The sequence below is a fragment of the Limosilactobacillus avistercoris genome, from assembly GCF_014836425.1.
Classification (GTDB): domain Bacteria; phylum Bacillota; class Bacilli; order Lactobacillales; family Lactobacillaceae; genus Limosilactobacillus; species Limosilactobacillus agrestimuris.
Genome location: NZ_JACSQW010000003.1, coordinates 57,115 through 114,785 on the forward strand (window position 1 = coordinate 57,115; position 57,671 = coordinate 114,785).

A 57,671-nucleotide genomic window follows, 5' to 3' on the forward strand; every position below is an offset into this window, starting at 1 on the left:
CGTTGGCGTTTGGTCGGGATTATCCATAACCACCTGGCCAACAAACGCCCGTAGTCCATAATTGACTGCTTGCCGTGCTAATTCAAGATTTGCATCGTTATGGATAGTGCCAAACATCAATGCTGTTGTAGTTCCTTGGCTAAGCAATTCATGGATAAAATCATGGTAAACGCGACGCGCATAACCTTTATCAGTAAACCGAGCCTCCAACGGGAACGTATAGTGATTTAACCAGTCAGATAACGGAAGGTCAAGTGCTAACCCAGCTTGAGGCCATTGGGGAGCATGAACATGAAGGTCAATAAATCCAGGTAATAAATATTGATTCGCCTGTAATTTAATCAGCCGGTCTTTTTCCCTTGCTTCATTCAATAAAGCTAAATATTTCTTATCATCTGGGGATAATGTTCGGCTTATGGTCCCACTATGATCAATACAGATTAAATTATCTTTATGAACTTCTACCTCATTAACATCTTTAGAAGTATAGTAAGTCCCACAAATAACTAGGTTCTCCATTAAATAGTTCCCTTTCACTAAATTTGTATTCCTAGATTAACACGAACTATTTTATTTGTAAAGAACTAATTATTCGCTTTTAACTAATAAAAAAGAAAAGAGCTTAAAGACTAATTCGTCTTTAAGCTCAATTTAAGGCTTAATTAGCAACTACTCTTAGTTGTTGCCGCTTTCCTTAATAATCTTTTCTTGAACAGACTTAGGAACAGCTGAGTAGTGATCGAAAGTCATAGTGAAGGTACCACGACCCTGAGTAGCAGAACGAAGGGCAGTAGCGTAACCGAACATTTCTGAAAGTGGAACAAATGAGTGGATTTGTTGAGCATTACCACGTTCTTCCATACCATCAATGGTACCACGACGAGCAGTAACTTGACCCATAACATCACCCATGTTGTCTTCAGGAACAACGATATCAACCTTCATGATTGGTTCAAGGATAACTGGATCTGCCTTCTTAGCAGCATTCTTCAAGGCAAGTGATGCAGCAACCTTGAAGGCGGCCTCACTAGAGTCGACTTCGTGGTAACTACCATCGTAAAGCTTAGCGTGCATATCAACAAGTGGGTAACCTGCTAATACACCGTTTTGCATAGCTTCCTTCAAACCTTGTTCAACGGCAGGGATAAATTCACGAGGAACAACACCACCAACGATAGCGTCTTCGAATTCAAATCCTTTACCTTCTTCAAGTGGTGTAAATTCGATCCATACATCACCGTATTGACCCTTACCACCAGATTGACGAACGAACTTACCTTGTGCAGATACCTTCTTAGTAAATGCTTCACGGTAGGAAACTTGTGGCTTACCAACAGTAACTTCAGCGTGGAATTCACGACGAAGACGTTCAACAATGATGTCCAAGTGAAGTTCACCCATACCGGCAATCAAAGTTTCACCAGTTTCAGGGTTAGTTTCAGCCTTGAAGGTTGGATCTTCTTCAGCCAACTTTTGGAGACCCTTGTCCATCTTATCTTGGTCAGCCTTTGACTTAGGTTCAACGGAAACTTGGATAACTGGGTCAGGGAAGTCCATTGATTCAAGTTGAAGTGGGTGATCTGGATCAGTCAAGGAATCACCAGTACCAGTGTTCTTCAAACCAATAGCAGCGGCAATATCACCAGAGAATACTTCTGGAATTTCGTGTTGTTGGTTAGAGTGCATTTGAAGCAAACGACCAATACGTTCACGCTTATCCTTAGTAGCGTTAAGAACGTATGAACCTGATTGAAGTGAACCAGTGTAAACACGTAAGAATGTCAAACGACCAACGAATGGGTCAGTAGCAATCTTAAATGCCAAAGCAGCGAATGGCTTGTCATCACCGGCAGTCAATTCAACTTCATTACCATCAGCATCGTGAGCAACGAATGGCTTAACATCAAGTGGTGATGGTAAGTAGTCGATAACAGCATCAAGCATCATTTGGATACCCTTATCCTTGTAAGCTGAACCAGCCAATACAGGGAAGAGCTTTTGTTCCAAAGTACCCTTACGAATAGCAGCCTTAATTTCATCAACAGAAATTTCGTCACCTTCAAGGTACTTTTCCATGATGTTGTCATCAATGTCAGCTAAGGTTTCGATCAAAGCATCGTGACGCTTTTGAGCTTCTTCCTTCATATCATCAGGAATGTCAACAGTGTCCCAGCTAGTACCAAGCTTATCTTCATCGTAAACATAAGCAACCATCTTAACTAAGTCAACAACACCAGAGAAAGTATCTTCGGCACCAATTGGCATTTGGATTGGCAATGGAGTAACGTTCAAACGATCCTTGATAGTTTGAACTGAGTAATCAAAGTTGGCACCAACCTTGTCCATCTTGTTAGCGAACACGATCCGTGGAACATTGAAGTCATCAGCTTGACGCCAAACAGTTTCAGTTTGTGGTTCAACCCCAGCTTGGGCATCAAGAACAGTTACGGCACCATCAAGAACCCGAAGTGCACGTTCAACTTCGACAGTGAAGTCCACGTGTCCTGGGGTATCGATAATGTTAATCCGGTAATCCTTCCAAACGGCAGTAGTAGCTGCGGAAGTGATAGTGATACCACGTTCCTTTTCTTCATCCATCCAGTCCATTTGTGAAGCACCATCGTGGGTTTCACCAATCTTGTGAATCTTACCAGTGTAGTAAAGAATCCGTTCAGTGGCAGTCGTCTTACCGGCATCGATATGGGCCATGATACCGATGTTACGAGTCTTGTCAAGAGGGTATTCACGTTTGTTAGCCATCTTAAAAGTGTATCTCCTTCCAGAATATGGTTATTTTAAATCGAACTTTATTTAGAAAAAGGGATGACGGTTATTCAATAATCTACGTCACCCCTATATTGTAACTGGTTAGACAACCGGTTTCAATTCGCAGTGATTACCAACGGTAGTGTGCGAAAGCACGGTTGGCTTCAGCCATACGGTGAGTATCTTCACGCTTCTTAACTGAAGCACCAGTGTTGTTTGAAGCATCAATAATTTCGCGTGCAAGACGTTCAACCATTGTGTGTTCACCACGCAACCGTGCGTATTGAACAATCCAACGAAGACCTAAAGTGGTCCGACGTTCTGGACGAACTTCGATTGGAACTTGGTAGTTTGAACCACCAACACGGCGAGCCTTAACTTCAAGAACAGGCATAACATTTTCCATAGCTTGTTCGAAAACTTCTACAGGGTTGTTACCTGTTTCATTCTTAATTTCATCAAAAGCTGCATACAAAATCTTAGTAGCAGTTCCGCGCTTACCATCGATCATCAAGTGGTCAATCAAGCTGGTAACCAACTTTGAGTTGTACATTGGATCTGGTAAAATTTCACGCTTTTGTACATGTCCTTTACGTGGCATTACTTAATCCCTCCTAATATTTTACTTCTTGTCCTTAGGCTTCTTGGTACCGTACTTAGAACGTGATTGCATCCGTCCTTCAACACCGGCAGTATCAAGAGTACCACGAACGATGTGGTAACGAACCCCAGGCAAATCCTTAACACGACCACCACGAATTAAAACAACTGAGTGTTCTTGGAGGTTGTGACCAATACCAGGGATGTAAGCAGTAACTTCAATCAAGTTTGAAAGACGTACACGGGCGTACTTCCGCAAAGCTGAGTTAGGCTTCTTAGGTGTCATAGTACCGACACGGGTAGCAACTCCACGCTTTTGTGGTGATGGTGTCTTAACTTCTTCCTTCTTAAAAGTGTTGTAAACGTAACCAAGAGCTGGTGACTTTGACTTGCCCTTGTGGCTCTTACGGCCCTTACGTACCAATTGGTTAATGGTTGGCATAATTTTTCCCCTTCCTAATTTTTAAGTCCACACATCCAGGTGGTTCTTTTTTGCGAATAAAAAAAGTTCTTGGATGATATTAAATTATGTGCCTTCGTTGACGCAAAGTCTGCCCAACGACAGACACCGACGTTGCTATAAAAAGCACCTTTAATAGACTATCACGGACTACCAGTAATGTCAACGAAGTCTCAATAAATTTTCTAAGTAACATTTCGTGATTTTTACGTTATGTATCTATAGCATAACTTTGGGAGATGATCACGTTGCTTTTTATACTTATTAATTGTTGTATTCTTGTTACTCTCGCGTCCTTTACCACCCTTTGCGCTCAACGGCAGCTCAATAATCAGTTGCCGTGGTCACCTAAACGTTCTTTTTGTGATCATTGCCATCACACATTACGTTGGTGGCAACTGATCCCCATCTTCGGTTTCGTCCTTCAACTAGGACACTGCCACTGGTGTAATAAGCGAATTTCGCTATTTTTTCCGCTATCAGAACTAATAATCGTCTTAGTCACCCTCAAAGCCTTCACTTACTCCTGGTACCACAATCTTGTTCTCACCTGTGTTTTACTTACACTCTTATACCTTTCAACCACCGACTTTATTGCCCAAGTAATCTATCCGGTCGCCATAATTGGTTTGTTTCCACTCATCCTTATTCTCCCTCAACAACATTTTTCGATTATAAATATCACAATTGAACTCTTAATTATTTCTGGCTTCCTATTTACACTTCAAACGATTACTAAAGGCCTTGGCACTGGTGATATTGAATTTATCCTTGCAACCAACATTATTTGTCACTGGGAAGCAACCGCCCAGATTGTTTTAATTGGCTGCTTACTTACTCTTATCCCTGCGATAATTAAAAAGGACAGAAAGCTGCCCCTCGTCCCTGGATTAGCTTTGGGCTTTATCCTGAGGTTGCTTTTCTGTCCCTACTAAGGTTTCATCTGTCGAATCGTTTTTTATTTTAACAAGGAATAATTGTTCGCCATACTGAGCAAGGTTTTCAATATTTTGAAGTAACAATAGTAACCATGAAAATGAAAGGGCAAATTCAATTAGTTCAAACGCTGTTAATGATAGGTAATTTGCTAGCTCAAAGATAATATATTCTGCCCCCATCACCACACCAATTACATAGGAAATCGTCAAAAATTGCTTAGTCACTTCTGGCAAGATCCACCTAATTGCAACGATTAAAATTAACATAATATAAACTAACCACATTGAAATCCGGTCATGAAGGATATGAAACTTAGGATCATTGGGGAATAACCCAATTGCTGCAATACAAGCAGCCTCACCATACAATAACCAGCGCAATAATTGCGTCTTAACTCCCGGATACTTCCGTTGCAAATTAACAAAAAGGTAATCAACCAGTGCAATCATTAATAATCCCGAAAAAATCAAGGTTACATTAAATTGCAAATTTGCTGGATTCTGTGATGTCCCTAAAAAGCTAAAATTGTGTTTCCACCAGTCTCGGGTAGAATTTGTAAGCATGGAAAACAGCATCCCACCGATAATCATGATCGTTAGTAAATTAGTGATGATTCCTGAAGTAAGGGTTAAGGCAAGGTTAATCATCAAATAATTAATTAGCGCAATAATTACAAAAACAAAAGTAGTTGAAGTATAGATATCAAAGCGCGCATCCATAAAAAGTTTCCCTAACAACCAAAAGAAAGCTGAAAATGAGAACGCAATAATCAACCCACAAGCAATTGTAATTGTCGGTAAGCTTCGCCAATAAACATTCCTCGTTGGTCCATTATTTCGTAGCTTAGTAACAATAAAACTAACCACAAAGACAAACAACCCACTTACCAAACTTAGTAACATCGAACCATTAGCAATCGAATAATCCCCAGTAATTGGCACTGTCCTCATATGGTGATTACGACAAAAAATAAAAAATGCAACTGTTAATAAGATAGCTGGTAAGATATACCAATATAATTTAATTCGTGGTAATTGATCAGTTACCTTCGAAGGCCTAATAGTAATTTCATTATGGTTAACATTTAATTCTAGTTGTTCATTTGATTTAAAACCCGTCTTTTTCATTGCTGACGCTGGAATTTCAATAGTATATCTTGACATTATTTCTCCCAAAAGTAATGGAGAACCATAGTAACTTAAACTACAGTTCCCCTGACGTTAATTATCCAATATTTAAAATAGCAAAAAGGACCATGACAATCAAGTCACGGTCCTTTTCAAATACTAGTTAATTAGTTTTGCTTGTCTTCTTCCTTCATCTTGGCTTCTAAGTCCTTAATGGAGTAAGCAGCAACATTAACTTCCTTCGGCTTAATGTTCCGGTATGTACTCATACCAGTACCGGCAGGAATAATCTTACCGATAATAACATTTTCCTTCAAACCAACTAATGGATCGTTCTTACCACGAATAGCAGCATCAGTCAGAACACGAGTAGTTTCCTGGAATGAAGCAGCTGATAAGAAACTGTTAGTTTCAAGGGCAGCCTTGGTAATACCTAAGATAACTGGACGAGCTGTAGCAGGAATGTTACCAGCTATCAATGTCTTGTAGTTAGCGTCACGGAATTGACCAATATCCATCAATTGTCCTGGTAACATATCAGTGTCACCTGGATCCATGACACGTACTTTCCGCATCATTTGACGAATCATAATTTCAACGTGCTTATCTAACAGATCAATACCCTGCATACGGTAAACTTTTTGAACTTCAGCAAGGAGGTATGTTTCTGTAGAAAGAACATCACGAACACGAATCAATTCCTTAGGATCAATTGAACCTTCGTTAAGGGCAGTACCACGGTGAATGAAGTCCCCTTCAGCTACCCGCATCCGAGCAGTAATTGGTAAGGTGTATGTCCGGGTATCAGTTTCACCCTTAACAGTAACATCCTTAGTCCGTTCTGCAGGATTTTCTTCGATTGATTCAACTTCACCAGTAACTTCAGTAATTGTTGCACGACCCTTAGGATTACGTGCTTCAACAATTTCTTGGATACGTGGAAGACCTTGGGTAATATCGTCGTTACCGGCAACACCACCAGTGTGGAAGTTCCGTAAGGTCAATTGAGTACCTGGTTCACCAATTGATTGAGCTGCAACAGTACCAACTGCTTCACCGGCTTCAACACGGTCACCAGTAGCGGCGTTCCGGCCGTAGCACCGTTCACAAACACCGTGTTCAGTGTTACAAGTAAATGCGGAACGAATAGTAACCTTCTTCACACCAGCATCAACAATCTTTTGTGCCATTTCTTCATCAATCAGAACGTTCTTACCAACGATCTTTTCACCAGTCTTTGGATCAAAGACTGACTTCATCGTGTAACGACCCATAATCCGATCGTAAAGTGGTTCAATCATTTCGTTACCGTTTGTAATTGCAGTAACTTCAAGACCACGATCAGTTCCACAGTCCTTTTCACGAACAACGACGTCTTGAGCAACATCAACCAACCGCCGAGTTAAGTAACCTGAGTTAGCAGTCTTCAAGGCAGTATCAGTCATACCCTTACGAGCACCGTGAGAGGAAATGAACATTTCCAGAACTGACAAACCTTCATAGAAGTTAGAAAGAACTGGCAATTCCATAATCTTACCGTTTGGTGAAGCCATCAATCCACGCATTCCGGCAAGCTGAGTAAAGTTAGAAATGTTACCACGAGCACCTGAGTCAGACATCATGTTGATTGGGTTATGGATGTCCATGTGTTCAATCAGCTTGTTTTGAACTTCATCCTTAGCATCGTTCCAAATACCAATAACCCGATCATAACGTTCATCATCAGTAATCAAACCACGACGGAATTGCTTAGTAACCAAATCAACTTGCTTACGAGCCTTCTTAATGATTTCCGGCTTTTCAGGTAAATCATGGATATCTGACATTGCAGTTGTCAAACCAGAAATAGTTGATTCATAGTAACCAAGATCCTTAATCCGGTCAAGGAAAAGAGAAGTCTTGGTAACCTTGTACTTCTTGTAAACTTCAGCAATCAAGTCAGACAAGAAGCCCTTCTTGAATGGTGGAACAAGTGGTGCATTTTCAAGGTAATCATTGATATTTTCACCAGGATCGAGGAAGAAGCGATCATCAACACCCTTAGTGATATTATCTGCGGTTGGTTCGTTAATGTAGTTAAAGTCCTTAGGGAGGATCCGGTTGAACAATAACTTACCAACACTAGTTACCATGATCTTGCCACGTTGTTCTTCAGTGAATGGCTTATCAGGGAATGCAGAAACTTGCACACCAACACGTGTTTGCAATGAAACATAGTTATTCCGGTATGCCATTTCAGCTTCATCAGTATCCTTGAAGATCATTCCTTCACCTTCACGACCCTTATCTTCAGTGGTCATGTAGTAGTTACCGATAACCATATCCTGAGATGGAGAAACAATTGGTTCACCATCACGAGGACTCAAAATGTGGGAAGCGGCAAGCATAAGTAAACGTGCTTCGGCTTGTGCTTCATCTGAGAGTGGCACGTGGATAGCCATCTGGTCCCCATCAAAATCGGCATTGTAAGCAGTACATACCAATGGGTGAAGACGCATTGACTTCCCAGAAACCAGAATTGGTTCGAAAGCCTGGATACCTAACCGGTGCAAAGTAGGTGCCCGGTTAAGGAGAACTGGGTGTTCCTTAATAACATCTTCAAGAACATCAAAGACATCATCATCCCGACGATCGATCTTCCGCTTAGCTGCTTTAACGTTAGCAGATAAACCGCGCTTAACTAATTCATGCATAATGAATGGCTTGAATAATTCAAGAGCCATTGGAACTGGAAGTCCCATTTGGTTCATCCGTAATGATGGACCAACATCAATAACTGAACGACCAGAGTAGTCAACCCGCTTACCAAGTAAGTTTTGACGGAAACGTCCTTGCTTACCCTTAAGAAGGTGAGAAAGTGACTTCAATGGACGGTTACCAGGACCAGAAACTGGACGACCCCGACGACCGTTATCAATCAAAGCATCAACGGCTTCTTGAAGCATCCGCTTTTCATTTTGAACAATGATTCCAGGAGCTTGCAACTTCAAAAGCCGCTTTAAACGGTTGTTCCGGTTAATAACACGCCGGTATAAATCGTTTAAGTCAGAAGTAGCGAACCGGCCACCTTCAAGTTGAACCATTGGACGTAAGTCAGGTGGCATAACTGGAATAACATCAAGAACCATCCATTCAGGCTTGTTACCAGACTTAATGAAGGCTTCCAAAATATCCAATCGACGAATAGCACGGGTCCGCTTTTGACCAGTAGCTTCCTTCAATTCTTCCTTCAGTTCTGCTGCTTCCTTTTCAAGGTCAACGTCAGCTAATAACTTCTTAATAGCAGCGGCACCCATTTCAGCAGTAAAGCGATCACCAAATTCAGCTTTCTTATCACGGTATTCAGCTTCAGAGAGAAGTTGTTTCTTTTCAAGTGGAGTATCACCTGGATCCAAAACAACATATGAAGCAAAGTAAATAACTTCTTCAAGTGAACGTGGACTCATGTCTAAGACAAGACCCATCCGACTTGGAATCCCCTTGAAGTACCAAATATGTGAAACTGGAGCAGCCAATTCGATGTGACCCATCCGTTCACGACGAACCTTTGAACTAGTAACTTCAACACCACAACGGTCACAGACACGACCCTTGTAGCGAATCCGCTTGTACTTACCACAAGCACATTCATAGTCCTTAGTTGGGCCAAAGATTCGTTCGTCAAACAGACCTTGCTTTTCTGGCTTTAAAGTCCGGTAGTTGATTGTTTCGGGCTTCTTAACTTCCCCATAAGACCAACTACGGATCTTATCTGGTGATGCCAGGCCGATCTGCATACTTTCAAATTTATTGACATCAATCAAAGGATTTTTCCTCCTTATTTTAGTAGTTTACGTTCAGTGCTAAGTAAAACTAACTAGTCTTGCTTAGTCTTGTCTTGTTCATCAGTTGTTGCTGCTGACTTTTCAGAAGAAGCTTCTTCCTTCTTTTCCTTTTCTTCAGCATTATGCTTTGCGGCATACTTAGCTAAAGCATCAACATTAACAACTTGATCATCGTCTTCGTCCATGTTCTTTAATTGAACTTCATTGTGGTTACCATCAAGAACCTTCATATCAAGGCCTAATGCTTGTAATTCCTTAACAAGAACCCGGAATGATTCAGGAACACCTGGCTTTGGAATTGGTTCACCATTAATGATGGCATCGTAAGTCCGAACACGACCAACAGTATCATCTGACTTGTAAGTAAGGATTTCTTGAAGGGTGTATGCAGCACCGTAAGCTTCAAGAGCCCAAACTTCCATTTCACCGAACCGCTGACCACCGAATTGAGCTTTACCACCCAATGGTTGTTGGGTAACAAGTGAGTATGGACCAGTAGAACGGGCGTGAATCTTATCATCAACCATGTGGGCTAACTTAAGATAGTGCATTGAACCAACGGCAATCCGGTTTTCAAATGGTTCACCTGTCCGACCATCATAAAGGATTGTCTTCCCATCTTCTGGGAATCCAGATTCCTTAACAGCATCCCAAACATCCTTATCAGTAGCACCATCAAATACTGGTGTTGCCATGTGAATACCAAGACGCTTTGCGGCCATTCCTAAGTGCAATTCAAGCAACTGACCAATGTTCATACGACTTGGCACACCCATTGGACTCAACATAATGTCGATTGGAGTCCCATCTGGCATGTATGGCATATCTTCTTCAGGGACAACGATTGAAACAGTACCCTTGTTACCGTGACGACCTGACATCTTATCACCAACTTGGATCTTCCGCTTTTGAGCGATGTAAACCCGAACCATGGTGTTAACACCTGGTGAAAGTTCATCACCATTTTCACGAGTAAAGACCTTAACGTCTTGGATAATACCACCACCACCGTGAGGAACACGGAGAGAAGTATCACGAACTTCACGTGACTTTTCACCAAAGATAGCGTGAAGCAAACGTTCTTCAGCGGATAATTCAGTCATTCCCTTAGGAGTAACCTTACCAACTAAGATATCGCCGTCGTGGACTTCAGCACCAATCCGAACGATCCCATTTTCATCCAGATCCTTAAGGGCGTCATCACCGACGTTAGGAATTTCACGAGTCATTTCTTCAGGTCCAAGCTTGGTTTCCCGAGCTTCTGATTCGTAAGATTCAATATGGATAGATGTGTAAACATCATCCTTAACCAACCGTTCATTAATTGCGATGGCATCTTCGAAGTTGTAACCTTCCCAGGTCATAAAGGCAATCAATGGGTTTTGACCCAAGGCTAATTCACCTTGTTCCATTGATGGTCCATCAGCAAGGACATCATCATCATCAACATGTTCGCCAACTTTAACAATTGGCCGTTGGTTATAGTTCTTACCACCGTTAGAACGACGGAATTTCATTAACTTGTAAGTATCAAGAGTACCGTCTTCTTCACGAACCCGAACTTCACGAGCATCAACATATTCAACTGTCCCTGGCTTCTTAGCAATCATGGCCACCCCAGAGTCATGAGCTGCTTTGTAGTCAATTCCAGTACTTACTAATGGTGCATGAGGGTTCAACAATGGAACAGCTTGACGCTGCATGTTAGCACCCATCAAGGCACGGTTAGAGTCATCGTTTTCAAGGAATGGAATACATGCGGAAGCAACGGAGACAACTTGTTTTGGAGAAACGTCCATGTAGTCGACGTTCTCAACACTCGTTTCAATGTAATCATCCTTATCACGACACATAACTTGGTCTTCAGCAAATGAACCATCATCATTCAATGGTGTGTTAGCCTGAGCGATAACATAATTATCTTCTTCGTCAGCAGTTAAGTAGTCAATCTTATCGGTTACCTTATGGGTCTTCCATGAAACACGCCGGTATGGAGTTTCAATAAATCCGTACTTATTAACACGGGCATAGGATGAAAGACTGTTAATCAAACCAATGTTAGGACCTTCGGGAGTTTCAATTGGGCACATCCGGCCATAGTGAGTATAGTGAACATCCCGAACTTCATATCCGGCACGATCACGAGTTAAACCACCAGGACCAAGGGCAGAAAGACGCCGCTTATGGGTCAATTCACCAAGTGGGTTAGTTTGATCCATGAATTGTGACAATTGTGAAGAACCGAAGAATTCACGAATTGAAGCAACAACTGGACGAATATTGATTAATTGTTGTGGTGTAACGGTATTAGGATCTTGAATTGACATCCGTTCACGGACAACACGTTCCATCCGTGCTAAACCAATCCGGAATTGGTTTTGTAATAATTCACCAACAGAACGGATCCGCCGATTACCCAAGTGGTCAATATCATCAGTTAAACCAATGCCTTCTTGTAAGTTAAAGAAGTAGTTCAATGAAGCAAGAATATCAGCTGGTTCAATGTGCTTGTATTCTAATGGAATATGACCGTTACCAATAATTGGTACAACACGATCTGGATCTTCATGGGAGTAAACTAAGATCTTTTGAAGCTTTACTGGTTCAGTAACTACAGCTTCATCAGAAGGAGTATAAGTAATCATCTTGAAGTCATCACGATCCAAGTATGGTTCTAACTTCTTCAATACTTCCTTAGTTACCTTGTCACCCTTTTGTGCAAGTACTTCACCAGTATCTGGATCAGCAAGGGTTTCAGCCAAAGTTTCACCAAGAAGACGGTACTTCAACATTAACTTCTTGTTAGTCTTGTAACGACCAACTGGAGCCATATCATAACGCTTTGGATCAAAGAACCGTGCAGTTAACAAGTTCCGAGCTGAGTCAGCGGTCTTTGGTTCACCTGGACGAAGACGTTCGTAAATGTCCTTAAGTGCTTCTTCAACCCGAGAATCTTCAGCATTCTTGTGAACATCCTTATCCAAAGTCAATGATAAGGTTTCACTGTTACCACCAAACATATCAATGATTTCATCATCTGAGCCAAATCCAAGAGCTCGGATTAATTCTGTCATTGGTAGCTTACGAGTCCGGTCAATCCGAACGTAAGAAATGTTTTTGGCATCAGTTTCGTATTCAAGCCAGGCACCACGGTTTGGAATAAATGTAGCACCATAACTTGGCCGACCATTCTTGCCGACTTCTTCACTATAGTAAACACCTGGTGACCGAACTAATTGAGAAACAATAACCCGTTCAGCACCATTAATAATGAAGGTCCCTTGATCTGTCATTAATGGGAATTCACCAAAGAAAACATCTTGAGACTTAATTTCCCCAGTCTCATGGTTAGTAAGACGCAAAGTAACGTGAAGTGGTGCAGAGTAGTTTGCATCATGTTCACGCGCTTCATCAACAGTATACTTAGGTTCCAAAAGTTGATAGTCAACGAATTCCAATGACAACTTCCCTTGGAAATCATCGATTGGCATAATATCATTAAACATTTCCCGTAAACCTTTATCCATGAACCATTTATATGAGTTGGTTTGGATTTCAATTAGGTTTGGCAACTCGAGAACTTCTTTAATTCGGGAGTAGCTACGACGGGTACGGTGCTTACCGTATTTAACTAAATGTCCGGCCAAACTGTTCACCTCTCTAATTTATTCAGTGAGTTTTAAATATTACAATTTGATTACAAATAGGTCAAAATCGTAATTTTGAGCAAAAAAAATCCAAAAACAGTTAAAAACTGCCTTTGGTTTTATTTACTGAACCTAGTGGACAATAGATCACTAAGTTCATATGAGAACTCACAATTACATACTATTATATGATATAAGATTATTAATTAAATGTCAATAGAGTTACTCAAATAATTATTTTGATTTTGAAAGGCCGCTAATAATGCAGTCCAAAATCAACTGATCACGCTGGTCATCGCTAATATTATGACCACCAATTGGTTGGTAGGTACCAAAAATTGGTGAAATTTCGGCTAAGAATAATTCGGCCGCTTCTTGTGGCAAAATATCAGGACGCAATTCTACTTCTGGTTGTTTAAAGTACTCAGCAATTGGTTGAAGATAGTTCATCGCTAAAATCATATTTAGTTTTTGCTGAGAACTCTTTGAAAGTAAATTAATTGCTTGGTGATACTGATCATAAATACTTGCTGGATGATGTTTTTTCAACACAACAGTAATTTGCCACAGTTGTTCATTAGGGGTCAGTTTATGCTTTCGCATCACCTTATTAATGTCTTTACGAACCTTACTACTCAGGTTAGTCATCACATCAAGATAAAGAACTTCCTTATCGCTAAAGTGATGGTAAAGAGCTGGTTGGGTGATCCCGACTTGTTTGGCAATATCACGAGTAGAGGTCTCGCCAAAGCCTTTTTGTAAGAAAAGCTTAGTTGCTGTTCTCATAATTGACTGTCGTGTCTTCTCAAGCTGTTCAGCTCTCTTCATTGTTTATTATCTCCTAACATATTAATCGCATTATAAGTATATAATGCCACCAAAAGTCTGATTTGACAAGCTTCTCAACAAAATTATCTGTTATTCATTTTAATATAGATAAAATAATATTTTATTTATATCATCTTTTATTAAACAGATGATAACATTAATGTTTAATAAAGTTCGAGAAATAAAGAAGTTCCGCCATCCAACAAATTGAATAACGGAACCTCTTTTGTCAAATTAATATTAATTTTTTATCGTTCGTCCTCGACGACTATTTTCACTACTATTTTTTACTTTTAAAGTAATCTTTCCTTGGTGAGCACCGACAACCACATTATCACCGGTTTTAATCTCATCACTTAATAATGCAGTACTTAATGGATCCTCAACCAAATCCTGTAAAGCACGCCGAAGTGGACGAGCACCATATGCCGGATCGTAACCCTTAGTTGCTACAACATCAACCGCTGCAGGAGTGACTTTCAGGTTTATTCCTTGTTCCGCGACCCGTGCTCTTAATCGAGCAACCATTAGTTTAACGATTTGATGAAGTTCATCCTTTTGTAAGGAGTGGAAAATTACCGTTTCATCAATCCGGTTCAAAAACTCGGGACGGAAATGTAACTTCAATTGTTGACGGATTGCAGATGCCATTGCTTGATAGTCTTGACTAACATCTCGTGCACCAAAACCAACTTCCTTCTCATCCTGAAGCTGGGTAGCCCCAAGATTAGAAGTCATAATGATAATGGTATTACGAAAATCTACTTTTCTCCCCTTAGCGTCAGTCAAGTAACCATCATCAAGAACTTGAAGTAACAAGTTAAAGACATCTGGATGAGCCTTTTCAGCTTCATCTAACAGCACAACTGAGTAAGGATGTTGACGAACCTTTTCGGTTAACTGTCCACCCTCATCATAGCCAACATAACCAGGAGCTGCACCAATTAACCGACTCGTACTGTACTTTTCCATATACTCGGACATGTCGATCCGGATCATATTGTCCTCTGAACCAAACATTGCCGCTGCAAGTGCCTTTGCTAACTCGGTCTTCCCGACACCAGTTGGCCCAAGAAACATAAATGAACCAATTGGTCGTTGCGGATCCTTCAACCCACTTCGAGCACGACGAATTGCCTTTGCAACCACAGAAACAGCTTCGTCCTGGCCGATAACCCGGTTATGAAGAACTTTTTCAAGATTAACCAGTCGTTCACTCTCGCTCTTCTTCAACTGGGTTAGTGGAACACCAGTCCATTCAGCCACAATCTTAGCAACGTCTTCTCCAGTAGTATGTAGCTGGTGCTTTGTAGATTGCTTCTCTGCCTTCTTTTCTTGCTCATCAACCTTGGCCTTTAATGTCAATTCTTCTTGACGAAGGTTCGCAGCTTGATCAAAGTCCTGATTCTCAATCGCATTTTCCTTCTTCTGACGAAGTTCAGCTAATTTAGAAGTCAGTGATGGCTGATGCTTTTTCTTTTCTTCAGCATCAATCCGTACCATTGATGAAGCTTCATCAACTAAATCAATTGCCTTATCTGGTAGGTAACGATCAGTAATATACCGACTAGAAAGTTTAACAGCTTGTTTTAAGGCATCATCATCAATCTTGACATGGTGATGTTCTTCATATTTTGGCCGTAAACCGTTCAAAATTTGCAAGGCAGCATTTTCAGATGGTTCTTCAACTTGAACTGTGGCGAACCGACGCTCTAATGCAGCATCCGATTCAATATACTTTTGATATTCATCAAGAGTAGTTGCTCCAATAGTCTGTAAGTCACCACGAGCAAGGGCTGGTTTCAAAATATTAGAAGCATCAATTGCTCCTTCAGCTCCTCCGGCACCAATCAAGGTATGTAATTCGTCAATAAAGAGAATTACGTGACCATCTTTTTGAATCTCATCAATAACCTTTTTTAGACGATCTTCAAATTCTCCTCGATACTTAGTCCCGGCAACTAACGAGCCCATATCAAGCATCATTAAACGTTTTTGCGCTAAATCTTCAGGAACTTCATTATTTGCCATCTGGCGAGCTAACTCTTCCGCCACTGCGGTTTTCCCAACCCCCGGTTCACCGATCAGGACTGGGTTATTCTTTGTCCGCCGACTAAGAATTTGTTCCACCCGTCGCAACTCTTTATCACGACCGATTACGGGATCAAGCTTACCATCTCTTGCCATTTGAGTCATATCTCGAGCAAGCTTATCAAGGGTTGGAGTTCCTGACTTTCTTGCCTGCCGCCTTTGTTGTTTCCCTAACCGTTGTCGTGCTTGAATATCAGAAATACCAAGGCGACGTAAGGTTACCTTACGAATCTGACGTGGTAAAACATCCAGGCTCATTAGAATCCTTGAAGAAAGGATCCCTTCATCGGAAATCAACGCAAGCAAAATATGCTCAGTACCGATCTTTAACGCATTTAACTGTTGTGCTTCCTGACCAGATAACGCTAAAACTTGTCGTGCCTTTGGTGAATACGGGAGATAATCGGCCGGTCCCATGTCATCCATCGTTCCGTAACCAATCATTCTTTCAATTTCCTCTTGAATATCATCGCTGGTAATGGAGAATTGCTCAAAAATCTTGCTAGCAATCCCCTCTTTCTCAATTGCCAATGCAAGTAATAAATGTTCAGTACCCACGGCTTGGTGTTTAAAGTATTTTGCTTGTTCATGGGCAAGTGCTAAGACGTGCTTAGCACTTGGTGTAAACATATTATCCATTAATTACTTTCCCCCTAGCTCTCATACCGTAAACGATTCAGCATTGAAATTAAAATTCTCGCTCTCAAACGAGATTCAACATTACAATCATTCACATTTAGTGTTTGCTTTGATAAGGCAACTAACATTAAGTCCCCCTCTCGCCTCGTCAATACTTTTTCATCATAAAGCGTTCGAATAATATCATAAGCATCACGCTCACTAATCGAATCACCAATTGCTTGGATCAGTGAGTTTAACACATCAACATTATCAAGTAAATTAACCCGCTCGATCCGAATATAACCACCGCCACCACGCTTACTTTGAACTAGGTAACCGTGTTGAATGGTAAATCGTGTCTTGATCACGTAGTTAATCTGTGATGGAACAACGTCAAAATGATTAGCAATTTCTGATCGGCGAATTTCAATCTGAGATGACTCTCCAAGAATTTGCTTCAAATACTCCTCAATAATATCTGAAATACTCTTTTCTTCCATTACATCACCTCCAAATCTTATTTGACTAATCTTGACCAAATTTTACCACAATATTAAATCGGGAACCAGAAAACAGTCTCAATTTAATATGGAATGTAATTTAAACCAGAAAAAGAGACTGGTGGCTCTCCAGTCTCTTTTATTTCAAAAAGGGGATAATTTAGATTAATCTTCTAGGCTGAAATCAACAACGTTCCGACCAACAACCTTGTTATCCTTTAATTCTTGGATCATGTCATTGATTTCACTAAGCTTCCGTGTCTTAACAATTGGGTGAACCTTACCTTCAGCACCAAATTGGAAACATTCAGCCAAGTCTTGACGAGTACCTACTAATGAACCAGCAACGATAATTCCATCAAGAACTGTCTTAGCAATGTTAAGTTTCATGTCACCTTGTGGAAGGGCAACGGCAACTAACTTACCATCTGGACGAAGTGAATCAACCGCTTGGTCAAATGCTGAAGCAGAAACAGCAGTTACAACAGCGGCATGAACGCCACCAACTTTTTCTTGGATTTGCTTATCAACGTCACCATCATGACGGTTAATAAGAATTTCTGCACCATTTTCCTTAGCAGCTTCAAGCTTGTCAGGATTACCATCAACAGCAATAACGTGAGCACCGAAGACGTTGTGAGCAAATTGAATTCCCAAGTTACCAAGACCACCAGCACCAACAATTGATACCCATTGACCTGGCTTAATGTCAGCAACCTTCAATGCCTTGTACATAGTAACACCGGCACAGGTTAATGAGGTAGCTTCAACAGGATCAAGGCCTTCTGGAACCTTAACAGCGTAGTCAGCAGGAACAATGCATTGTTCTGCCATTGCACCATCAGCAGTGTAACCGGCATTCAAAACGTTCCGGCAAAGTGTTTCACGACCAGTAAGGCAGTATTCACAGTGCCCACAGCCCTTAAAGAACCAAGCAATAGATACCCGGTCCCCAACTTTTAAGGAAGTAACGCCAGGAGCAACTTTAGATACACGACCAACACCTTCATGACCAATAATCCGACCTGGCTTCTTGCCAAAGTCACCAGCGGCAACGTGTAAGTCGGTGTGACAAAGACCACAGTATTCCATGTCAACTAAAGCTTCACCCGGCTTAAGATCACGAAGTTTAACATCCTTAACAGTAACGTAACCATCTACTGGATCATTAATAACAGCAGCTTTCATAATCTAAAATCTCCTTTGGACTTGTTATTTATTACACAAGCTATAATACCAAATTAGTTTTGCTTTTTAAAGCGCTTTTGTGAATAAATAAACAGAATTTTTTCAGACCAATATTTCTTTATTTGCCTACTATTTTACTTAATGTAATTGTAATCAGATAATACCAATGTGATTAAATTAGCAAATAAATTCTAATATATAGTCTTATTTTGTTAATCTCTATGTTCGCTTAGGAAGTCACCTTAAAATTTCAACTAATGACCGCTTTCAATTAAAATGCAAAAAGTGCCCCTAATTATGAAGATGGGACACTTTTAAGAATTAAATTAGCTATTGATATTGGGAAGTTATTACTAATAAGTAGAGGATAAATAAAAAGCCTGATGTATTAGCTTATTAAATACACCAGACTTTTTTATTATCGGAATTACAAGATTTGAACTTGCGACCTCTGCGTCCCGAACGCAGCGCTCTACCAAACTGAGCTAAATTCCGAAAAGAAAAAGCGTAGCAACACTGTTCAGTGTGCCACGCTTTTTTAGTAGTGCACCCAGAAGGAGTCGAACCTTCAACCTTCTGATTCGTAGTCAGACACTCTATCCAATTGCGCTATGGGTGCATAAGAGCGGAAGACGGGATTCGAACCCGCGACCCCCACCATGGCAAGGTGATGTTCTACCACTGAACTACTTCCGCATAACTGCTCTGCAACGATAATTAATATATCACGTGTCACAGACCGATGTCAATACTTTTTTGAAATAAATTTTTATTCCAAATGCGGATGAAGGGACTTGAACCCTTACATCTAAAAGATACAAGATCCTAAATCTTGCGCGTCTGCCAATTCCGCCACATCCGCATATGGAGGATACAGGGCTCGAACCTGTGACCTCCTGCTTGTAAGGCAGATGCTCTCCCAACTGAGCTAATCCTCCGAAAAATGATATATTCATAATGGAACTTTATTAATATATCATCATCTAAAATTAATGTCAACAATTATTTTAAACCAAGTTCAATTAATTTCTGATCAATCATTTTTAACACTTGTTTTGCTGCTTCTGGATCTTCGACAAAGTCATACTTATCCCCATCAATTAACATTTTAGGACTGGCATCATACTGCTTATACCAGTCACGGTAACGCTCATTAAGGTTCTTGTAGTAATTATAAAGAGATGGATCATTTGAAATTTGTTCATATGACCGACCACGTTTTTTAATCCGTTCAAGCATCGTATCAAACGAAACTTGAATTGTGATTAAAAGGTTAGGTGCTTTTTGATGTGGTTGTTCAGGCAATTCTTCCATCATGTTATGTAGTAATGATGAGTAAATATCAGATTCAGTTTCGGTTGCCCGTCCCATATCAGCGTTCAGTTTAAACAATAACGCATCTTCAAAGATTGAACGATCAAGGACATTTAAATCGTTTCCAAATGATTCTTTAATCTCATCTAACCGCCGATTCAAGAAGTAAATTTGTAATAAAAAGCCATACTTTTTTGGATCCTTATAGAAAAGTGGCAAAATCTTATTGTCATCAACTGATTCATAAAATGCTTGGCTATTTAAATGATCTGCAAGTAATCCGGTTAAACTTGTCTTTCCGGCACCTATCGTCCCTGCAAGTGCAATCATTGAATTTTTATCCCCCTTTGTTTGTTAAAAGCAACTTAACCATTCTACCATTGAACAAGGGAAAAAAGAAGAGACTGAATTGGTGTTTAGTTCTCTTTTTATTGTTCTTTTCAAATTACAAAAAAGATCCTGAAGTACCAAGTTTGATAGTACCAAGGATCTCTTATATAGAATAAAATTTTACTAATTATCTTCTGGCTCGTACTTTTCACCCTTAGTTCGCCGAGATAGGTCAACTTTTTTAAGTGGAATAATATGAGTCTTATACCGAATCTTGTAGTAGAAGAACAAAATAAGGAATAGCGGAACACTCATATATGTAATTAGTATATTAGACCAATCGAGTTTGGCAAATGCTTCAACATTTTGACCGCAAATAACGATCGTACAAAGAATGAACGCAAAAATTGGTCCAAATGGGTAAAGGGTGGCATGGTACTTAAGTTCACTTACAGAATGTCCCTGAGCGACATATGCTCTTCTGAAACGATAGTGAGAAATAGCAATTCCTAGCCATGCAATGAAACCACAAAGTCCAGAAGCATCAGTCAAGTAAAGGTAAGCTTGAGGAACAATAAATTGGGTTGCAAAGGCTAAAGTTGAAACTACCATTGTCCCGATCAGTGCATAGATCGGAATCCCCTGCCGGTTAACGTAGCCAAAGAACCGCCATGCATAACCTTCACGGGCCTGTGAATAAAGCATCCGGGTAGAGGCATATAAGCCAGAATTGGCAGCAGAAACAACGGCAGTTAAAATAACTGCATTCATAATACTAGCTGCAACTGCTAACCCAGCCCGCTTAAAAATAATGGTGAACGGACTCATCGTAATATTAGTAACATCAGAATTCAATAAGTTCTTGTCCGTGTAAGGTAGAACACAGGCAATAACAAAAATTGCAAAGATGTAGAATAAGAGGATCCGCCAGAAAGTTGAATGAATTGCCTTTGAGATAGATTTTTCCGGAGTAGCAGCTTCACCAGCAGTAATTCCGACTAATTCCGTTCCCTGGAAGGAGAATCCGGCAACTAAGAACACGCTAATGATTGCTGGGATCCCACCGACAAACGGTGCTTTTTTGTAATGAAAATTGCTAAAGCCAACTGGTTGACCACCCATAATTCCAAAGATAATTGCAACACCAACAATTAGGAAAACGACAACGGTTATTACTTTAATCAAAGCTAACCAGTATTCTGTTTCCCCATATGAACGAACTGATAAATAGTTAATTAAGAAAACAAGGACTAAAACAATCGTACTGAATATCCAACTCGGAACACGCGGCAGCCAGAAATTCATCACAATTCCTGCACTGGTCACATCAACCGGGATTGTAATGGCCCAATTAAACCAATAGTTCCACCCCATTGCGAACCCTAAAGCGGTATCAACAAACTTTGAAGAAAAGGCGGAGAATGAACCAGTGAGTGGCATATAAGTGGACATTTCACCTAAACTGGTCATTAAGAAATAAACCATAATTCCCATGATACCGTACGCAACTAGCGCGCCACCTGGTCCTGCGGTTGAAATAGCTGAACCACTCGTAATAAATAGCCCAGTACCAATCGTTCCACCTAAAGCAATCATCGCTAAGTGACGGGTCTTAAGGGTTCTTTTTATCTGCCCCTGACCACTACTCGTATCTTCTGACATTTTAATTCCTCCCCATATATCTGAGCGATTAAGCAATTAAAAAAGGTCTTCTAATAAGGCAACCCCATTAGAAGACCCAAAATTATCATTGAATCGTTCAGCGAAGCGCCCCGCGATTTATCGCGACAGTCCATGACTTTTTCAACCATGTCCCAACCCTTCTTAGAATAAGCTAAGAAAGATTTCGGCACTCCTTCCTTTCAAGACTACTCCGGAACTTATTTTCCTAATAGTCCATACTGATAAAGAATGCAACCTCTTCATTTTGACAATATTATACTCTCATCATTTAATAACGCAAGTTTTGCTTCCTACCCTAACGTTCCCAACACTCAATCATACCGGCTTTTATTGCTATTTGGATAAAACCACATCGCTTGAGTACCCACTTTGAAGATTCATTATTCTTCTTGGTCTCAGCGACTAATTTAACGTTATACTTATCTAACTCCTGACAAACAGCGCTTAAGGCTTCTATCATGTAACCACAGTGTTGAGCCGGAGGAGTAAGGAGGTAGCCAATCTCGTACTTTTTTGGAAACACCTCCCCATTTTCTCCATAAACATGAAGAAGAATGATTATTCCAAGTAATTGTTGTTTATCTCTCGTTTTAATTTGTAATACACACTCTGAATGACAAAGTAGTTGCAAAGAATTTAACTCAACCTTCCCAAACGAAACTAGGCCAGCTCGCCTAAATAATGACTGGTACCTCAGTAGAGGAGTTAATGAAGCCGCTTCTTGGGATCGAACACGTTTAATAATTAGCCGACTAGTCTTTATTATCATTTATCATCCTCCTATTTCCCGGGAAATAAAAAAGCGCAATCAAGATCGAACAGGATCCTTCGCGCTTTAACCTAATAAATTGAATTACTAAATACCTTCATCTCGCGAAAATTTGGTGCCCAAGCAACATATAACCATTCAGCCACTTGAAGCCAAGCGTATGCCAATAGCATTGCTGCAAGTGTATCTACTGGCCAGTGAGCATAAAGGTATACTCGAGAAACCGCTAAGAAGAAGATCGCGAAAATCAGTAATAACTGACAAATTGTTCGAACAGCTGCCCGTTGGATAATTGGAATTACCACCAAGAAGAGGATTCCGGCAACTAAAAACAAGCCAAGGGTGTGACCACTTGGAAAACTATAGCCATCATCAGTAACGAGGTGTTGTGCTGGACGAGCCCGTTTTACAAAGTGTTTAACGATGGTTCCTAAGACATCCCCACCAAGGATTGTGCAAATTGCCCATACCGCAGGGATCCGGTAATTTTTCAACCATAAAACAATTGCGATTATCAGAACCCATAGTAGGTCAAGCTTTGGACTAGCCAAAAAAGAGATTAAGGTCATTAAGGCATGGAACCAACCAATGTTCTCCAAACGTTGACTTGTGAACAAGGATTGAAAAATAGCATCCATCGTGGTTCCGATCGTCGAGTTGAACTTAATCATTAACATCAAAACAATAAAAACAACCCCGCTAATGGTGAATCGTTTCCATCGCTGATTATCTGGAACAATTAACATTATCTTTCTCCTATCATCTATATAAGCATTAGTTTAGAGTATACCATACCATTAAGCTTTTGATTTTGAAGTTTTCGATAAAGTACGAATATATTTAACGGCCCGAATCAATAATTCACCAAGTCCAAAGCCAAGGGTGATCGCACCGGCAATTACAATTACCTGGTAAAGGTAAAACATCGCTAAAGGATAATTACCTAGCGCAAAATTACGAACCATTTTATAAGCTTGTCCCCCAGGAACAAACGTTACTAACGCGGGAACATTAAAAACAATCATCGGCATTTTTAAATGACGAGCTGCGACCATGCTAAATAGTGAAATCAAGATAGCAGCAAACAGGTTACTAATTGCTAGTCCTACGTGATGATGATAATAGATGAGCCAATATATAACCCAAACCCCACCACCAATTATTCCAGCCATATTGTAGGCCCGTACTGGAATATGAAGTAAAATTCCGAAGCATACGGTTGAGACATACGAAAGAATAAATTGCAAAAATAAATTTTCCCAGTTCATTGGCTCCTCCTAACTAAAACGCATAACAATTACGATCGCACTTCCAATTGCAACTGCAGTTAAAATTGCCTCAATTCCTCGAGTTGGGGCACTGATTAGGTTTCCGGAAACCAAATCTCGCACCGCATTTGTTATCGGAATTCCAGGAACCAGTGGCATAACGCCACCAATAATGATTGAATTTGCGTTATGGGTCCACCCAAATTTTACGGTTAGAATTGCTAAAATACCAATTACTAACGAAGCACAAAATTCACCAAGATATTGAATTTTAAACTTACGAACTACGAAGGAAAAAACAGCATAACTTAAGCCACCAATGATAAAAACTGCCCACCAGTCTACCACGTCACCTGTAAAAACAACCATTAAAGCAGCACTTAAAACAGCTGCTGCAAGAGTTTCTAATGGATTTTGCCACCATCCACTTACCTGTCGCTCAACCGACTTCAACTGAGCATAAGCTTCAGGTAGTTCAATCACGCCACTGGCTAGTTCCCGCGAAACTTCATTTACTGCCGCTACTTTACTAAGATCGTTCTTTCGCCGCCGAATATCTGCAACTTGTGAATTAGGAAGATCATCACTACTAGCAACAATCCCAGTTAAGGTCGTAAAGGCTTGAAATTTTCTTAAACCAACATTTTTAGCCATTCGATCCAGGGTATCGTTCACCCTTTCCATATTTGAGCCATTTTCAATCAGGAGTCTCCCCGCAAGGACACAGGTTCGTAAGGCAAGAATTCGTCGTTGTTCCGTTATCATTAGTTTTCCCTCCTTAATAACAAGGTATATTAAAAGAGGCTGGGAATTACCTCAGCCTCTTTACATCAATTATTTACCTGTATCAGCCTTGATAAAGATATTATGTGATGCCTTGTATGAAACATTCAGTGGTGTATCTTCACCATCTTTTTCAATTACTAATGGTCCTTCAAATGGTTCATGACGAATCACTTTAACAGTATCATCTGGCCGTAATTTTAATTCTTCAAGGTATGTTAACAATTCATGATTATCCAAGAAACGTTCAAGTTGAACTGTCTCTCCATCATTGGCATCCGCTAATAAGCGATGGGAAACATCTGGGAATTGTCCACTGGCTGATGGAATTACCCCACCATGTGGACATGCTTGTGGGTGCTGTAAAAAATTGTCCAGCGCCGTTGCTAACCGGTCACTGGTTTGGTGTTCCAAAACTTCCGCTTCTGAGTGAACATCTGCAAAATTATAATGCAACTTATTAACCAGGAACGTTTCCCATAGACGATGCTTACGAACTAATTCAGCCGCATACTTTTGTCCCTTTTCAGTTAACGAAATTCCAGCATATGGTTCATGAACTACTAGTCCCTCATCTGATAATTTTGAGACCATTTCAGTTACAGAACCAGCTGCGATACCTAGGCCCAAAGAAATATCCTTATTTGAAACCTTTTTGTGGCTACCACCAAGCTCAAAGATAATCTTAAGATAATCTTCTTTCATCGGTGTCAAGGGCTACATCCTCCTCTACATTGTTTCTCGGCCTACGAACGGTCTACTAAGTTAATTAATAATAACATATTTGATTATAGCATAACTAATAAATAACTTCTTCGGATACCCTAATTTTTTTGTTAGTTATTATTTTAATATGATAAACTTAAAATAACATATACATTAATGAGGAGTTTTACAATGGATGAACAAATCACGGGAAAGCGTTTTTTAGCAGTAACCGTACTAAATGTTCTAATTACTGTTGTGGAAATTATTGGGGGCCTAGTTTCAGGAAGTTTAGCATTGCTATCCGATGCCTTTCATAACTTGGGGGATTCTTTTTCAATCGTCCTTGGTTATTTTGCCCAAATGATCGCAAACAAACCAGAAACAAGTAAAAGAACATACGGATACCGTCGAGCTGAAATACTAGCTGCAATGGTAAATGCTGCTTTTCTAGTAATCGTTTCAGTTTTTTTAATTATTGAAGCTGTTAAACGACTTCAACAACCAGCACATATCAACGGTGAAATAATGTTAATTGTCGCCGTTGTTGGTTTAGTTGCTAATCTTCTTTCAGCAATCCTCCTTCATGCCGGCAGCCACAGTAACTTAAACGTTAAGGCAACTTACCTCCATGTTTTAAGTGATGCTCTATCTTCATTTGCAGTTATCATCGGCGGGGTAATCTTAACCTTTGTTAACATCACCTGGCTTGACCCTGTCTTAACAATTGCTGTAGCTATCTACATTGCCTACGAAGCATGGCCAGTAATTAAACAGACCGTTACTATCCTGATGGAATCAGCACCAAAGCTTGATTATAAGGGAATTGAACAGGACCTAATCCAAATTGACGGTGTTACTGCAGTGCACCACGTTCATGCTTGGATGATTGATGAAAAGCGGATTATCTTTTCTGCTCACTTAAATTGCCATGATATGAAACTTAGCGATGTCGAAAAAATTTACCGACAAGTTGATAAACTATTAAATGAAAAATACGGAATCTGCCACGTCACTATTCAAGCAGAGTACCATCGAGGAAAAGATGAGGAATTCTTTGATACGGACGTCGACGAAGAAAATTTAATTAAATGATTAAAAAGGCCTAGGCGAAAACTAAAACGTTTTTCCTAGGCCTTAATATTATATTTAAACTAGAATAACCTACCAACACCATAGTGGATAGCAACCGTGATTAGCGCAATAATAATGTTTCGAATAACAGCAATTTTTACCAAGCCATTTCCAAGTTTAGAACTAATGTACCCAGTTAGTGCACTTGTTAATACAACCGCTAAAATAACTGCATACCACTTATAGGCGGATGGTGCGAAAGTCATTGCGCAGAGAGGGAAAATACCTCCAGCAGCTGCTGAAAATAGAGAGGAGAAAGCGGCATCCCATGGATTCAAGTAGTGACCTAATTCAATATCATACTTAACCCGTACAACGGTTTCCAAGGGCTTTTTATTAAGCAAATCTTTGGCAATTGCTAGCGAAGTTTCGGGAGTAACTCCTTTACTGACATAATAGTCCTTAACTGCCGCAACTTCACTTTCAAAATCTGTTTTTAATAAGTGCCGTTCATTTTTAACCGCTGATTGTTCAGTATCCTTTTGGGTCGAAACAGAAGCGTATTCACCAGAAGCCATTGAAAAGGCACATGCTAGCAAGTCTGAAAGACCAGCAATAAAAATTGTAAACCGATCAGATGTTGCCGCCGCAACTGAAACTAAGACACCAACAACGGTTAAAATTCCATCATTAGAACCTAAAACTCCAGCACGAAGCGTGTTGAGTTTTTCTTCCATTGTTTGCTTTTGATGTTTTTTCTTTGCCATTTCTCAACACCCCCTAATGTGCTAATAACTGCCCAATAATATAGGTAACACCCATCGTCAATAAACCAGCAATCGCATTTCGAATACTCCCCTTAAGGCGATCTGATTTACTCAAAATGGCTGCACAGTAACCGGTGATAAGTAAGGCAATTAAAACTGCAATGGCTGTCGCAAAGATCCGAACGTTTGCTGGAGAAAGTGTAACAGCAAGCATCGGTAAAATTGAACCAGTTGGAAAAGAAATAAATGAAGCAATCGCTGCAGCATAGGGACTAGTAAAGTATCTTGGATTAAAGCCATACCGTTCCTGAACAACGGTCGATAAAGCATCTTTATCCATTAATTCCTTCGTTGCTTGCTTAGCCAACTTAGGATCAATATCTTGAGCTTCATACTTTTTTTGAACATAGTCGAATTCCTTTTGATACTGATCACTTAAACGCTGACGTTCGCTAATTAACGCCATTTTTTGCGAATCCTTCTGGGTAGATACTGATACATACTCTCCCATACACATTGAAATCATGCCGGCAAGTGTTCCTGACAGTCCAGAAATCAAAATCGAATAAGAGTTATTGGTTGCCGCAGCAACACCAATAACGATTCCGGCAATTGAAATGATACCATCATTGGCCCCCATTACACTGGCCCGTAAAACATTAACTCTTTGAGCCAGTGACATTTTCTTTTTGGTCATTTCAAAAACTCCCCTTTTTAGATTAGAATCATTATAACATTCCTTGAAAGTAGATCAATAATTATGTTAGTAGTACTCATCCTAATTTAGAAAGATTATTAATTAGCTATCAAAGGATAAGAGGTCGGGAAAAAGCTTTCACTTTTTCACCGACCTCTTTATTCATAATGAATTAATTTCTTAAATAAGTGCTATTTACTAATTAGAAATAATTATTCATATCTTTGAACTGCAGTTGTCCGAATAACAAATACGGAAGTCCCTGCATGCTTAGTCATGTAAGATGCTTGGGAACCAACAGCCTTACGGTTACCCCACTTACCAATTGAACCAACAACTAATAAGTCTGGTTGGAATGCTGGAATGACGTGGTTGCAAATCCGTTCAGCTGGACGATCACCTTGATCAACAATTCCTGTAATCTTTTTTGGATCAACACCGTAGTCTACAGCAGCCTTTACGTATTCGTTAACCCGCTTCCGTAATTCATCAGCAGAGCTGTGAACGTAGTCTTTGTCAAGAATTTGATAAACGTTAACGTCATCAGTTTCCAAAATAGAAACAATCCCTAATTCAGAGCCATCACGTTTTGCCTTATCTACCGCATATGAAAAAGCGGCCCGGGCATCAGGTGCATCGTCGACACCGACAAGGATCTTCTTGAACTTCTTTGGCTTAATTTCAAACATTAAACTATTCCCCTCTCTGTGGTCCTGACGATCAATAGATTATCTCGATCGCAGTAAGTTTCACCTACTATGTTACTACTTATCAAATATTTGTAAATATTTATTTTGGTAGACCTAAAACAATATTCTATAGAATTAAATATTGATTATTTTTAAATTTTTATATTCGACAGGGCTTTCTTGCCTGTAGATCCAACAAGTTCTATAATTTAATTGTTTTAGTCCTCGTGGCCACAAACGATACTGTATATTTAGGGGAGAGTAAAACGCAATGTCAATGATAGAATTCCATAATGTCCAAAAATACTATGGTAAGTTCCATGCATTAAAGGACATTAATTTAACAATTGATGCTGGTGAGACCGTTGTTCTAATCGGTCCCTCTGGATCTGGGAAAAGTAGTCTGATTCGGACAATTAATGGTTTGGACCCAATTCGTGACGGAAAATTAATTGTTAACGGTTTTGATTTAGCTGATAAAAAGACTAACGTTAACTTAATTCGGAAAGATGTCGGAATGGTCTTCCAACATTTCAACCTCTACAATAATAAAAATGTTTTGGAAAATATCATGCTAGCACCACGAATCGTTCTTAAACGTCCAGAAAAAGAAAATCGTGAATTTGCAATGCAACTTCTTGAAAAGGTTGGGCTTGCAGATAAAGCTGATAACATGCCAGCACAACTATCTGGTGGTCAAAAGCAGCGAATTGCAATTGCACGAAGCCTCGCAATGAAGCCTAAATGTCTCTTGTTTGATGAACCGACAAGTGCCCTTGACCCAGAAATGATCGATGATGTCCTTAACGTAATGAAGGATATTGCAGAAAACTCGAAAATGACCATGTTAGTTGTTACCCACGAAATGGGCTTTGCACGTGATGTTGCGAATCGGGTTATTTTCATGGCTGATGGACGAATTATCGAAGATGACTCTACTGAGAAATTCTTCGGTGACCAACCAACCACACAACGTGCTCGCGACTTTATGAGTAAGATTAGCGGACACTAGAAGGAGGCCAAAATAATGAAAAAGATTTGGCACTTACTAACGGTTGTCGCAATTACTCTCGTTAGTCTTACAACCCTTTCTGGTTGTAGTTCAGTTGCCAACCAGGACATTTTAAAAGCTGATCAAAAGAGCAAGCAAATTACTTGGGGGGTTAAGGCTGATACCAAACTGTTCGGTTTGGAGGATATTCGGACTGGCAAACTTGAGGGATTTGAAATCGATCTTGCCAAGGCAATGACAAAAGAAATTCTTGGACCTCAAGGAAAAGCCGTTTTTGTTCCGGTTACTAGTAGTACACGGGTTCCATTACTAAAGAACGGAAACATTGATGCAATCATGGCTACCATGACTATTACTCCAGAACGGGAAAAACAAGTTGATTTTACCAAGTCATACTTTGATGCTGGTCAATCTCTTTTAGTTAAAAAAGGTAGCCCCATCAAGAATATCCAGGATCTCAATAAACCAGGTAAAGTAATCCTTGGTGTATCTGGTTCTAACTCAGTTAAAAATATTGCTAAATTTGCACCAAAAGCACGAGTACTCCAGCTTTCAGACTATGCCCAAGCAATGACAGCATTAAAGTCGAAACAAGGAAATGCCCTCACTACAGATAACGGTATCCTTTATGGGATGGCAAGTGAAAATCCCGGTTACGAAGTTGTTGGTGGTAACTTTACCAAAGAACCTTACGGAATTGCCGTTAACAAGAATCAGGCACCATTTAGGAATAAATTAAACTGGGCACTTAACCGGCTTGAGAAGAACGGGACTTACAACCGCCTTCTTCTTAAGTGGTTTGGTAATGTTAAAGGATTTAACTATCAGGAGATGAAACGTTAATGTTAGATATTATTACAACTCAGTGGCATCCCCTACTCAACGGTCTTTGGAATACCATTCTCTGTAGTCTGATTGCACTCGTTGGTAGTTTAGTTATTGGGACTTTCTTTGCACTGTTAGAAATTTCTAAATACCGAATTGTTCGCTTAATCGGTAGCATCTATGTCGAAATTTTTCGGAATATCCCCTTGCTGGTAATTGCAATGGGATTCTTCCTTATTGTTCCTATGTATATCGTTAAAATCAGTGGCTTTGCAGCCGGGACAATCGGTCTGACACTTTACACTTCAGCCTTTATTGCTGAGACTGTCCGTGCTGGGATTAATTCTGTCGAAGGTGGCCAACTCGAAGGGGCCCTTGCTAATGGTTTAACTCATGCCCAAGCGATGCGGTACATTATCTTACCTCAAGCTTTTAAGGTTGTTATTCCACCACTAGGTAACCAATTCATTAACCTGGTTAAGAATTCCTCTGTGCTTGCCTTCGTTGCCGGCTTTGACTTAATGTATGAAGGAAACTTAATCGCTAATGACACTTTAAAGACAATGCCAACTTACTTTATCGTTGGTGTTCTCTACCTGATCATTACTTTACCCCTCAGCTACTACATGCGTCACCTGGAAAAGAAGTTAGCTTAGGGAGGAATGAAAAATGCAAAATTTTATTGATGCTTATTCATGGATTAATATCCGCTTTCTTCTTCAAGGGCTTGGAGTTACGATTGAGATTTCAGTTGCCTCAATCATTTGCAGCTTCATCATTGGAACCTTATTAGGAATTATTCGCTATGCAAAAATTAAGTACGTCTCAGCAATCGTTGGTTTTATCATTGACTTAATTCGTAACTTACCATTGCTGCTAATAATTTTCTTTACCTACTTTGGACTTCCAAATATCGGTATTAAGCCAGAAATTATTCCAGCAGCTATCCTAGCACTGACCGTCTTTGAATCGTCAATGGTAGCTGAAATCGTTCGTTCTGGTATTAACTCTATTGACTATGGTCAAACTGAAGGGGCCCTTGCCAACGGACTAACTAAGTGGCAGGCACTACGACTAATCGTCTTACCACAAGCAATTAAAAATATGTTACCGGCATTAGTTAGTCAATTTATTTCATTGGTTAAGGATACTTCTTTAGCAACAATCATTGTCCTTCCAGAATTGATGTACCACGCTCAAATTATTTATGGGCAAAATACCAACTACATCATTCCAATGTTTGTTGCGTTAGCCGTATTATACTTTATTGTTTGTTACTCACTTTCTCTCCTTGCCCGCTACTTGGATAAACATTTAGTATAGGTAGGAAACTTAATATAACTAGAACGTAAAAAGAGGAAATGGCCTTCGCCATTTCCTCTTTTTTATCTATTAACCTTAATACTGAATCGAGAATCCAAAACGTTGGTGTTTCCCAGTTAATCGTCTGACATGACGTTCCATTACTTCTCTCCGGGTTCCAAACATCATCCAAAGGCTGAATCCCCCAAAGATTACTAGGAGGATTAATAACCCCCACCAGTCAGCTGGAACTAAGTCACCAGTTAACATTGTTGTTCCCGTTGCTAAAAAGCCAAACCAGTCAAGACTGAAATGCATTAACATTGTTAACCATAACTGACCAGTATATACATAAACAACCGATAAGAATAATCCTAGCAAGAAAGCCAGTGCAACTTGGTAAAGGGTCAAATCAATTCTTTGTCCCCTCAAGTTAATTAAGTGAGCAAACCCAAATAATAACGAACTGGTAATGATAGCTAATGGTAGTCGCTGCTTAACGTTACGCCATGCGTAAAAAAGAACCCCAAGCAATGCAAACCTAAACAAACTTTCTTCCGCAAGACCAGATTCAAATGCCTGACATGTTAGCTTAAAAAGCCCAGTTTTGGGCAAATGGACAATTGCTATCATATTACTTCCTAGTGGAATCACAAAAATGGCGAGCATTAATAACAGGATCCACCAATTAAAGTCACTACTCCAATTTGGCTTTAACCCTGGCCATGATAGGTGCCATGCACGCATTACGGTTACTGCAAATAGGAAATATGCAACGGCACCAACTGCACCCGTTGATAACAACATAGTTAACTTAGGGTTAGCAATTAGGTCAAATGGCAAATAGGTAAAGGGAACAATTACAATCTGAAACATCCAAATTACAAAGATAAATCGCTCAATGCTCAGATTCATTTGTCCACCAATAACGCTAGCGAACGGCGCATACATTACAAAGTAGTACAAAATCATGAGCAGTACCACACCACGCGATGGCATATGGAGCATCGTAATTATTTCCCGGGTAATTACCCCCCAAGCAAAGGTAAGAATTACTGGCTGTGCTAACCCCTGAATCCAGCAATTAACCTTACTGATAATTGGTGGGACATCCTCCCATAATTCTTCAGCTAATCCTAAGCCAAGAATAATTACCATCCATAACAACTGCAGCCAAATATTGCGGCCAAGTTCAAAGTTACGAATCATCATCATCATTAAAATAATTAAAGTCGCACCAATTTGAACTCGATACCAGATCTTTAAATAATCTCTTCCAGTCATCGAGATTCCTCCAAATAAATAATTGCTTATACTGTTTGATCATACCAAATTATACCAATGAATTTAAACATTTTATCTTAGAAATTATTTTAGTTAATTAAAGATATAAATAAGCCCCAAAGTCCGGAAAGCCGGACTCTGAGACTTATTACTCATCGCTATTCATTTTTACCAGCAGCAACTGGTTCCTTTTTAGCGTTTTGCTTTTTGGAATTACCATGCTTTTGCTGTTGATTACGATGTTTTTGGTGGTTCTTCCGATTGTTATTTTCATGACCCGCTTTTTTCTTATTACTTGGTTGACGGTAGTGATGGTTTTCGTAGTGACGATCACCATTCAAAATCGTTACCATTGGAATAATTACGGGGCGACGACCTGTTCGAGCATAGAGAAGCTTTTGCAAACGACTAATAATCGTCCGGTTAAGGGCGCGACGATCCACATGCTTATGGTTCTTAAAGGTATTTAAGATTGCCCAGAAGACCTCGTGGTTAGCTGCCTTAATTAACTCTTGAGACTCGTGCATGTAAACAAATCCTCGCGAAACAATATCTGGTCCCGCAACAATCTGGTAATCCTTCAAGTCAACAACTGCAACTGCTGTTACAACCCCTTCTTCAGAAAGAAGGCGACGTTCATGAATTTCTGGATTACCAACAGTATCACCAGCATCGCGGCCATCAATATAAACATCTGCAGCACTATCGATATGGTCCGCAACCCGTGCAGAATCCTTAGTTAGCGCTAATACATCCCCGTTAGCCAAGATAAAACTATTCTCTTGTGGGACACCAGTCATTTCAGCTAGCTTTGTATGGATCTTTTGCATCCGGTATTCACCGTGAACTGGTGCAAAGAACTTTGGCTTCATTAACCGCAACATGAATTCTTCATCGATTTGACCACCGTGACCAGAAGTGTGAATGTTGTTAACGTAACCGTGAATAACGTTTGCGCCATCTTCTTCTAGCTTGTTGATTAATGTGTTAACACTAGTAGTATTCCCAGGAATTGGGTTACTTGAGAAGACAACAGTATCACCAGGTTGAATGGTGATTTGACGGTGCGTTCCGTTAGCAATCCGGCTCAAAGCTGCCATTGGTTCACCCTGAGAACCAGTACACATAATCAATACCTTTTCCGGTGGATAGTTATTAATTTCATTTTGGTCAATTAATGAATCCTTAGGAATATTAAGGTAACCAAGTTCTTGTCCTGCCGCAATAGCATTTTCCATGCTCCGTCCAAATACGGCAATCTTCCGTCCTTGGGCAATCGCAGCATCAGATGCTTCCCGTAACCGGTAAACGTTTGAAGCAAATGAAGCAAAAATGATCCGGCCCTTAATCCGTTCAAAAATCCGCCGAATGTGAATATCAACCCACCGTTCCGACTTAGTAAACTGTGGTCGTTCAGCGTTTGTACTGTCAGAAGTTAAGAGGAGAACCCCTTCATCACCAAGCTTTGCCATTTGTTGGAGATTTGGTCCTGGCAAATGACCAACTGGTGTTAAGTCAAACTTAAAGTCTCCAGTTTGAATAATCGTCCCTTGTGGAGTGTGGACAGCAACACCCAAAGTATCAGGGATTGAGTGGGTTGTCCGGAAGAAGCTAACCCAAAGCTTCTTAAAGTGGACTTCATCAAATTCATTAATTTCATGGAGTTCCGCATCACGCAAAAGGTGCTTTTCTTCCAACTTTCCCTTAATTAGGGACATCGCAAATGGCCCGGCATAGATTGGCGCATTTACATTTTGTAAGAAGAAGGGCAACCCACCAATGTGATCTTCATGTCCGTGGGTAATAAAGATTCCCTTAATTTTATCCTTATTCTCAATTAGGTAATCGTAATTTTGAATTACATAATCAACACCCAGGAGTTCGTCTTCAGGGAAAAGCACACCGCAGTCAATAATGATGATTTCATCTTGGAATTGAACACAGTACATGTTCTTACCAATTTCGCCTAAGCCCCCCATGGCATAAAAGGCGACTTCATTGTTCTTAATATTTAATTTTGACATAATACCTTTCTTGTACCTTTCTATTTGAATTTTATTAAAAATCAATAACGGAAAATTGTAGACCAAAAGACCCACTTTTCGGGTTAGAAAAGGGTTTCTTGGTGATTCAGTTTTACTTTTTTATATCCGTACTAAAAACTAATCATATTTTACCATATATTATCTTTTTCTGCTATCATTCAAGATTCCAAAATAAAAGAGACCGGATTAATTTCCCAGTCTCTTAAATTTAAAGGTATTAATAATGTAATTTGAATATCCCTACTACAATTTTACAAAAGATTTGTTTCCTAGTCTTCTGTCGGCAAACCTTCTTCTTCCTTTTGCCACAACTTTTCTAAGGGAACAATTGGTTCTCCTTCTTGATTGAATTTTACATCAGTCAATTCACTAAGGACCTCTTCATAAGCACTTTTGCAAAGGCGTTCGCTAATTTCAGCTAGTTCTTTTTCACCGTGGTAAGCATTCTCCTTCAAAATGTGGTTGATTGTCCCCATAACCTCATTTGAAGCCTTTGCCCCCATAATTTCGAGACTCTTCAATTGGTATTGATGAATGTAAAAGGCAATAAACGTCTTCAAAGCTGCTTTTTTAGCGGCATGATTATCTAGTTCATCATAGCGTAATTCTACTTGTGCCATTTTGATCGCTTCCCTTTCTTAATTTGCCATAAAATACATTATCTTTCATTAATACCATAACACAATCTAATCACTTCTGCCGAAGATGTAATTTAGTTTTTCCGTTCTCAACAGTCGCATAAACTTCGGTACGAGGATCTTCAGCTACTTCACCTATTTCAATCTCCCCCTTACCAGGGCCTAGCTGCTTAACACTCAACTTTTGATTAAGAATAAATTCACGTAATAATTTAACAGACTCGCGACGTTCCTGTTCCTTTTTAACGGCTACTGCAAGTGTATACCCTTGATCAAGGAAAAATTTAATCGTACAGACCCGAAAAAGCATGGTAACGGGAAAAAGGTGATTTTGGTTTTTCTCTCCCTGTTCCGATTCTATGTACCCCTTCTTTTCCCAATAACGGATTTGGCTTGGTGATACTCCCGTCATTTCCGCTAGTTGTGACATCGTAACCCGTAAATTATTTTGCCCAATCATCTTATGAAACCGCTCCGCAAGTAAAATACTCATCATCCTCTTCCAAAGTTTAATCTATGTGGTATTATCTTAAAATTAGATATCTTTGTCAAATAATTTGACAAAGATATTAAATAGTTTTATATTAGGTGGCATTGACTAAAAAAGGAAAGAGGTTTTCAGTGTGGATCAACAGTCTATTCCTGTAGATATTAATAACAAACCATACAATAGAAGATTGATGGTCTTGATCCTATTAATTGGTGCATTTTGTACTATTCTAAATCAGACCATCCTTTCGACCGCCTTTCCGGCCTTAATGGATGCTTTTAACATCAGTACGTCAACCGTTCAATGGTTAATTACCGGATTCTTGATGGTTAATGGGATCATGATCCCGATCAGCGCCTACTTAAGCAGCCGTTTTAATACTAAGGTCCTATTCGTTATTGCAATGTCAATCTTTGAAATTGGAACGATCATGTCATGGTTAGCACCATCATTTGCTGTCCTCCTCAGTGGCCGTTTAATCCAAGCAATTGGTGTGGGTATCAACATGCCATTAATGCAAAATATTATGCTGACAATCTACCCACCTGAAAAACGTGGGGCTGCTATGGGAATTAACGGACTAGTTATTGGTTTAGCACCGGCAATTGGCCCAACCCTTTCTGGATGGGTCATTGATAACTTTAGCTGGCGGTGGTTATTCGGAATGATCGTCCCAGTTGCTGCTGTAGTAATTATTGCAAGTTTATTCTTCGTCAAAAACGTTATTCCTAACCGGAAACCTCATCTTGACTGGTTGTCAGTTATTATTTCAACGGCTGGTTTTGGAAGTATGCTCTATGGTTTCTCCAGTGTTGGTAATGATGGATGGACCGACCCGGTTGTTTTATCAACCATCATCATTGGTGCTATCCTTGTTGCATTCCTCATTTTCCGTCAGAGCAAGCTAGAAGAACCATTTCTGGAATTTAAGGTATTTAAGAGTAATGAATTTACCCTTGCAACTATCTTAAGCTCAATTGTAATGATGGCAATGGTTGGGGTCGAATTAGTAATCCCCTTGTACCTCCAAATTATCCACGGAATGTCAGCTTTCCATTCAGGGCTAACCCTCTTATTTGGTGCCCTTTTCATGGGGTTGATGAGTCCAATCACCGGGAACTTGTTTGACCGTCACGGTGCAAGACAGCTTGCGATTACTGGGATGTTCATCCTTTCGGTAGGAACCATTCCATTTGCCTTTATTACCCGTGATACCCCAACGATCTATATTATCTTCCTGTATGCAGCACGGATGTTTGGAATCTCTATGGTAATGATGCCAGTAACTACCGCAGGAATGAACTCCTTACCATACCAGCTCATCTCTCATGGGACAGCCGTTAACAACACTCTTCGTCAGGTTGCTACCTCTGTCGGTACGGCAATTATGATTTCCGTTCTAACCAATGTCACAAACAATAATAAGCCAACTCATTCGTTACTAAAGGCTGCTCCTCTTCAATATAAATCACAAATGTTTGATGCAACTTTAATGGGGTACCATGCAGCATTTTGGTTTGCGATTGTCTTTGCCTTGATTGGCCTCTGTTTAACTTTCTGTGTTACAAGCGGTAACGGTATCCATTTAAAGCTTGATTCAGATGACATTCGAGAAAAGGAGGATACTAAATGATCATTATTTTAATGTTTGGTTCCGCGGTCGCACTATTTGCCAGCGTGATGTTTATCAACCAACGGGTAACTAGAATCACTGGAACCATTATTTTCGGCATTCTCTTCGTTGTTTCAACTACCCTGATGACATTAAACTACAGTCACCATTTTGGAATGGAAAAAGTAACAACAACCACCAACCAAACTGTCTACTCTGCGACGGGAAAATTACCAGTTGCCCTTTATCAACCGGTAGGCACTAACGGTCAAGATAACGTTTTAATTTATAAAACTAGTCAAGATCAAAAAAAGCCTGTTCACACACAGACAAACGAATACACGACCAGTAAAATGGAATTTACTAATCGAACCAAACCGCAATTAAAAACAACAGAAACAAGATGGCGGTTTAAAAATAATTTCTACAAGGGCCTCTTTATGTGGTCAGGAATGGATGGCACATTAGTTAAAAGAACCAATGTGATAAAGTATCCACGCGCTTTTGTTAAACTCACGCCTATACAAGCTCAACAACTTCAAAAGCGATTTGCTGCTGCAGGGCCACAACTTCATGCTCAAGCTAAGAGTTTTGTCACTGCTAAAGTTCAAGCTGCAATGACAAAGCAACCACATATGAGCGCACAACAAATTCAGCAAGTTTCGCAACAGGCGGAACAAGAATTTATGGCCCAAATGATTAAGCAAAAATAAATCATAATTATATAGAAAAGCCCCTAACGACTGAAATAACAATCGTTAGGGGCTTTTCTATAAAGTTAATTTTCTGGAAGACTACTTATTTCCCGGGAAAATGTTAACTGTTTTAACGTAAATGGATCCTTAAACGAAAGTTTGGTTGCCCATAATGCTTGGTGTTGACGTTCAGAAGTATCACCACCATAAAGGTGATCACCAATTAGTGGGTGACCGATAGAAGCAAGGTGTACCCGAATTTGATGTGTCCGTCCCGTATGTAATTGAACCCGGAGCTTTGTCCACCCTGCTTGCTCCTCTTCTACCCAGTATTCAGTGATCGCTTGTTGGCCGTCCTCTGCAATCACTCGCTGGGGTTGTCCTTCACGCCGAGCGATTGGCTTATTAATCACGCCATGCTTTTCCTTGAATGTCCCGGAAACAAATGCGGTATATTCCTTTAACATCTGGTGTTGCTGAACTTGTTGACTAATCATACTGGAAGCAACATGGTGCTTAGCAATTAGTAGTAGGCCACCAGTATAGCGATCAAGTCGAGTAATCAAATGCGGTCGTTGATCGTCTGAACCTTGAGCAATTAAATACTTAACTGCTCGATTAAGAACCGTCCCGTTATCTACTGACGGACCAGGAATTGACGTTACTCCCGCTGGCTTATCAATCACTAGCCAATTGGCATCCTCATATACAATCTTAAGAGGTTCATCACTTAACTTTACTGACAAATCGCGCATTTCTGGCTGGGCAATTACCGTTAACGGTTGGTTCGGCAATATTTTTGTCGTTGGCCGAACTTTACGGTGATCCACCAGGAATTCACCCTGGCCATTTTTTAAATCATTAAAGAGGTGGTGTCCCATCCCTAATGATTGAAGATACTTTTTAATTTTGATTGGCTCAGTGCCTTGATACTGCCATGTATTTTCCATTCTTTCCTCCTAAAATATCCGATTATGTAAAAAAGGCTGGGAATAAACCTCCCAGCCTTTTTTATTAACTATGACGGTCCGTACGAGACTCGAACTCGTGATCTCATCCGTGACAGGGATGCGTCCTAAACCAACTAGACCAACGGACCATTTGACAACAAATAAAAGTATACGAAACTTCTCCCCCAGTGTCAATAACTTTTTAAATTTCCTTCTAACTTCTTCAAAAAGAAGAAATCCTTTATAATGGTTATTAGTATCTATTTAAGGAGGAAACTATGGAATCCTTATATAAACGCTTGTCATCATGGTGGGAAAAATATTCACGACCGGTAAAGATCGTCTTTGTGATCTCAGTCGTTATTTTTGTTGTCCATGCACTAACAAGTTTTTTTAAAACCGTTGACTGGCACCGTGTCGGGATTGGATTAAGCAACTTAACCTGGTCTAATATCATTATTTTATTAATCTTTGGTTGTATTGCCGTTATCCCGATGCTGGGCTACGATTTTGCAATTGTTAAATTTCTTCCCGGAAAGTTTAAGACGTCCTACATCATTCGTTGTGGCTGGATTACCAATACCCTTACAAATATTGCCGGTTTTGGTGGAGTCCTCGGTGCAACAATGCGGGCATACTTCTACCGGAAGCATGCTAGTAAAAAAGATATTCTACTAGCCATCTCTAAAATTGCTGTCTTTCTTTTATCGGGGCTCTCAGTACTCTGTTGGGTTGCCCTCGCCTTGATGTTTATTTTCCATCAAGGAGGTCACTTTAACCAGTATGCAATTTGGCTAGTTGCTGGGGGACTCTATTTTCCCGTTGTCTTCTACTTCACACTAATTAATAATAACCGCCTATTTAAGGATGTTACGCCAAAAATTGAGGGTTTATTAGTCGGCAGTTCAACTTGTGAATGGCTATTCGTCGCCTTGTTCTTCTTACTCGTTGGCTGGTGTTTAGGTGTTCGTCATAACATTGTTTCTGTCTTACCACTATATGTTGTTGCTCAACTACTCGGTGTCATTTCTATGATTCCAGGAGCGCTTGGTTCGTTCGATGTCATGATGATGTTTGAACTCTCTTTAATGGGGATTTCTAAGCCAACAATTATTATCTGGTTACTTCTTTTCCGGATCTTCTACTACATCGTACCGTTAATTCTTGCGGGAATCCTTTTCCTTCACGATGTTGCTCGTCAGGTAAATGACTTCTTTGATGGTCTACCATTAGTTATTATTCAAAACACTGCCCATTTTCTGATCACGGCATTTATGTATATCTCTGGAATCTTAATGCTGCTTGCAGCTGCGGTCCCTGATATCACAGAAGATAATAAAATTTTTGCCCGGCTTTACCCATTTACCTTCTTCTTTATCCACCAGCTTTCCACAGTTCTCTTTGCGATTGCCATGTTAGCATGTGCTCGCGGGTTAGCATCTAAGGTTCAAAAAGCCTATTGGCCAACTTTAGCACTTCTCCTAATTGGAATTATCACTACTTGGTGGAACCTCCGGACGATGAGTTTAACCATCTACCTAGCAATAGTTTTAGTCCTTATTTTACTTTCAAAACGAGAACTCTACCGTGCTAAACTCCAATATTCAATTAGTAAATTCACAATTGATCTTCTAATTTTTGCCGGTAGTTGTATTCTTTATGTTATTGTCGGTGTTCTCAATGCCCCTCAATATTCCAGAACCCATAAGATTCCTAACTTCTTCCTCTTCCCTGGAGAGAAAGTATGGCTCTCTGGATTAATTGGCCTTCTTTTGGGGCTAATCCTTCTTGTCCTAATCCTCCATTACTTCTGTTCTGGAGCTGATCCGTTTGCTAAGGAACAAAAATTCAATGCTGAACGCGTGCGGAAGGTAATTGAACAATTCGGTGGTAGTCGTACTAGCCATCTTGCCTTCCTAAAGGATAAGAACCTCTACTTTTACCAAAAAGATGGTCAGGATCAACTGTACTTTATGTACCGACGGAACTATGATCGATTGATTATTATGGGAGATCCGGTTGGTAATTCCGCTAAATTTCGTCCTGCCCTTCGCCAATTCTTGAAGGAAACCGATCTTTATAATTATCAATTAGTCTTTTACGAAGTTTCTGGTCAATTTACCATGTTGCTCCATGAATTTGGTTTTGACTTCATCAAAACTGGGGAAACCGGTTTAGTACGACTAGCAGACTTCACCCTCGCAGGAAAACGGCAACGCTCACAACGAGCACTAATGCACAAATTCGATCGTGAAGGGTACCAATTTAATGTTGTTAAACCACCTTTTGATGAAGAATTCATGAAAAAGATTAAGGCTGTTTCTGATGATTGGTTAGGAAAACAAGTGGAGAAAGGCTTTTCTTTAGGATTCTTCTTACCAGATTATATTCAACTAGCCCCAGTAGCAACCGTTACTGATAAGGACGGTAAAATCGTTGCCTTTGCTACCTTTATGCCAACTGGAGGAAAGAAATATCTCACTATCGACCTAATGCGCCATTCTCATGATGCACCATCAGGAATTATGGATAAGATTTTTATTAGCATGTTCCTGTATGGTCAAGAACATGGTTATGAATACTTTGACTTAGGGATGGCACCATTAGCAAATGTCGGTGAGTCACAATTTAGTTTTCTTGATGAAAAAGCTGCGCACTTTATTTACGAGTACGGTTACCACCTCTATGGTTTCCAAGGATTACGACGGTACAAGAATAAGTACGCTGATATTTGGGAATCTCGTTATACCGCATTCCGCAGAAGAAGCTCCATTATTAACTCAATGATGGCCCTTGTGGGGGTAATTAATCAACGGGCTGACAAACCAGCAAAACACGCTTTCTTCTCCTGGATAGCTCGATAGTTTGCCGCAGTTTGAACATTGAACTATAATGATCGTGTAATCGTTTACACGATCATTATTTTTTAGTTAGGAAGGCGAATGTTATGGCTACTGTTTACTTATCAGCAAAATTGCCAAAAGTTGCTACCGATATTCTGAATAAGGCAGCAATTCACTATGATGTTTACGACGGCAAAGGGTTAATTAGTAAAGAAGAATTACTTAAACACGTCAAAGACTGCAAAGTTTTAATTACTCCTTTATCTACCCAAGTCGACCAAGAAGTTATTGATGCTGCGCCAAAACTTAAGTTAATTGCTAATTTCGGTGCTGGCTTCAATAATATTGACGTTAAATACGCCCGGAGCAAGGGAATCGATGTTACTAACACCCCATTTGTTTCCTCAACCGCAACTGCTGAGGTTGCTAGTGGATTAGTTGTTGCCCTCATGCGTCGAATTGTGGAAGGTGACCGCCTAATGCGCTCAGTTGGTTTTGACGGCTGGGCTCCACTCTTCTTCTTGGGTCATGAATTAGCGGGAAAGACTCTTGGGATTATCGGCCTCGGAAGTATTGGTCGTGGTGTTGCTCAACGACTACATGCATTTAACATGAAAATCATCTATACCCAACGTCACCAAGCTGATCCAGCCACAGAAGCTCAATATTCTGCTAAATACGTTACCCTTGACGAATTGTTAAAACGCTCTGATGTAGTTACCCTTCACTGCCCATTAACTCCTGAAACCCATCACATGATTGATGCTCCACAGTTTGCAATGATGAAAGATTCTGCATTCCTAATTAACTGTGCCCGGGGACCAGTAATCAATGAAGCGGCTTTACTTGAAGCACTTCAAAACAAGAAACTTGCCGGTGCTGCTCTTGATGTTTACGAAGCTGAACCAAATGTTGCCGATGGCTTTAAGAAACTAGATAATGTCATCTTGACACCACACATTGGTAACGCATCATTCGAAGCCCGGAATGCAATGGCTGAGATTGTTGCCACTAATGCTGTTAATGTTTTAGATGGTAAACCAGCAAAATACATTGTTAATAAGTAACTTTATTTAAAAATAACGAAAAAACGTGAATCCAACCGGAATTCTCTCCGATTAGGTTCACGTTTTTTATTGTAACGATATTCGACTAACTATCTTTGAGAGTTAGTTGTTCTAAGCAACCGAGTCAAGATCTGCTCGCCCCGACCGCACGCTAAAGCCTAACTACGCCTGATTCCGATGCAAGCCATCGTTCATCAGGCTAGGTTAGTCAACCGCGTGCTAGTTCGTCGGGGCTCGCACTCTCCTACTTTACATTCAATATTGTAATGAAAACGATAAAGATAAAGAAGAGGGCGTACATGATTGAATGGACTTCTTTACCGCGTTTGGCCGCAATCATAGTTAATGGGTACATGATTAAACCAAGTGCCATCCCGTCAGAAATACTGTAGGTTAAGGGCATCCCAATGACAATTAAGAATGATGGGATTGCTATTTCAAGCTTTTCCCAGTGTACTCGTTTCATTGACTGAGCCATTAAAACACCAACAATAATCAAAGCTGGTGCAGTTACCTGGTTAGTAACTACCGGAAGTAATGGGGAGAAGAACATCCCTAGAATAAAGCAAATTGCTGTGACCACAGAAGTTAATCCTGAACGACCACCAACTGCAATCCCCGCTGATGATTCAACATAAGCCCCAACCGGTGAAGTTCCTAGGATCGAACCAACTAACATTGCGCTAGAATCAGACATTAAAGCTTTTCCAACGCGGGGCATCTTATTATCCTTCATAAAGCCAGCCTGTTGTGCCAAACCAACCAATGTTCCGGCGGTATCAAAGAAAGTTACCAGTAAGAATGTCAAGACAACAACCCATAACTGAACGGTATTAATGTGTGAGAAGTATTCCATACCTACACCGAACGTTGGCTTCAGGCTTGGTGCGCCAGAAATAATGTGGTGTGGCATTGGAATAAGACCAGTAACTAACCCTGCAATTGCAGTGACTGCCATCCCAATAAAGATTGCCCCTGGAACCCGTTTAACTAGTAGGATCGAGGTAACAATCAAGCCAATCACAGTCAGCCAAGTAGTTGGCGTAGTAAAGGAACCAAGACCGACAACAGTAGACTTATTAGCGACCACTAAGCCACCTTGATGAAGTCCTAAAAAGGCAATAAATAATCCAATCCCACTGGAAATAGCAAACTTTAAATCACTCGGAATTGCATCAATAATCATTTCACGCAGTTTAAAAATCGTAATAAGGATAAAAATCAACGAAGCAACGAAAACTGCTGCTAAGGCAGTCTGCCAATTAACTCCCATTCCAATAACAACTGAATAGGAGAAAAATGCATTAATCCCTAAAGCTGGAGCAGTTGCAATCGGGTACTTAGCATAAAGTCCCATCATCAATGTCCCAAATGCCGCCGAAAGCGCAGTCGCCGTAAAGATGGCCCCCTGGTTCATCCCCGCTGCCCCAAGAACATTGGGGTTAACAAAGAGGATATACGACATTGAAATAAAAGTAGTAAATCCAGCTAAGATTTCCGTGCGAATGTTCGTATTTAATTCATCTAGATGAAAATACTTGTTAATTGCGTTCAAGAAAAAATCCTCCAAACAGTAATTACGAATAAAATAACAAATAGTATCTTATAATATTCGTGTTCATCTGTAAAGAGGATTTTGTATAAATATGAACCTAAATTTAAATGTTCTGAGTAAGGTAATCGTAAAGCATGTCTTTTTTAATCTGCTTGGTATCAGTGCCCAAAACTTCTGCAATCTTAAAGGCATACGCAAGTGCAGTGGCCGGCCCACGACTCGTTAAGATCTTAGCATCCTTATCAACTACAGTAATATCTTCATGGAAGCGTGCGGTTGGAACTTCTTCTTGAATCTGTTCATTGATCCCAGGGAAACAAGTGTAATCATGGTTATCAAGCAAGCCATAATGAGCAAGAGCAATTGGTGCGGCACACATTGCTGCATCCCATTTACCTTCCTTATTTCGTTGAACCATTAACTGTTGCAACTTTTCGTTGTCCCGAAGGTGTTGAGAACCACCCATTCCGCCTGGGAAAGCAACTAAATCATAATCTAAAAGTTGATCACCCAGAACTTCGTCACAGGTTAATTTAATATTATGGGCACCCATGACTTCCTTGCTTTCTAAGCCAACCATCTTGGTTTCAATTCCTAGACGCCGTAAAACATCGATTACCGTTAATCCTTCAACTTCTTCACACCCTGGTGCAAATACAACTGCAACTTTTGTCATTATTGAACTCTCCTTTACTATTTAATTATTAACTACCTTTTTTATCTCTGCCATCACTTGATCTGATTCTGGCATCTTGTATACCGGAAAGATATGGGGCAAATCACGACCAGCAACGAACTTTACGGGAATTTGTGCTTCACGAAGTTTTTGTACAAAGCGAGCGCTATCTGGATACATGATCTCCCGTGTGCCAACACAAACAAAGACATCACGAAGTTGACCGATATCCCCATTAAGTGGGCTTAACCGGTAATCATCATGCTCTGTATTACCAGCCCACAAATCAGCTACCCGGCGTAACCCCTTAACGGATAAGGTCACATCATGTGGCTCGTACTTAGCGATCGTCGGGTTGGTCAAATCTAAGTCTAACCAGGGAGATAATAATACTAAATGTCCTGGTTGTGGCAAATCATTTCCCGCGCAATACTCGCAAAAGCCCGTAGCTAAACCACCGCCAGCAGAATCACCTAAAATCGTAATATCACTCACTGGAACTCGATCATAAATTTGTTGGTATAACTGTGTAAGTTCTTGATATGCCGTTTCAAACGTATGATCCGGAAGCTGGGAATAAAGAACAATGTAGACCCGAGCTCCTGTTTCTTGTGCCAGTCGGTTAGCAAAGGCCCATTGTTCTTTTACAGGTGGCTCAACATATGCTCCACCTGGCAAATAAATAATTGCCTTCTGCGGTTCAGCTTGTTCATTTAAGACATAGGTTCTTACCGGCGCTTTCGGCAATTTTCGTAAGCTAACAGTAAACGGTACTGCGGGTATTACAAAATCCTCTTCACTTTCCTGACGTGCATCAGCTAGTATTTGTTGGAATTTTTTCTCATCAGCCATTCGCCGCTTAAAGCCGCTTACTTGGATCTGTAGTTCAACAAACGTTGCTCGTTGCGACCGGTGATGACCACAAGATACTAAATCACGAACGCTTTGACCAAAATTATTAGCAAGCTCCGAAGCGACCTGAGGTTCAAATTTGGGTAATTTCTTCATGAGCTCCTAGGCTCCTTTTTTAATCTAGTCGGAATCCTCCGGCCTTGATGCAAATAGTTACTTTTATCGTAACACGATTTCAGTTACCAACTCCATTCAAATTTAGAAAGTTTTGTCCTAAAATTAACAAAAAGGAAGTAATGATATGCACCAAGAATCCCTCTTTTCACAACCAAATAATAACAACACGCCCCTAGCAAACCGGGTTCGTCCAACAACCCTTAAAGAATTTATGGGACAACAACAATTAATTGGTGACGGTAAAGTCTTACGTGACCTTATCGAAAATGATCAGATCTCTTCACTAATCTTTTGGGGACCACCCGGTGTAGGTAAGACAACCCTTGCAGAAATTATTGCCCACCAAACTAAGTCGCATTTTATCACGTTTAGTGCCGTGACTAGTAGTATTCGCGATATTCGTAAAATCATGGAAGAGGCAGAGAAAAATCGTGAATTTGGCGAACGGACGATTTGTTTCATTGATGAAATTCACCGGTTCAACAAGGCTCAACAGGATGCCTTACTTCCTTTCGTCGAACGAGGAAGTATTATTTTAATCGGTGCAACAACCGAAAATCCTTCTTTTGAAATTAACTCAGCTTTATTGAGTCGCTGTAAGGTGTTTGTTCTTAAGTCACTAACTGTCAACGACATCGTTAACATTCTCAAGCGAGCCATTAAACATCCAGATGGCTTCCCCAACCTTAACATTAGTTATGATGATGAAGCTCTAAAAATGATTGCAGAATTTGCAAACGGGGACGCCCGAGTAGCACTAAATACCCTTGAAATGGCGGTTCTTAATGCTAACTATCGTGATCAGCAGGTGCACCTCACTACCAACAGTCTTAAGCAGCTGATCAATACCAAGTCGTTGCGTTATGATCAACACGGTGAAGAACACTATAATGTTATTTCTGCCCTCCATAAATCAATGCGAAATAGCGACGTTGATGCAGCTATTTACTGGTGTTCACGAATGATTGACGGTGGTGAAGATCCCCTTTATATCGCACGACGGCTCGTCCGTTTTGCAAGTGAGGATATTGGTCTAGCAGACACGAACGCCTTAAACGTTGCCATTAACACATTTCAAGCATGTCAGTTCCTTGGCCTTCCCGAATGTGACGTTCATCTGACAGAGTGTGTAATCTACCTTTCACTAGCGCCAAAGTCAAATGCAGCTTATGAAGCTCGAATGGCCGCTAAAAAGAAAATCAAAGAAACTGGTAACTTACCTGTTCCCCTTCAAATCCGAAATGCACCAACTAAATTAATGAAGGAGTTGCATTACGGGGATCATTACCAATACGCCCACGATACCAAAGATAAATTAACTTCAATGAAAACCATGCCTCCAGAGTTAGCTGGACAACATTTTTACAAGCCAACAACTCAGGGGCGGGAAGGACGATTTAAAGCCCGAATGGAGCAAATTAACGAGTGGCATCAGCAACATGATCGTCATTAACAAATATAGGCCAAGAAAAAAGGTTTTTCTCGGCCTATATTTTAAACTGTTTTTTCTATATGTTTCCTGCTCCTAATCCACATCACAACCACCATAATGAGTGAAATGATAATGAGGACCAGTGCTGTGATCACGATATTCCGGTAACCACTATAGAGGATATGGCGCATCTCTGGTAAGAGTGATGCTGGTAAACTACTAGCCGTCTTGGCGTTTGAAAGTTTATTCAGCATCCCCATCGTAATTCCAGGATGATGCTGAATTCCCTGTAACAGGGCATGATTAAGAATCACCCCATAGATCGCAGACATGAAGGTTTGACTAAGGATCCGCATTAGGTAACCCATTGAAGTAGCGATTGGAACATCACGAAGTTCAGCATCAGTTTGAACATTGATCTGTAAAATATTAAAGACTAAACCAACCCCAAATCCTTCAAAAGCACCGAGAACCATAATTAACCAAAATGGGGTAAATTGACCACCAAGTAACAATCCTAAGAAGGAAATGAAAATTGTAAAGGCCCCTAAGCCAACAATCTCATATTTCGACCACCGATCCTGAATAAATGGAACAAGTTCTGAGCCAAGGAAATCAGTAACAGCTCCCGGAATTTGGGTCATCCCACCAAGCAAGGCAGACAGACCTAAAAGTCCCTGAGCCCACATTGGGATATAAATAACAAAAGCAATAAATGAACCCCAGATAATAATGAATAACATGAAATCAATCACTAGTTCATGGTTCGTAAAAAGCCGGTTAGGGACAATAGGGTCGGCTGCTTGTTGATCGACCTTTACCATCCACCATAACAATGCTAACCCGATAATAACCAGCCCAAGGATAATTGGAAGTGATGCGACCCCAATTAATTGAACAGCGATTAGGATCAACATTAAGCTGCTAACTAACAATGTTGCTCCCAAGTAATCAATTGGCTTACCGGCTGCCTGCTTATTAACATTTTGATAGAAGATTGCAATGATTGTGATTGCCACAAGTGCGATCGGGACATTAACATAAAATACCCAGTGCCAGCTAAGGGCATCAACGATCCACCCACCAAGGAGCGGACCAATGATTGAAGCAGTTCCAAAGCAGGCACTTGATAAACCAAGCACAGTCGCTCGTTTTTTCAAATTAGTATAGATTTCCGCAAACACAATAAAGGGAATTGTGTTCATTCCTCCAGCACCAATCCCCATTATTGCCCGGGCAATAATAAACCAGGTAATATTAGGGGCGAGCCCTTGAAAGATCGCACCAACCGCAAAGAGAGAGGTTGCACTAATATAAGCGACCTTATTCCCCTTGTGTTCCCCAAACTTACTCCATAGTGGGGTTGCAACTGCCATCCCGAACAGGAAGATCGCAACTATCCAGCCCATATATTGAAGTGCATGGAGGTCACTTGTAATTGCTGGTAATGCTGTATTGACAATTGTTCCGTCCATCCCTGCCATAATATTTGAGAGTAGCAATGCCCCCGTAACAATTGTTCGTCGTTGTTCTAATTTCAAATTTCCATCTCCCCCTTAAACAAAGATAGCGGGTCAGAAGTTTACGCTTCACCCGCTTTCTTTTTAATGATTTAACTTCTACACAATAGCTAACCATGTATTATACAAAGGGATCGTTTATTTGTAAAACCCAATCATCAGCTATTTAACTTTTTTGACAATCTTTCCTAATCGTTGCCAGTCTTCACGAACTGTTGGTTCTAATTTCCGGCTATACAAGACAGCTGCTGGATGATACATCGGAACAAGGAGCGAATTGGTTGTTGATAATTCATAACCACTCCCATCCTCCTTCGCGTGCTGAATTGGTTGTTTTAAAAGCTGACCATGAAGTTGCCCTATATTGGCTTGTGAGCCGAGTAACCGCTGTAACGCAGTGTTACCAAGGGGCACAATTATTTTAGGTTGGACCTGCTCAAATTCCCAATCAAAGAGGTTGGCAAATGCCAGAACCTCCTTTCTAGTTGGGGTCCGATTGGGCTTCTTCACTACTTGAGCACCAGTCTTCTTATCAGTGACCTTTTTAATTGAGTAAGGGCGTTGACGGACAACACTAGTGATATAAACACTTTCTCTATTGTAGCCAATCGTCGCTAACATTTTCATCAGTTCTTTTCCGGATGCACCCGAAAAGGGAATATTGTGAACCTCTTCATGACGACCAGGAGCTTCACCAACTAACATTAAATCTGGCTTTAGTTTCCCCTGACCCGGTGTAAAACCAGCTAAGTTGCATCCAGCGACTCGTTGGTGAACTTCATCTAAAAGTTCTTGTGGATATTGAATGATCATCTAATCACTCCCGTATTAACCATTATGGCGCCACTTTGGATCAGTCAAAATTCGAGCAGCAATTAAGCCCATCGGCAAAAATACCACAATTAGGAGGGCTTTAGTAATCCATAATGCTCCAACACTGATTGATGTTAACCCCATATTATACATTGCTTGATACATGTACAATCCGGGAACCATAATCACGATCGATGGGACGGTAATGGAAATTTGTGGATAGTGGATCTTTCGCTTAACAACAAAGGCAAGCAATCCAGCAATTAAGGCACCAATAAATGCGCAAACTCCAGCAGGAATATGACTGTAATCAACTAATTCAAGTCGGGTTGTGTTCGCCACTGCTCCAATTAAACCAGCAACTGTTGCCATCTTCGGCGTACTGTTAAACATAATTGAGAAGCCAAAGACACCACCAAAACTCGTCACAACGCGTAGTAGCATTAGCATTAATGGTGGCAATGGAAGAGCGGTTAATGTGCCTGGACGTAATTTCACGGCCATGGCAACTATCCAGCCTACTAATGTCGCAACTACAATAATTGTAACTGCGTAAGCTAAACGTTCAAGGCCCGACCGCATATCCAACTTCGAAATGTCCAGTCCACTTGTAATGAACGGGAAACCAGGAATAATAAAAAGCATCGCACCAATATATCCAGTTTCGTGACGCGGACTAACATTAAATACCCATTGCATCCCGATAAAGGCAAAGAGGTAAAAAAGGCAGGCAACAGCTACCCCAACAGATACACAAGCCAATAAGGTAATGTGCCGATCGATTAACTTCCGCCGAACATAGTTTCCAAGTCCTGCACCAAAAAAGCAACAGGCCATTTCAACGGGACCACCACCGAGCAAAAAAACGAAGCAACTACATGCTAGGGCAGCCGCTAAACCAACTTGAATTGGTGTATAATTTCCGCGGCTATGGGCAATTGTTTCAAGACGGTTATGAATTTCACCGATCGTCAATTTACTACCACGTTCCCGGAATTCATCAATAAACCGTTCCATTTGTGATAGTTTACTGGTATTAACTCCCGTACTTGGCAAAGACAAAGCTTGAGTATAACTATGGTGCGCATCCATACAGGTGTATTCAAGAGAAACTAGACCAATATCTGCTGAACAGGTCATTTTTAGTTCTCGGGCAACAATATTCATTGAATCCCGTACTCGCCAGGCACCTGTTCCGTATGACAACATCATTAACCCAATCCGACCAACAATTGCTGCTCGCTCCACCAAGTTGGCCTCGCCCGCTGGCGTAAAGTTATCGTTAGTAAAGAAATCCTGCCACGGGATTGCCATATGATGGTGTGTTGAAATATGTTCCGCGGGTTCGAAGCCCATTATCCCTTCAGTATCTTCTGGGTCACTTTTTTTCACGACTGCTTTCCTCCATCAATTTCATTTGATTAAGTTCACATAAATCATTATACCGACCTTGTCAACTCTAATTATCAAGGTGAATTTGCTTCATCCGTTTAATAAAATCTTTTTCAGCATCGCTTAGGACGTAGCCTTCCCGAATTACAATAGAAATATAAAATTTTTCTGGAATTTGATCTAAGATATCTAGCGCTTTGATTCCCGGTTCATTTATCGCAGCATCCTTAACCATTAAACTGATTCCCTTATCCTGCCGAACCAGTTCCTTAATCCAAGAAACGTTTGGCAGGCGGTAAACAACGATTTGGGGCTTAATTTGAGCATAGGTACAATATGCCTGAAAGGCTGATTGATGAACGTACTGCTGATCATAATTAATAAATTGTTGGTCAGCTAATTCATTAAAATGAACAGCATCCTTTTTTGCAAGTGGATTCTGGTCACTAACGATTACCCCAAACGGCCGAGTTGTTAGTAATTCTGCAAAAACGTCCTCTTCATTAATCGGAGTCGTTGAACCAAGAATGGCAATATCAATTTTTCCCTTCCGCAATTGGCTAAGGAGATCGTGAGAGCCAACTGACGTAATCCGAAGTCGTGAAAGTAGATCACCAGAAAATTCTTCAACGATTTTCGAAATATACATTTTCCCAATAATTGGTGGTAAACCAAAGCGGATTTGTTTTTGGTTCGCCCGGTCGATTTCTTTCCGGGTTAAATCAATTTTGTCATTAATTAAGACGGCATTTTCATAGAGAAGTAAGCCACTACGCGTAATCATTTCATCACGGTGGAAACGATTCTTGCGAATTAGTTGGGTATTGAATTCTTTTTCCAACCGTTGAATTGCTTGAGTAATGCTTGGTTGGGACACCTTAAATTCTTTAGCAACCCGTGTATAATTTTTATATTTAACTAGTGCAACAAAATACTGTAAATCGCGGGTATTCATCTTTGTTCCTTCCTTTTCTCAATCCATAATCATATCTTACGCCATAATAGAAGAAGACGGCAAGCACAGAATCATTGAGGAATGGATTAATGACAAAAAAGACTGACGAAAATTTTCGTCAGTCTTTTTATCTAATATGCAATAAAGATGTTCTAGACAGTATGGTCGAAATGTTAGAGCGAACCAGAAATTGATTCATCAATTTCGTCTGTGAACCCACTCCTTCGCCCTAAGCTTCTACTGCAATACAGTCAAAATGTACTCGAACTTAGCCTAATCGTTCTAGATAACGTAGCCGAAAAACGTGCTAGAGCTAGCAGTTCTAGGCAACATAGCTGAAATGTGCTCGATTGCTAATCCGTCACGGCTCGCACTCTCTTTTTTACCACATTCCTAGTACTTTCATCCAAAGGCTTCCGATACCGATCCAAACAACAATGTAGAAGATCCCAAGGACAAAGTTGAGGGACCACCACTTAGATTGAGGAACGTAACCTGAACCGAAGAGGACTGGTGCAGGGCCAGAAGCATAGTGGGTAGTTGATGCCATTAAGTTACCAAAGAACCCAAGCATCAAAGCAGCTAACATTGGTGGTACATTTGCAGAAATTGCAACTGCTAAGAATGCACTGTACATTGCTGTAACGTGGGCAGTTGAACTTGCAAAGAGGTAGTGTGAGTAGAAGTAAGCAACAATCAAAACGATTAATACAATTACCCAGTTCAAACCATGGAGAGAACTACCAACAGTCTTACTTAACCAAGGAATAAATCCTAATGCGGTTAATTGACCAGCCATCATAACAAGAACAGAGAACCAAGTTAATGTGTTCCATGCCCCAGTTTCGTGAAGGACATCTTGCCAACTCAAAACACCACAAAGAAGTAAGAGACCAAGAGCAATAAATGCAGCTAAAGTAGCATCAATTCCGATAAAGCTTCCGACAATCCAGAGAACCAAGGCAATTACAAAGATAACAGCCATTAACTTTTCTGGAAGAGTCATTGGACCCATTTCTGAAAGTTGATCTTCTGCCCATTGCTTAGCATTTGGGGTTTCCTTAATTTCAGGTGGGTACATCTTGTAAATTAACCAAGGTACAACAATTAAGGAAATAACACCAGGAACTAAGGCGGCTAAGAACCAACCAACCCAGGTAATGTTAACCCCGTTACCCTTAGCAAGGGTTTGAACTAGCGGGTTAGCAGCCATCGCAGTCATAAACATTGCGGCAGTAATCATATCACCATGGTATTCCGCAAAGATTAAGAATGAACCAATCTTACGAGAAGTTCCCTTCTTTGGATCTGAGCCAAATGATTGTGATAGTGATTCAATAATTGGGTATAAAACACCACCAGCACGCGCAGTGTTACTTGGGGTTGCTGGTGCCAAGATTAAATCAACACCAATCAATGAGTAAGCTAATCCCAATGTCCGCTTACCAAAGGCCTTAACGAAATTCAAGGCAATTCGCCGACCAAGACCAGTCTTGATGAATCCCCGAGCAATGAAGAAGGCCATTGCAATCATCCAAATTGAGGCATTCCCAAATCCAACAATTGCCTTTTCCATTGGTACGGTCTTTGTTAACACCGTCAAGGCAAATGCAATAATTGATACTCCACCAATTGGTAATGGGCGAGTAATACATGCAATAATTGTTGCCACGAATAAGGCAAACATGTGCCAACCGGCAACTGGAACTGCGGCTGGCTTAATTGGGGTCATGAACCATAAGATTAGGCCAATAATAACGGGCCAAATGAACCCCTTATAATTTACGCTTTCTAATTTTTTCATCTTTCCGTCCCTTATAAATAGTAATAATTGCTTGTGGTGGTTATTTAACCACCGACGATCACTTTGCTTTTACAAACTCCGTGCGTAAAGTGTAACTTGTTGACCAGCTTGGCGACCGAAGACAATCGTTTCGGCAATTGAGTTACCACCAACACGGTTGTTACCATGGAGACCACCTGCAACTTCACCGGCAGCAAAGAGTCCCTTAATGATGTCACCATTTCCGTCAAGTACTTGGGTCTTTGGCGTAATGTGAATTCCACCCATTGTGTAGTGGATAGCTGGCGCAATGTGGATAGCGAAGAATCCTGGCTTAGTGATTCCCCGATCCATCCCCGTTGTCCGGTTAAATTCAGTATCGTTGTGTTCTTCAACTGCTTTGTTCCAAGTATTAACAGTTTGTTGAAGGTTGCTTGGATCCACATTGATCTTCTTTGCTAAATCTTCAATAGTGTCACCATGAACAACTAATCCCACCTTGTCATAGAATTCAATTGCCTTAGCGCGATCACGAATTCCTTGATCAAAGACTAAGTAAGCACTGTGTTCAGGCAAAGCAGTAATCTCATTGGAAACGATCTTTCGTGTATTCAATTCGTTAACGAACCGCTTACCTTCACCGTTAACCAAGATTGCACCTTCACCACGAACAGCTTCCCCAATCAAGTAAACGTGTGGGTTATCTTGTTGAACAGTTGGGTGAACTTGAACCAGGTTCATTTGCATTAATTCAGCACCAACATTTTCTGCTAACTTCAAACCATCACCGGTTGCTCCTGGTTGGTTAGTTGTCTTGTAGCTTTCCAAGTCTGGACGGAAGCGTTTAATGTATTCCTTTGATGCACCAAAACCACCAGTAGCTAAGATAACAGCCTTAGCATTGATAATCTTTGTGATTCCATCAGCGTTAACTTCAACCCCGTTAACACGACCATCTTCAGCTTGACGAAGCTTAATAACCTTGGTCTTATTGAAAACAGGAATTTCTTCCTTAGCAACAACATCTAACAAGCTCTTAACCAAGAAACCACCAATTGGCGTCATACTTGCTGGACGGTGTGTCCGCTTTTTGGACATCCCACCAGTAACGGTAATGTCATCTAACTTGATGCCGTGATCGCTTAACCAATCGATTGCTGGGGCAGTGTGGTAAACAAAGTATCCCAACATATCCTTATCATTTAGCCGACCACCATCTTTATAGGTTTCTCGGTAGAAATCAGCAACGTTATCGATCACACCGTGGTGTAATTGAACATTGGTTTCAGCGGCGTTCATTCCGGAAGATGCCCGGTTAGTGTTCCCACCAAGTTCTTCTTCCTTTTCTAATACAGCAACCTTCATCCCCAATTCATTTGCTTGAATAGCGGCTGAAAGACCGGTACCACCAGAACCAATAACAACAACGTCATAGTCATTTTCTAACTTACCAACAGATGTCGGTTGAAATTTAGCCATTACGCAGTTCTCCCCTTCAATATTAATTTTTAATCTTAGTCTTTACGGTCAATGTTGGTCATCTTTAACATGTCCATCCATTCATCGTATTGTTCTTCTGTTACCTTGCCTGACTTCAATGCAGCTTCCTTCAAAGTGCTTCCTGCTTTATCTGCAGCTTGAGCAATTTTAGCACTGTCATGGTAACCAATGTGTGGTGATAATGCAGTAACAGTCATTAATGAATTATCAACTAATTCTTCCATCCGTTCTTCATTAACGGTCATTCCATGGATCATCTTGTCAGCAAAACCCATGATTGTACCAGCCATCAAATCTGCTGATTCAAGGAATGCATCAATCAATACAGGCTTGTAAACGTTCATTTCAAAGTTACCTTGTGATGATGCCATCGTTACAACAGTATCATTACCGAATACCCGTAGAGCAGCCATTGTTACGGCTTCCGCTTGAGTTGGGTTAACCTTACCAGGCATGATTGATGAACCAGGTTCGTTAGCAGGAATGTTTAATTCACCGTAACCGGCACGTGGACCAGAACCTAAGAAACGAATATCTTGGGCAATCTTGAACATATCAGCAGCTAAGCTCTTCAATGCACCGTGAACGACATCTAGTCCTGAGTGGTTAGCCAAGCCGTAGAACTTGTTTGAATCAGCAGTTAAGTTTAAACCATAAACTTCGCTAAGCTTTTCAGCAATCTTTTCTGGCATTCCTTCAGCAGCGTTTAAGCCAGTACCAACAGCGGTACCACCAATTGCCAATTCGTTCAATGTTGGTTCAAGAGTCTTAATGTAATTAAGGTCGTGTTCAAGAGCAGCAACATATCCTGATAGTTCTTGACCGAAAGTCAATGGAACAGCATCTTGTAAGTGAGTCCGACCAACCTTAACAGTCTTCATGTACTTGTCTTGCTTTGCCTTTAATTCATCGATTAAGTGTTGAACAGCAGGCTTCAACTTATCAAGTGCTTCCAAGGCAACAACGTTCATTGCTGTTGGGAAAGTATCGTTTGAACTTTGACCCTTGTTAACATCATCGTTAGGCAAGATTTCAATGTCCGGGTTAATTTGGTGTGCCTTGTGAGCAACAACTTCATTAGTGTTCATGTTGGTTTGTGTACCAGAACCAGTTTGGTAAACCTTTAATGGGAAGTCTTTACGTAAGTCTTCGTCGCTTAAGGCTAAGAGTTCATCAATTGCTTGAACAATTAAGTTACCCTTTTCTGCGGAAATTGCCTTAGTTTCCATGTTAGCTTGGGCAGCAGCCTTCTTAATGTTCAATAAAGCACGAATAATGGCTAATGGCATATACTGACCAGTTGGAAAGTTATTGCGACTCCGTTCTGTTTGTGGTCCCCATAATGCATCTGCAGGGATTTGAACTGGACCTAAAGTATCTTCTTCAGTACGGTATTTTGTCATTGTAAAAGCCTCCATTTAAAAATAGACTATCTATTTGTGAAAAATTACACATCATTTACATATTTATCCTAACGCGGATCATCATGCATAGTCAAACCTTTAAAGTCCTATAAATTTCACTTATAGTAATCGCTTAATCACCTATGGGTATTGGTTTTGTCATTATAAGACGAATTATTT

At 40.4% G+C, this 57,671-nt stretch carries 47 protein-coding genes, 6 tRNA genes and 1 riboswitch (1 of these 54 running past the window's edge); of the genes, 11 read left to right on the forward strand and 42 right to left on the reverse strand.

Annotated features, from left to right (window positions below):
- From guaD to rpsL, 4 genes are all read right to left on the reverse strand, one after another.
- Positions 1-519: the 5' end (the start) of a guanine deaminase gene (gene guaD, locus H9564_RS01730; protein ID WP_191683833.1), read on the reverse strand. It extends 822 nt beyond the left edge of the window; the window shows 519 of its 1,341 coding nt (coding positions 1-519); it begins with the start codon at positions 517-519; the stop codon falls past the left edge of the window.
- Positions 520-675: 156 nt separating this feature from the next.
- Positions 676-2,760, reverse strand: a complete 2,085-nt coding sequence (gene fusA / locus H9564_RS01735; RefSeq protein ID WP_191683834.1) for an elongation factor G — start codon at positions 2,758-2,760, stop codon at positions 676-678.
- Positions 2,761-2,896: 136 nt separating this feature from the next.
- On the reverse strand, positions 2,897-3,367 hold the full coding sequence (rpsG, locus tag H9564_RS01740; protein ID WP_003716646.1) for a 30S ribosomal protein S7: 471 nt from the start codon (positions 3,365-3,367) through the stop codon (positions 2,897-2,899).
- Positions 3,368-3,388: 21 nt separating this feature from the next.
- Positions 3,389-3,808 (reverse strand): 30S ribosomal protein S12, encoded by a 420-nt coding sequence (rpsL, locus tag H9564_RS01745; RefSeq protein ID WP_040530789.1) that lies wholly within the window; start codon positions 3,806-3,808, stop codon positions 3,389-3,391.
- 257 nt (positions 3,809-4,065) lie between these two features.
- Here rpsL and H9564_RS09330 point away from each other — a divergent pair, with 257 nt between their 5' ends.
- Positions 4,066-4,761 carry a prepilin peptidase gene (locus tag H9564_RS09330; RefSeq protein ID WP_225209507.1) on the forward strand — a complete coding sequence of 232 codons (696 nt, stop codon included), beginning with the start codon at positions 4,066-4,068 and terminating at the stop codon, positions 4,759-4,761.
- Here the strand turns inward: H9564_RS09330 and H9564_RS01755 are convergent.
- The 19 genes from H9564_RS01755 to H9564_RS01845 all read right to left on the reverse strand — a co-directional run bounded on the left by H9564_RS01755 (position 4,717) and on the right by H9564_RS01845 (position 25,452).
- Positions 4,717-5,931: a DUF998 domain-containing protein gene (locus tag H9564_RS01755; protein WP_191683881.1), complete on the reverse strand. Its 1,215-nt coding sequence runs from the start codon at positions 5,929-5,931 to the stop codon at positions 4,717-4,719. The two genes, H9564_RS09330 and H9564_RS01755, sit on opposite strands and share 45 nt — an antisense overlap.
- A 128-nt stretch (positions 5,932-6,059) precedes the next feature.
- The gene (gene rpoC, locus H9564_RS01760) at positions 6,060-9,695 is read right to left on the reverse strand and encodes a DNA-directed RNA polymerase subunit beta' (RefSeq protein ID WP_191683836.1); all 3,636 of its coding nucleotides are present in this window, start codon (positions 9,693-9,695) and stop codon (positions 6,060-6,062) included.
- A 53-nt stretch (positions 9,696-9,748) separates the two neighbouring features.
- Entirely contained in the window at positions 9,749-13,372 is a 3,624-nt protein-coding gene (rpoB, locus tag H9564_RS01765; RefSeq protein WP_191683837.1) for a DNA-directed RNA polymerase subunit beta, read from the reverse strand.
- A gap of 225 nt (positions 13,373-13,597) precedes the next feature.
- The gene (locus tag H9564_RS01770) at positions 13,598-14,191 is read right to left on the reverse strand and encodes a TetR/AcrR family transcriptional regulator (RefSeq protein ID WP_191683838.1); all 594 of its coding nucleotides are present in this window, start codon (positions 14,189-14,191) and stop codon (positions 13,598-13,600) included.
- A gap of 240 nt (positions 14,192-14,431) precedes the next feature.
- The gene (locus H9564_RS01775; protein WP_191683839.1) at positions 14,432-16,921 is read right to left on the reverse strand and encodes an ATP-dependent Clp protease ATP-binding subunit; all 2,490 of its coding nucleotides are present in this window, start codon (positions 16,919-16,921) and stop codon (positions 14,432-14,434) included.
- Positions 16,922-16,935: 14 nt separating this feature from the next.
- Entirely contained in the window at positions 16,936-17,403 is a 468-nt protein-coding gene (locus H9564_RS01780) for a CtsR family transcriptional regulator (protein WP_191683840.1), read from the reverse strand.
- 165 nt (positions 17,404-17,568) lie between these two features.
- Positions 17,569-18,591, reverse strand: a complete 1,023-nt coding sequence (gene adhP / locus H9564_RS01785; RefSeq protein ID WP_191683841.1) for an alcohol dehydrogenase AdhP — start codon at positions 18,589-18,591, stop codon at positions 17,569-17,571.
- A 421-nt stretch (positions 18,592-19,012) separates the two neighbouring features.
- A tRNA-Pro gene (locus tag H9564_RS01790) sits at positions 19,013-19,086 on the reverse strand.
- A gap of 50 nt (positions 19,087-19,136) precedes the next feature.
- Positions 19,137-19,210: transfer RNA gene (locus H9564_RS01795), tRNA-Arg, on the reverse strand.
- A gap of 5 nt (positions 19,211-19,215) precedes the next feature.
- Positions 19,216-19,287, reverse strand: a tRNA-Gly gene (locus H9564_RS01800).
- An 83-nt stretch (positions 19,288-19,370) separates the two neighbouring features.
- Positions 19,371-19,453 (reverse strand) — tRNA-Leu (locus H9564_RS01805).
- A 3-nt stretch (positions 19,454-19,456) separates the two neighbouring features.
- Positions 19,457-19,529: transfer RNA gene (locus tag H9564_RS01810), tRNA-Val, on the reverse strand.
- A 64-nt stretch (positions 19,530-19,593) separates the two neighbouring features.
- Positions 19,594-20,235, reverse strand: a complete 642-nt coding sequence (locus H9564_RS01815) for a deoxynucleoside kinase (protein WP_191683842.1) — start codon at positions 20,233-20,235, stop codon at positions 19,594-19,596.
- Between the two features lie 183 nt (positions 20,236-20,418).
- On the reverse strand, positions 20,419-21,897 hold the full coding sequence (locus tag H9564_RS01820; RefSeq protein WP_191683843.1) for an amino acid permease: 1,479 nt from the start codon (positions 21,895-21,897) through the stop codon (positions 20,419-20,421).
- Positions 21,898-21,992: 95 nt separating this feature from the next.
- Positions 21,993-22,166: riboswitch (Lysine riboswitch) on the reverse strand.
- Between the two features lie 47 nt (positions 22,167-22,213).
- Complete coding sequence (locus H9564_RS01825) at positions 22,214-22,687, reverse strand: GNAT family N-acetyltransferase (protein ID WP_191683844.1); 474 nt, start codon at positions 22,685-22,687, stop codon at positions 22,214-22,216.
- A 71-nt stretch (positions 22,688-22,758) separates the two neighbouring features.
- Positions 22,759-23,433 carry a phosphatase PAP2 family protein gene (locus H9564_RS01830; RefSeq protein WP_191683845.1) on the reverse strand — a complete coding sequence of 225 codons (675 nt, stop codon included), beginning with the start codon at positions 23,431-23,433 and terminating at the stop codon, positions 22,759-22,761.
- A gap of 51 nt (positions 23,434-23,484) precedes the next feature.
- Positions 23,485-23,955 (reverse strand): threonine/serine exporter family protein, encoded by a 471-nt coding sequence (locus tag H9564_RS01835; RefSeq protein ID WP_191683846.1) that lies wholly within the window; start codon positions 23,953-23,955, stop codon positions 23,485-23,487.
- Positions 23,956-23,964: 9 nt separating this feature from the next.
- Positions 23,965-24,720 carry a threonine/serine exporter family protein gene (locus H9564_RS01840; RefSeq protein ID WP_191683847.1) on the reverse strand — a complete coding sequence of 252 codons (756 nt, stop codon included), beginning with the start codon at positions 24,718-24,720 and terminating at the stop codon, positions 23,965-23,967.
- Between the two features lie 69 nt (positions 24,721-24,789).
- The gene (locus H9564_RS01845; protein ID WP_191683848.1) at positions 24,790-25,452 is read right to left on the reverse strand and encodes a metal-dependent transcriptional regulator; all 663 of its coding nucleotides are present in this window, start codon (positions 25,450-25,452) and stop codon (positions 24,790-24,792) included.
- A gap of 183 nt (positions 25,453-25,635) precedes the next feature.
- Here H9564_RS01845 and H9564_RS01850 point away from each other — a divergent pair, with 183 nt between their 5' ends.
- Positions 25,636-26,538 (forward strand): cation diffusion facilitator family transporter, encoded by a 903-nt coding sequence (locus H9564_RS01850; RefSeq protein ID WP_191683849.1) that lies wholly within the window; start codon positions 25,636-25,638, stop codon positions 26,536-26,538.
- 59 nt (positions 26,539-26,597) lie between these two features.
- On the opposite strand, the gene H9564_RS01855 is transcribed toward H9564_RS01850, so the two are convergent.
- From H9564_RS01855 to H9564_RS01865, 3 genes are all read right to left on the reverse strand, one after another.
- Positions 26,598-27,284, reverse strand: coding sequence for a VIT1/CCC1 transporter family protein (locus H9564_RS01855; RefSeq protein WP_191683850.1), 687 nt, complete (start codon positions 27,282-27,284; stop codon positions 26,598-26,600).
- 13 nt (positions 27,285-27,297) lie between these two features.
- On the reverse strand, positions 27,298-27,981 hold the full coding sequence (locus H9564_RS01860) for a VIT1/CCC1 transporter family protein (protein WP_191683851.1): 684 nt from the start codon (positions 27,979-27,981) through the stop codon (positions 27,298-27,300).
- A 212-nt stretch (positions 27,982-28,193) separates the two neighbouring features.
- Positions 28,194-28,670, reverse strand: a complete 477-nt coding sequence (locus H9564_RS01865) for a universal stress protein (protein ID WP_191683852.1) — start codon at positions 28,668-28,670, stop codon at positions 28,194-28,196.
- A gap of 271 nt (positions 28,671-28,941) precedes the next feature.
- Between H9564_RS01865 and H9564_RS01870 the strand changes: the two genes are divergently transcribed.
- Genes H9564_RS01870 through H9564_RS01885 form a run of 4 tightly spaced genes read left to right on the forward strand, consistent with a single transcriptional unit; the run spans position 28,942 to position 31,830 of the window.
- On the forward strand, positions 28,942-29,682 hold the full coding sequence (locus tag H9564_RS01870; RefSeq protein ID WP_318241062.1) for an amino acid ABC transporter ATP-binding protein: 741 nt from the start codon (positions 28,942-28,944) through the stop codon (positions 29,680-29,682).
- Between the two features lie 15 nt (positions 29,683-29,697).
- Complete coding sequence (locus H9564_RS01875) at positions 29,698-30,525, forward strand: transporter substrate-binding domain-containing protein (RefSeq protein ID WP_191683853.1); 828 nt, start codon at positions 29,698-29,700, stop codon at positions 30,523-30,525.
- Positions 30,525-31,163: an amino acid ABC transporter permease gene (locus H9564_RS01880; protein WP_191683854.1), complete on the forward strand. Its 639-nt coding sequence runs from the start codon at positions 30,525-30,527 to the stop codon at positions 31,161-31,163. The genes H9564_RS01875 and H9564_RS01880 overlap by 1 nt, the downstream gene beginning before the upstream one ends.
- Positions 31,164-31,176: 13 nt before the next feature.
- On the forward strand, positions 31,177-31,830 hold the full coding sequence (locus H9564_RS01885; RefSeq protein WP_191683855.1) for an amino acid ABC transporter permease: 654 nt from the start codon (positions 31,177-31,179) through the stop codon (positions 31,828-31,830).
- Positions 31,831-31,905: 75 nt separating this feature from the next.
- Here H9564_RS01885 and H9564_RS01890 read toward each other — a convergent pair whose 3' ends face one another.
- The 4 genes from H9564_RS01890 to H9564_RS01905 form a co-directional block, all read right to left on the reverse strand.
- Positions 31,906-33,093, reverse strand: coding sequence for a CPBP family intramembrane glutamic endopeptidase (locus H9564_RS01890; RefSeq protein ID WP_191683856.1), 1,188 nt, complete (start codon positions 33,091-33,093; stop codon positions 31,906-31,908).
- A gap of 158 nt (positions 33,094-33,251) precedes the next feature.
- A complete protein-coding gene (gene rnjA / locus H9564_RS01895; RefSeq protein WP_191683857.1) occupies positions 33,252-35,117 on the reverse strand; it encodes a ribonuclease J1 in 1,866 nt (621 codons plus the stop codon).
- Positions 35,118-35,407: 290 nt separating this feature from the next.
- A complete protein-coding gene (locus H9564_RS01900; RefSeq protein WP_191683858.1) occupies positions 35,408-35,758 on the reverse strand; it encodes a DUF3368 domain-containing protein in 351 nt (116 codons plus the stop codon).
- A 70-nt stretch (positions 35,759-35,828) separates the two neighbouring features.
- A complete protein-coding gene (locus H9564_RS01905; protein ID WP_318241063.1) occupies positions 35,829-36,272 on the reverse strand; it encodes a MerR family transcriptional regulator in 444 nt (147 codons plus the stop codon).
- A 184-nt stretch (positions 36,273-36,456) separates the two neighbouring features.
- Between H9564_RS01905 and H9564_RS01910 the strand changes: the two genes are divergently transcribed.
- Together H9564_RS01910 and H9564_RS01915 are read left to right on the forward strand one after the other, a co-directional pair.
- Positions 36,457-37,899 carry an MDR family MFS transporter gene (locus H9564_RS01910; protein WP_225209513.1) on the forward strand — a complete coding sequence of 481 codons (1,443 nt, stop codon included), beginning with the start codon at positions 36,457-36,459 and terminating at the stop codon, positions 37,897-37,899.
- On the forward strand, positions 37,896-38,591 hold the full coding sequence (locus tag H9564_RS01915; protein WP_191683860.1) for a DUF4811 domain-containing protein: 696 nt from the start codon (positions 37,896-37,898) through the stop codon (positions 38,589-38,591). Before H9564_RS01910 ends, H9564_RS01915 begins: the two co-directional genes overlap by 4 nt.
- 65 nt (positions 38,592-38,656) lie before the next feature.
- On the opposite strand, the gene H9564_RS01920 is transcribed toward H9564_RS01915, so the two are convergent.
- Positions 38,657-39,523: an RluA family pseudouridine synthase gene (locus H9564_RS01920; protein ID WP_191683861.1), complete on the reverse strand. Its 867-nt coding sequence runs from the start codon at positions 39,521-39,523 to the stop codon at positions 38,657-38,659.
- A 74-nt stretch (positions 39,524-39,597) separates the two neighbouring features.
- Positions 39,598-39,672: transfer RNA gene (locus H9564_RS01925), tRNA-Asp, on the reverse strand.
- A 129-nt stretch (positions 39,673-39,801) separates the two neighbouring features.
- On the opposite strand from H9564_RS01925, the gene mprF reads away from it, so the two are divergent.
- The gene (mprF, locus tag H9564_RS01930) at positions 39,802-42,387 is read left to right on the forward strand and encodes a bifunctional lysylphosphatidylglycerol flippase/synthetase MprF (RefSeq protein ID WP_191683862.1); all 2,586 of its coding nucleotides are present in this window, start codon (positions 39,802-39,804) and stop codon (positions 42,385-42,387) included.
- A gap of 83 nt (positions 42,388-42,470) precedes the next feature.
- Positions 42,471-43,433: a 2-hydroxyacid dehydrogenase family protein gene (locus tag H9564_RS01935; protein ID WP_191683863.1), complete on the forward strand. Its 963-nt coding sequence runs from the start codon at positions 42,471-42,473 to the stop codon at positions 43,431-43,433.
- 244 nt (positions 43,434-43,677) lie between these two features.
- On the opposite strand, the gene H9564_RS01940 is transcribed toward H9564_RS01935, so the two are convergent.
- The 3 genes from H9564_RS01940 to H9564_RS01950 all read right to left on the reverse strand — a co-directional run bounded on the left by H9564_RS01940 (position 43,678) and on the right by H9564_RS01950 (position 46,672).
- Positions 43,678-44,988: an NCS2 family permease gene (locus H9564_RS01940; protein ID WP_225209510.1), complete on the reverse strand. Its 1,311-nt coding sequence runs from the start codon at positions 44,986-44,988 to the stop codon at positions 43,678-43,680.
- Between the two features lie 103 nt (positions 44,989-45,091).
- Positions 45,092-45,664 (reverse strand): DJ-1 family glyoxalase III, encoded by a 573-nt coding sequence (locus H9564_RS01945; protein WP_191683864.1) that lies wholly within the window; start codon positions 45,662-45,664, stop codon positions 45,092-45,094.
- Positions 45,665-45,685: 21 nt separating this feature from the next.
- A complete protein-coding gene (locus H9564_RS01950) occupies positions 45,686-46,672 on the reverse strand; it encodes an alpha/beta hydrolase fold domain-containing protein (RefSeq protein WP_191683865.1) in 987 nt (328 codons plus the stop codon).
- Between the two features lie 145 nt (positions 46,673-46,817).
- On the opposite strand from H9564_RS01950, the gene H9564_RS01955 reads away from it, so the two are divergent.
- Entirely contained in the window at positions 46,818-48,146 is a 1,329-nt protein-coding gene (locus H9564_RS01955) for a replication-associated recombination protein A (protein ID WP_191683866.1), read from the forward strand.
- 41 nt (positions 48,147-48,187) lie between these two features.
- Here H9564_RS01955 and H9564_RS01960 read toward each other — a convergent pair whose 3' ends face one another.
- From H9564_RS01960 to H9564_RS01990, 7 genes are all read right to left on the reverse strand, one after another.
- Positions 48,188-49,666 carry an MFS transporter gene (locus H9564_RS01960; protein WP_191683867.1) on the reverse strand — a complete coding sequence of 493 codons (1,479 nt, stop codon included), beginning with the start codon at positions 49,664-49,666 and terminating at the stop codon, positions 48,188-48,190.
- A gap of 141 nt (positions 49,667-49,807) precedes the next feature.
- Positions 49,808-50,458: a uracil-DNA glycosylase gene (locus H9564_RS01965; protein WP_191683868.1), complete on the reverse strand. Its 651-nt coding sequence runs from the start codon at positions 50,456-50,458 to the stop codon at positions 49,808-49,810.
- Positions 50,459-50,473: 15 nt separating this feature from the next.
- Positions 50,474-51,814: a threonine/serine exporter family protein gene (locus H9564_RS01970; protein ID WP_191683885.1), complete on the reverse strand. Its 1,341-nt coding sequence runs from the start codon at positions 51,812-51,814 to the stop codon at positions 50,474-50,476.
- 103 nt (positions 51,815-51,917) lie between these two features.
- Positions 51,918-52,805: a LysR family transcriptional regulator gene (locus H9564_RS01975; RefSeq protein WP_191683869.1), complete on the reverse strand. Its 888-nt coding sequence runs from the start codon at positions 52,803-52,805 to the stop codon at positions 51,918-51,920.
- Positions 52,806-53,187: 382 nt separating this feature from the next.
- Positions 53,188-54,609, reverse strand: coding sequence for an anion permease (locus tag H9564_RS01980; protein ID WP_191683870.1), 1,422 nt, complete (start codon positions 54,607-54,609; stop codon positions 53,188-53,190).
- A 69-nt stretch (positions 54,610-54,678) separates the two neighbouring features.
- Positions 54,679-56,067: a flavocytochrome c gene (locus H9564_RS01985; RefSeq protein ID WP_191683871.1), complete on the reverse strand. Its 1,389-nt coding sequence runs from the start codon at positions 56,065-56,067 to the stop codon at positions 54,679-54,681.
- A 35-nt stretch (positions 56,068-56,102) separates the two neighbouring features.
- Entirely contained in the window at positions 56,103-57,491 is a 1,389-nt protein-coding gene (locus tag H9564_RS01990; RefSeq protein WP_191683872.1) for a class II fumarate hydratase, read from the reverse strand.
- Positions 57,492-57,671: the final 180 nt, after the last annotated feature.

Coding starts and splice junctions, on each gene's coding strand:
- fusA (WP_191683834.1), bottom strand. CDS start 2,760: ATGGCTAACAAACGTGAATACCCTCTTGACAAGACTCGTAACATCGGT.
- rpsG (WP_003716646.1), bottom strand. CDS start 3,367: ATGCCACGTAAAGGACATGTACAAAAGCGTGAAATTTTACCAGATCCA.
- rpsL (WP_040530789.1), bottom strand. CDS start 3,808: ATGCCAACCATTAACCAATTGGTACGTAAGGGCCGTAAGAGCCACAAG.
- H9564_RS09330 (WP_225209507.1), top strand. CDS start 4,066: ATGATCACGTTGCTTTTTATACTTATTAATTGTTGTATTCTTGTTACT.
- H9564_RS01770 (WP_191683838.1), bottom strand. CDS start 14,191: ATGAAGAGAGCTGAACAGCTTGAGAAGACACGACAGTCAATTATGAGA.
- H9564_RS01775 (WP_191683839.1), bottom strand. CDS start 16,921: ATGGATAATATGTTTACACCAAGTGCTAAGCACGTCTTAGCACTTGCC.
- H9564_RS01780 (WP_191683840.1), bottom strand. CDS start 17,403: ATGGAAGAAAAGAGTATTTCAGATATTATTGAGGAGTATTTGAAGCAA.
- adhP (WP_191683841.1), bottom strand. CDS start 18,591: ATGAAAGCTGCTGTTATTAATGATCCAGTAGATGGTTACGTTACTGTT.
- H9564_RS01815 (WP_191683842.1), bottom strand. CDS start 20,235: ATGATTGCACTTGCAGGGACGATAGGTGCCGGAAAGACAAGTTTAACC.
- H9564_RS01820 (WP_191683843.1), bottom strand. CDS start 21,897: ATGTCAGAAGATACGAGTAGTGGTCAGGGGCAGATAAAAAGAACCCTT.
- H9564_RS01825 (WP_191683844.1), bottom strand. CDS start 22,687: ATGATAATAAAGACTAGTCGGCTAATTATTAAACGTGTTCGATCCCAA.
- H9564_RS01830 (WP_191683845.1), bottom strand. CDS start 23,433: ATGTTAATTGTTCCAGATAATCAGCGATGGAAACGATTCACCATTAGC.
- H9564_RS01835 (WP_191683846.1), bottom strand. CDS start 23,955: ATGAACTGGGAAAATTTATTTTTGCAATTTATTCTTTCGTATGTCTCA.
- H9564_RS01840 (WP_191683847.1), bottom strand. CDS start 24,720: ATGATAACGGAACAACGACGAATTCTTGCCTTACGAACCTGTGTCCTT.
- H9564_RS01850 (WP_191683849.1), top strand. CDS start 25,636: ATGGATGAACAAATCACGGGAAAGCGTTTTTTAGCAGTAACCGTACTA.
- H9564_RS01855 (WP_191683850.1), bottom strand. CDS start 27,284: ATGGCAAAGAAAAAACATCAAAAGCAAACAATGGAAGAAAAACTCAAC.
- H9564_RS01860 (WP_191683851.1), bottom strand. CDS start 27,981: ATGACCAAAAAGAAAATGTCACTGGCTCAAAGAGTTAATGTTTTACGG.
- H9564_RS01865 (WP_191683852.1), bottom strand. CDS start 28,670: ATGTTTGAAATTAAGCCAAAGAAGTTCAAGAAGATCCTTGTCGGTGTC.
- H9564_RS01870 (WP_318241062.1), top strand. CDS start 28,942: ATGTCAATGATAGAATTCCATAATGTCCAAAAATACTATGGTAAGTTC.
- H9564_RS01875 (WP_191683853.1), top strand. CDS start 29,698: ATGAAAAAGATTTGGCACTTACTAACGGTTGTCGCAATTACTCTCGTT.
- H9564_RS01880 (WP_191683854.1), top strand. CDS start 30,525: ATGTTAGATATTATTACAACTCAGTGGCATCCCCTACTCAACGGTCTT.
- H9564_RS01885 (WP_191683855.1), top strand. CDS start 31,177: ATGCAAAATTTTATTGATGCTTATTCATGGATTAATATCCGCTTTCTT.
- H9564_RS01890 (WP_191683856.1), bottom strand. CDS start 33,093: ATGACTGGAAGAGATTATTTAAAGATCTGGTATCGAGTTCAAATTGGT.
- rnjA (WP_191683857.1), bottom strand. CDS start 35,117: ATGTCAAAATTAAATATTAAGAACAATGAAGTCGCCTTTTATGCCATG.
- H9564_RS01900 (WP_191683858.1), bottom strand. CDS start 35,758: ATGGCACAAGTAGAATTACGCTATGATGAACTAGATAATCATGCCGCT.
- H9564_RS01905 (WP_318241063.1), bottom strand. CDS start 36,272: ATGATGAGTATTTTACTTGCGGAGCGGTTTCATAAGATGATTGGGCAA.
- H9564_RS01910 (WP_225209513.1), top strand. CDS start 36,457: ATGGTCTTGATCCTATTAATTGGTGCATTTTGTACTATTCTAAATCAG.
- H9564_RS01915 (WP_191683860.1), top strand. CDS start 37,896: ATGATCATTATTTTAATGTTTGGTTCCGCGGTCGCACTATTTGCCAGC.
- H9564_RS01920 (WP_191683861.1), bottom strand. CDS start 39,523: ATGGAAAATACATGGCAGTATCAAGGCACTGAGCCAATCAAAATTAAA.
- mprF (WP_191683862.1), top strand. CDS start 39,802: ATGGAATCCTTATATAAACGCTTGTCATCATGGTGGGAAAAATATTCA.
- H9564_RS01935 (WP_191683863.1), top strand. CDS start 42,471: ATGGCTACTGTTTACTTATCAGCAAAATTGCCAAAAGTTGCTACCGAT.
- H9564_RS01945 (WP_191683864.1), bottom strand. CDS start 45,664: ATGACAAAAGTTGCAGTTGTATTTGCACCAGGGTGTGAAGAAGTTGAA.
- H9564_RS01950 (WP_191683865.1), bottom strand. CDS start 46,672: ATGAAGAAATTACCCAAATTTGAACCTCAGGTCGCTTCGGAGCTTGCT.
- H9564_RS01955 (WP_191683866.1), top strand. CDS start 46,818: ATGCACCAAGAATCCCTCTTTTCACAACCAAATAATAACAACACGCCC.
- H9564_RS01965 (WP_191683868.1), bottom strand. CDS start 50,458: ATGATCATTCAATATCCACAAGAACTTTTAGATGAAGTTCACCAACGA.
- H9564_RS01970 (WP_191683885.1), bottom strand. CDS start 51,814: ATGGGCTTCGAACCCGCGGAACATATTTCAACACACCATCATATGGCA.
- H9564_RS01975 (WP_191683869.1), bottom strand. CDS start 52,805: ATGAATACCCGCGATTTACAGTATTTTGTTGCACTAGTTAAATATAAA.
- H9564_RS01980 (WP_191683870.1), bottom strand. CDS start 54,609: ATGAAAAAATTAGAAAGCGTAAATTATAAGGGGTTCATTTGGCCCGTT.
- H9564_RS01985 (WP_191683871.1), bottom strand. CDS start 56,067: ATGGCTAAATTTCAACCGACATCTGTTGGTAAGTTAGAAAATGACTAT.
- H9564_RS01990 (WP_191683872.1), bottom strand. CDS start 57,491: ATGACAAAATACCGTACTGAAGAAGATACTTTAGGTCCAGTTCAAATC.